50 protein-coding genes, 4 tRNA genes and 2 pseudogenes (2 of these 56 running past the window's edge) are annotated in these 55823 nt (G+C 72.5%); 22 read left to right on the top strand and 34 right to left on the bottom strand.

Annotation, left to right across the window (positions count from 1 at the left end; genetic code table 11):
* From IEV65_RS13075 to IEV65_RS13010, 14 genes are all read right to left on the bottom strand, one after another.
* Positions 1 to 425, bottom strand: partial view of an alpha-amylase family protein gene (locus IEV65_RS13075; protein WP_188431473.1) — the start only. The gene continues 1258 nt to the left of window position 1, outside the view; 425 of the gene's 1683 nt are visible here — the first part of the coding sequence; the start codon lies at positions 423 to 425; its stop codon lies beyond the left edge, outside the window.
* 64 nt (positions 426 to 489) lie between these two features.
* On the bottom strand, positions 490 to 1698 hold the full coding sequence (locus tag IEV65_RS13070) for an SPFH domain-containing protein (protein ID WP_188431471.1): 1209 nt from the start codon (positions 1696 to 1698) through the stop codon (positions 490 to 492).
* Positions 1699 to 1789: 91 nt separating this feature from the next.
* Positions 1790 to 2287 (bottom strand): NfeD family protein, encoded by a 498-nt coding sequence (locus tag IEV65_RS13065; RefSeq protein WP_188431469.1) that lies wholly within the window; start codon positions 2285 to 2287, stop codon positions 1790 to 1792.
* A gap of 32 nt (positions 2288 to 2319) precedes the next feature.
* On the bottom strand, positions 2320 to 3537 hold the full coding sequence (locus IEV65_RS13060) for a YbfB/YjiJ family MFS transporter (RefSeq protein WP_188431467.1): 1218 nt from the start codon (positions 3535 to 3537) through the stop codon (positions 2320 to 2322).
* The gene (locus IEV65_RS13055) at positions 3537 to 3704 is read right to left on the bottom strand and encodes a hypothetical protein (protein WP_188431465.1); all 168 of its coding nucleotides are present in this window, start codon (positions 3702 to 3704) and stop codon (positions 3537 to 3539) included. Before IEV65_RS13055 ends, IEV65_RS13060 begins: the two co-directional genes overlap by 1 nt.
* A gap of 49 nt (positions 3705 to 3753) precedes the next feature.
* A complete protein-coding gene (metX, locus tag IEV65_RS13050; RefSeq protein ID WP_188431463.1) occupies positions 3754 to 4938 on the bottom strand; it encodes a homoserine O-acetyltransferase MetX in 1185 nt (394 codons plus the stop codon).
* A 3-nt stretch (positions 4939 to 4941) separates the two neighbouring features.
* Entirely contained in the window at positions 4942 to 6297 is a 1356-nt protein-coding gene (locus IEV65_RS13045) for a bifunctional o-acetylhomoserine/o-acetylserine sulfhydrylase (protein WP_188431461.1), read from the bottom strand.
* Positions 6298 to 6582: 285 nt separating this feature from the next.
* Positions 6583 to 6828 carry a hypothetical protein gene (locus tag IEV65_RS13040; RefSeq protein WP_188431459.1) on the bottom strand — a complete coding sequence of 82 codons (246 nt, stop codon included), beginning with the start codon at positions 6826 to 6828 and terminating at the stop codon, positions 6583 to 6585.
* Positions 6825 to 8591, bottom strand: coding sequence for a beta-propeller domain-containing protein (locus tag IEV65_RS13035; RefSeq protein WP_188431458.1), 1767 nt, complete (start codon positions 8589 to 8591; stop codon positions 6825 to 6827). Before IEV65_RS13035 ends, IEV65_RS13040 begins: the two co-directional genes overlap by 4 nt.
* Before the next feature lie 156 nt (positions 8592 to 8747).
* Complete coding sequence (locus IEV65_RS13030; protein WP_188431456.1) at positions 8748 to 9350, bottom strand: PspC domain-containing protein; 603 nt, start codon at positions 9348 to 9350, stop codon at positions 8748 to 8750.
* A gap of 106 nt (positions 9351 to 9456) precedes the next feature.
* Entirely contained in the window at positions 9457 to 10365 is a 909-nt protein-coding gene (locus tag IEV65_RS13025) for an alpha/beta fold hydrolase (RefSeq protein WP_188431454.1), read from the bottom strand.
* 195 nt (positions 10366 to 10560) lie between these two features.
* On the bottom strand, positions 10561 to 11862 hold the full coding sequence (locus tag IEV65_RS13020; protein ID WP_188431452.1) for a vWA domain-containing protein: 1302 nt from the start codon (positions 11860 to 11862) through the stop codon (positions 10561 to 10563).
* 324 nt (positions 11863 to 12186) lie between these two features.
* Positions 12187 to 13587, bottom strand: a complete 1401-nt coding sequence (lpdA, locus tag IEV65_RS13015) for a dihydrolipoyl dehydrogenase (RefSeq protein WP_188431450.1) — start codon at positions 13585 to 13587, stop codon at positions 12187 to 12189.
* Positions 13588 to 13711: 124 nt separating this feature from the next.
* On the bottom strand, positions 13712 to 14557 hold the full coding sequence (locus IEV65_RS13010) for a PadR family transcriptional regulator (RefSeq protein WP_229735258.1): 846 nt from the start codon (positions 14555 to 14557) through the stop codon (positions 13712 to 13714).
* 383 nt (positions 14558 to 14940) lie between these two features.
* Between IEV65_RS13010 and IEV65_RS13005 the strand changes: the two genes are divergently transcribed.
* The 4 genes from IEV65_RS13005 (at position 14941) to ilvD (ending at position 20028) form a co-directional block, all read left to right on the top strand.
* On the top strand, positions 14941 to 16746 hold the full coding sequence (locus IEV65_RS13005; protein ID WP_188431446.1) for an acetolactate synthase large subunit: 1806 nt from the start codon (positions 14941 to 14943) through the stop codon (positions 16744 to 16746).
* Positions 16743 to 17201 (top strand): acetolactate synthase small subunit, encoded by a 459-nt coding sequence (gene ilvN, locus IEV65_RS13000; RefSeq protein ID WP_229735257.1) that lies wholly within the window; start codon positions 16743 to 16745, stop codon positions 17199 to 17201. The genes IEV65_RS13005 and ilvN overlap by 4 nt, the downstream gene beginning before the upstream one ends.
* 90 nt (positions 17202 to 17291) lie before the next feature.
* Positions 17292 to 18332 carry a ketol-acid reductoisomerase gene (gene ilvC / locus IEV65_RS12995; RefSeq protein WP_188431444.1) on the top strand — a complete coding sequence of 347 codons (1041 nt, stop codon included), beginning with the start codon at positions 17292 to 17294 and terminating at the stop codon, positions 18330 to 18332.
* On the top strand, positions 18325 to 20028 hold the full coding sequence (gene ilvD / locus IEV65_RS12990; RefSeq protein WP_188431442.1) for a dihydroxy-acid dehydratase: 1704 nt from the start codon (positions 18325 to 18327) through the stop codon (positions 20026 to 20028). Before ilvC ends, ilvD begins: the two co-directional genes overlap by 8 nt.
* An 86-nt stretch (positions 20029 to 20114) precedes the next feature.
* On the opposite strand, the gene IEV65_RS12985 is transcribed toward ilvD, so the two are convergent.
* From IEV65_RS12985 to IEV65_RS12975, 3 genes are all read right to left on the bottom strand, one after another.
* A complete protein-coding gene (locus IEV65_RS12985) occupies positions 20115 to 20729 on the bottom strand; it encodes an arsenate-mycothiol transferase ArsC (protein ID WP_188431440.1) in 615 nt (204 codons plus the stop codon).
* Positions 20730 to 21301: 572 nt separating this feature from the next.
* On the bottom strand, positions 21302 to 22048 hold the full coding sequence (locus tag IEV65_RS12980) for an NAD-dependent epimerase/dehydratase family protein (RefSeq protein ID WP_229735256.1): 747 nt from the start codon (positions 22046 to 22048) through the stop codon (positions 21302 to 21304).
* A gap of 8 nt (positions 22049 to 22056) precedes the next feature.
* The gene (locus IEV65_RS12975; protein WP_188431436.1) at positions 22057 to 22773 is read right to left on the bottom strand and encodes a FadR/GntR family transcriptional regulator; all 717 of its coding nucleotides are present in this window, start codon (positions 22771 to 22773) and stop codon (positions 22057 to 22059) included.
* A gap of 188 nt (positions 22774 to 22961) precedes the next feature.
* Here IEV65_RS12975 and IEV65_RS12970 point away from each other — a divergent pair.
* The 5 genes and pseudogenes from IEV65_RS12970 to IEV65_RS12955 all read left to right on the top strand — a co-directional run.
* Positions 22962 to 23572, top strand: a pseudogene (locus tag IEV65_RS12970) (N-acetylmannosamine-6-phosphate 2-epimerase); the annotation flags it as partial.
* Positions 23571 to 23810, top strand: a pseudogene (locus tag IEV65_RS15785) (glucosamine-6-phosphate deaminase); the annotation flags it as partial. The pseudogenes IEV65_RS12970 and IEV65_RS15785, both read left to right, overlap by 2 nt.
* The gene (locus IEV65_RS12965; protein ID WP_188431434.1) at positions 23811 to 24953 is read left to right on the top strand and encodes an N-acetylglucosamine-6-phosphate deacetylase; all 1143 of its coding nucleotides are present in this window, start codon (positions 23811 to 23813) and stop codon (positions 24951 to 24953) included.
* Positions 24954 to 24973: 20 nt separating this feature from the next.
* Positions 24974 to 26872: an anthranilate synthase family protein gene (locus IEV65_RS12960; RefSeq protein ID WP_188431428.1), complete on the top strand. Its 1899-nt coding sequence runs from the start codon at positions 24974 to 24976 to the stop codon at positions 26870 to 26872.
* Positions 26873 to 26926: 54 nt separating this feature from the next.
* Complete coding sequence (locus IEV65_RS12955) at positions 26927 to 28018, top strand: carboxylate-amine ligase (protein WP_229735255.1); 1092 nt, start codon at positions 26927 to 26929, stop codon at positions 28016 to 28018.
* A 17-nt stretch (positions 28019 to 28035) separates the two neighbouring features.
* Here IEV65_RS12955 and IEV65_RS12950 read toward each other — a convergent pair whose 3' ends face one another.
* The 4 genes from IEV65_RS12950 to IEV65_RS12935 all read right to left on the bottom strand — a co-directional run bounded on the left by IEV65_RS12950 (position 28036) and on the right by IEV65_RS12935 (position 30970).
* Positions 28036 to 28545 carry a DUF4442 domain-containing protein gene (locus IEV65_RS12950; RefSeq protein ID WP_229735254.1) on the bottom strand — a complete coding sequence of 170 codons (510 nt, stop codon included), beginning with the start codon at positions 28543 to 28545 and terminating at the stop codon, positions 28036 to 28038.
* A gap of 18 nt (positions 28546 to 28563) precedes the next feature.
* Positions 28564 to 29592 (bottom strand): glucose-6-phosphate dehydrogenase (coenzyme-F420), encoded by a 1029-nt coding sequence (fgd, locus tag IEV65_RS12945; protein ID WP_188431422.1) that lies wholly within the window; start codon positions 29590 to 29592, stop codon positions 28564 to 28566.
* Positions 29589 to 30785, bottom strand: a complete 1197-nt coding sequence (locus IEV65_RS12940) for an acyl-CoA dehydrogenase family protein (RefSeq protein ID WP_188431420.1) — start codon at positions 30783 to 30785, stop codon at positions 29589 to 29591. Before IEV65_RS12940 ends, fgd begins: the two co-directional genes overlap by 4 nt.
* Positions 30786 to 30896: 111 nt before the next feature.
* Positions 30897 to 30970: transfer RNA gene (locus tag IEV65_RS12935), tRNA-Phe, on the bottom strand.
* 283 nt (positions 30971 to 31253) lie between these two features.
* On the opposite strand from IEV65_RS12935, the gene IEV65_RS12930 reads away from it, so the two are divergent.
* Positions 31254 to 32987 (top strand): AMP-binding protein, encoded by a 1734-nt coding sequence (locus IEV65_RS12930; protein ID WP_188431418.1) that lies wholly within the window; start codon positions 31254 to 31256, stop codon positions 32985 to 32987.
* 102 nt (positions 32988 to 33089) lie between these two features.
* Here the strand turns inward: IEV65_RS12930 and IEV65_RS12925 are convergent.
* The 3 genes from IEV65_RS12925 to IEV65_RS12915 all read right to left on the bottom strand — a co-directional run bounded on the left by IEV65_RS12925 (position 33090) and on the right by IEV65_RS12915 (position 34422).
* A tRNA-Asp gene (locus IEV65_RS12925) sits at positions 33090 to 33163 on the bottom strand.
* Positions 33164 to 33184: 21 nt separating this feature from the next.
* Positions 33185 to 33257, bottom strand: a tRNA-Glu gene (locus IEV65_RS12920).
* A 97-nt stretch (positions 33258 to 33354) separates the two neighbouring features.
* Positions 33355 to 34422 (bottom strand): PHP domain-containing protein, encoded by a 1068-nt coding sequence (locus tag IEV65_RS12915; RefSeq protein WP_188431416.1) that lies wholly within the window; start codon positions 34420 to 34422, stop codon positions 33355 to 33357.
* A gap of 12 nt (positions 34423 to 34434) precedes the next feature.
* On the opposite strand from IEV65_RS12915, the gene IEV65_RS12910 reads away from it, so the two are divergent.
* On the top strand, positions 34435 to 34863 hold the full coding sequence (locus IEV65_RS12910; protein ID WP_188431414.1) for a GNAT family N-acetyltransferase: 429 nt from the start codon (positions 34435 to 34437) through the stop codon (positions 34861 to 34863).
* A 162-nt stretch (positions 34864 to 35025) separates the two neighbouring features.
* Positions 35026 to 36624, top strand: a complete 1599-nt coding sequence (locus tag IEV65_RS12905; protein ID WP_188431412.1) for an HNH endonuclease signature motif containing protein — start codon at positions 35026 to 35028, stop codon at positions 36622 to 36624.
* Positions 36625 to 36650: 26 nt separating this feature from the next.
* On the opposite strand, the gene IEV65_RS12900 is transcribed toward IEV65_RS12905, so the two are convergent.
* Positions 36651 to 38084, bottom strand: a complete 1434-nt coding sequence (locus tag IEV65_RS12900) for an NAD(P)/FAD-dependent oxidoreductase (RefSeq protein WP_188431410.1) — start codon at positions 38082 to 38084, stop codon at positions 36651 to 36653.
* 206 nt (positions 38085 to 38290) lie between these two features.
* On the opposite strand from IEV65_RS12900, the gene IEV65_RS12895 reads away from it, so the two are divergent.
* Both IEV65_RS12895 and pabB read left to right on the top strand, forming a co-directional pair.
* Positions 38291 to 39277: a pirin family protein gene (locus IEV65_RS12895; RefSeq protein ID WP_188431408.1), complete on the top strand. Its 987-nt coding sequence runs from the start codon at positions 38291 to 38293 to the stop codon at positions 39275 to 39277.
* A 14-nt stretch (positions 39278 to 39291) separates the two neighbouring features.
* Complete coding sequence (gene pabB, locus IEV65_RS12890; protein ID WP_229735253.1) at positions 39292 to 41487, top strand: aminodeoxychorismate synthase component I; 2196 nt, start codon at positions 39292 to 39294, stop codon at positions 41485 to 41487.
* 64 nt (positions 41488 to 41551) lie between these two features.
* On the opposite strand, the gene IEV65_RS12885 is transcribed toward pabB, so the two are convergent.
* The gene (locus IEV65_RS12885) at positions 41552 to 41803 is read right to left on the bottom strand and encodes a hypothetical protein (RefSeq protein ID WP_188431406.1); all 252 of its coding nucleotides are present in this window, start codon (positions 41801 to 41803) and stop codon (positions 41552 to 41554) included.
* Positions 41804 to 41944: 141 nt separating this feature from the next.
* Positions 41945 to 42487 carry a YceI family protein gene (locus tag IEV65_RS12880; RefSeq protein WP_188431404.1) on the bottom strand — a complete coding sequence of 181 codons (543 nt, stop codon included), beginning with the start codon at positions 42485 to 42487 and terminating at the stop codon, positions 41945 to 41947.
* Positions 42488 to 42611: 124 nt separating this feature from the next.
* Here IEV65_RS12880 and IEV65_RS12875 point away from each other — a divergent pair, with 124 nt between their 5' ends.
* The gene (locus IEV65_RS12875; protein WP_229735252.1) at positions 42612 to 43073 is read left to right on the top strand and encodes a MarR family winged helix-turn-helix transcriptional regulator; all 462 of its coding nucleotides are present in this window, start codon (positions 42612 to 42614) and stop codon (positions 43071 to 43073) included.
* Between the two features lie 21 nt (positions 43074 to 43094).
* Here IEV65_RS12875 and IEV65_RS12870 read toward each other — a convergent pair whose 3' ends face one another.
* From IEV65_RS12870 to IEV65_RS12860, 3 genes are all read right to left on the bottom strand, one after another.
* On the bottom strand, positions 43095 to 44318 hold the full coding sequence (locus tag IEV65_RS12870; RefSeq protein WP_188431402.1) for an amidohydrolase family protein: 1224 nt from the start codon (positions 44316 to 44318) through the stop codon (positions 43095 to 43097).
* Positions 44319 to 44398: 80 nt separating this feature from the next.
* Entirely contained in the window at positions 44399 to 45046 is a 648-nt protein-coding gene (locus IEV65_RS12865; protein WP_188431399.1) for a response regulator, read from the bottom strand.
* Positions 45043 to 46188: a sensor histidine kinase gene (locus IEV65_RS12860; protein ID WP_229735251.1), complete on the bottom strand. Its 1146-nt coding sequence runs from the start codon at positions 46186 to 46188 to the stop codon at positions 45043 to 45045. Before IEV65_RS12860 ends, IEV65_RS12865 begins: the two co-directional genes overlap by 4 nt.
* A gap of 162 nt (positions 46189 to 46350) precedes the next feature.
* Between IEV65_RS12860 and IEV65_RS12855 the strand changes: the two genes are divergently transcribed.
* Complete coding sequence (locus IEV65_RS12855; protein ID WP_188431398.1) at positions 46351 to 46818, top strand: DUF6326 family protein; 468 nt, start codon at positions 46351 to 46353, stop codon at positions 46816 to 46818.
* Between the two features lie 186 nt (positions 46819 to 47004).
* Here the strand turns inward: IEV65_RS12855 and IEV65_RS12850 are convergent.
* A tRNA-Lys gene (locus IEV65_RS12850) sits at positions 47005 to 47077 on the bottom strand.
* Between the two features lie 110 nt (positions 47078 to 47187).
* Positions 47188 to 48411 (bottom strand): endonuclease/exonuclease/phosphatase family protein, encoded by a 1224-nt coding sequence (locus IEV65_RS12845; protein ID WP_188431396.1) that lies wholly within the window; start codon positions 48409 to 48411, stop codon positions 47188 to 47190.
* An 87-nt stretch (positions 48412 to 48498) separates the two neighbouring features.
* On the opposite strand from IEV65_RS12845, the gene IEV65_RS12840 reads away from it, so the two are divergent.
* Both IEV65_RS12840 and IEV65_RS12835 read left to right on the top strand, forming a co-directional pair.
* Positions 48499 to 49968 (top strand): purine-cytosine permease family protein, encoded by a 1470-nt coding sequence (locus IEV65_RS12840; RefSeq protein WP_188431394.1) that lies wholly within the window; start codon positions 48499 to 48501, stop codon positions 49966 to 49968.
* The gene (locus tag IEV65_RS12835; RefSeq protein WP_188431392.1) at positions 49965 to 50495 is read left to right on the top strand and encodes a cysteine hydrolase family protein; all 531 of its coding nucleotides are present in this window, start codon (positions 49965 to 49967) and stop codon (positions 50493 to 50495) included. The genes IEV65_RS12840 and IEV65_RS12835 overlap by 4 nt, the downstream gene beginning before the upstream one ends.
* A 9-nt stretch (positions 50496 to 50504) precedes the next feature.
* Here the strand turns inward: IEV65_RS12835 and IEV65_RS12830 are convergent, their stop codons facing one another.
* Positions 50505 to 50909 (bottom strand): pilus assembly protein CpaE, encoded by a 405-nt coding sequence (locus IEV65_RS12830; protein ID WP_188431390.1) that lies wholly within the window; start codon positions 50907 to 50909, stop codon positions 50505 to 50507.
* 76 nt (positions 50910 to 50985) lie between these two features.
* Between IEV65_RS12830 and IEV65_RS12825 the strand changes: the two genes are divergently transcribed.
* Genes IEV65_RS12825 through IEV65_RS12815 form a run of 3 tightly spaced genes read left to right on the top strand, consistent with a single transcriptional unit; the run spans position 50986 to position 52846 of the window.
* Positions 50986 to 52203, top strand: coding sequence for an inorganic phosphate transporter (locus IEV65_RS12825; protein ID WP_188431388.1), 1218 nt, complete (start codon positions 50986 to 50988; stop codon positions 52201 to 52203).
* Positions 52203 to 52505, top strand: coding sequence for a hypothetical protein (locus IEV65_RS12820; RefSeq protein WP_188431386.1), 303 nt, complete (start codon positions 52203 to 52205; stop codon positions 52503 to 52505). Before IEV65_RS12825 ends, IEV65_RS12820 begins: the two co-directional genes overlap by 1 nt.
* Complete coding sequence (locus IEV65_RS12815) at positions 52505 to 52846, top strand: DUF3349 domain-containing protein (protein ID WP_188431384.1); 342 nt, start codon at positions 52505 to 52507, stop codon at positions 52844 to 52846. The genes IEV65_RS12820 and IEV65_RS12815 overlap by 1 nt, the downstream gene beginning before the upstream one ends.
* Positions 52847 to 52922: 76 nt before the next feature.
* Here the strand turns inward: IEV65_RS12815 and IEV65_RS12810 are convergent, their stop codons facing one another.
* On the bottom strand, positions 52923 to 53351 hold the full coding sequence (locus tag IEV65_RS12810) for an aromatic ring-opening dioxygenase LigA (RefSeq protein ID WP_188431382.1): 429 nt from the start codon (positions 53349 to 53351) through the stop codon (positions 52923 to 52925).
* Between the two features lie 101 nt (positions 53352 to 53452).
* Between IEV65_RS12810 and IEV65_RS12805 the strand changes: the two genes are divergently transcribed.
* Positions 53453 to 55823, top strand: partial view of a DEAD/DEAH box helicase gene (locus tag IEV65_RS12805; protein ID WP_188431380.1) — the 5' portion only. 251 nt of this gene lie beyond the right edge of the window; only the first 2371 of its 2622 coding nucleotides appear in the window; the start codon lies at positions 53453 to 53455; its stop codon lies beyond the right edge, outside the window.

Here is a 55823-nt window from a genome sequence, read left to right as displayed (position 1 = left end):
CCGGGCTCGTCGGCGCGCCATACGTAGTAGTCGCGGTAGGGGTTCTTCGCCGGGTCCTTCTCGGCCCGCGACCTCCTGAACCACGGGTGCTGGTCGCTGGTGTGGTTGACGACGAGGTCGGCGATGACCCGCAGGCCGCGGTCGTGCGCGAGGCGCAGGATCTCCACCATCCGCCCGAGGTCGCCGAGGCGTTCGTCGACGGAGAGGTAGTCCTTGATGTCGTAGCCGTCGTCCCGGTCGGGGCTGGGGTAGAAGGGCATGAGCCACAGGCAGGTGATGCCGAGGTCGGCCAGGTAGTCGATCCGCTGGGCCAGGCCCTCGAGGTCGCCGATGCCGTCGCCGTCGGCGTCGAGGAAGGTCTCGACGTCCAGGCAGTAGATGACCGCGCTCTTCCACCACAGGTCGCTCGTGTCGGTGATGCGCATGTCCCCCACTATGCCGAGGGCCGTCACCGCGTGCGCGGTGACGGCCCTCGTGGTGCTGTCCGGGTCAGCCCCGGTGGCCCGCCTCGGGCCGCTCGACGGGCAGCGACTCGGGGTTGCCCTGCTGCGGGGTGGCGCCGAAGTCCGGCTCGCCGTGCTGGAGCGGGTCGAGGCCCGGGGCGGCACCGGAGACCTGACCCTGGCTCTGCGAACGACCGCGGGTCGACCCCTCGGCGTCCCGGGTCGCGCCCTCGACCTCCTCACGCGCGCGGCGCAGGGCCTCGCGCGGGTCCTCCAGCGTCGGCGCGTCCAGGTCGTCCAGCCCGGTGTCCCCGGCGTCCGGGCGCAGGCCCACGGAGGGGGCGTCCAGGACGTTGGCGCCGCCGGAGCCGCTGCCGCCGCCCAGCGCGTTGCCGATGCCGGACAGCGCCGCGGTGAGCTCGGTCGGGACGACCCACATCTTGTTGGCCTCGCCCTTGGCGATCTCGGGCAGCATCTGGAGGTACTGGTAGGCCAGCAGCTTGCTGTCCGGGTTGCCCTTGTGGATGGCGTCGAAGACCTGCAGGATCGCGCGCGCCTCACCCTGGGACTCCAGGATCGCCGCCTGCGCGGTGCCCTCGGCGCGCAGGATCTGGGCCTGCTTCTCACCCTCGGCGGTGAGGATCTGCGACTGCTTGACGCCCTCGGCGTTGAGGATCGCGGCGCGACGGTCGCGCTCGGCACGCATCTGCTTCTCCATCGAGTCCTGCACGGAGGCGGGCGGGTCGATGGCCTTGAGCTCGACGCGGTTGACGCGGATGCCCCAGCGGCCGGTCGCCTCGTCGAGGACGCCGCGCAGCTGGCCGTTGATCATGTCGCGGCTGGTCAGCGTCTGCTCGAGGTCGAGGGAGCCGATGACGTTGCGCAGCGTGGTGACGGTGAGCTGCTCGATGCCCTGGATGTAGTTGGCGATCTCGTAGGTCGCGGCCTTGGGGTCGGTCGGCTGGAAGTAGATGACCGTGTCGATCGAGACCACGAGGTTGTCGCTGGTGATGACCGGCTGCGGCGGGAAGCTCACGACCTGCTCGCGCAGGTCGACGATGGCCCGCGGCCGGTCGATGAACGGCACGAGGAAGTGCAGGCCGGCGTCGAGCGTCCGGTCGTACTTGCCCAGGCGCTCCACGATGACGGCGGTGGCCTGGGGCACGATGCGGATCGCCCGCGCGATGGCGGTGATCGCGAAGAGCACGAGGAGGGCGACGACCGCCCAGACGATGATGCTCACGGGATCTGGCATGACGATCTCTCCTTGGTGTTGTCGTCTTGGTGTTGTCGTCAGTCAGGACGGTGCGGGTATGACGTGCGTCGGGCCCGCGGGGTTGCGTGCCTCAGCCCTCGGTCGGGGCCTCGGTGTCGAAGGGCTTGTCCTCGGGGGTGCGGGCCGTGACCACCGCCGTGGCGCCGTCGATCTTGACCACGGTGACCAGGTCGCCGACCGCGAAGCGCTGGCCGGCCAGCTCGGCGCGGGCGGTCCAGGGCTCGCCCCGCAGCTTGACCAGCCCGGAGCGGTCCGTCACCTCCTCCAGGACGGTGGCGGTCTGGCCGATGTTGCCCTGGATCCCGATGACCCCGCCCTTGCCCTCGACCCGCAGGTGCCGCAGCGCCGCCGGGCGGAGCGCGACGACGAACAGGCCCGCGGCGACGGCGAAGACCAGCACCTGCGCGACGACGGGGATCCCCACGCCGGCGGCCACGGCCGCGACGAGCGCCCCGAGCGCGAGCATGAGGAAGATCAGGTCCAGGGTGGTCATCTCGACGATGCCGAAGACCAGTGCGGCCCCCACCCACCACAGCCACTGCGGGCTGTCGCTCAACCATTCGGGCATCCACGCCCTCCTTCCCCTCGGTCCTCCCGATCCTACGTGTCCGGACCCCCGCCGGGGGACGGGGCCTGCCGCACGCCCGGCAGGGCCAGGACCGCACCGGCGACGAGCAGTGCCGCGGAGAGCACCAGCCCGGCCCCCAGCGAGCCGACGACGTCGGAGAACCAGCCGGTCAGCCACGGTCCGACCGTCTGGCCCACCCCGAAGGCGACGGTCGCGAACGCCAGCCCGGAGGTCCACAGGGCGGCCGGCAGGGCCTCCCGCACACCCACGGTCATCGCGGTGACCACCGAGAGGAAGGTGCCGCCCACGACCAGGCCGGAGACGAAGAACGCCCACGGCTCGGTCACGAGCACCGGCAGGGCGGTGCCGACGGCCAGCACCACCATCAGCACGCTCATCGCCGGCGTGCCGCCGAGCCGCCCGATCAGCCGGCCCCAGACGAACCAGCCCGCGGAGGCCGCCGCGCCGACCACCACCCAGAAGACGGCGACCGTGCGCAGCCCGATGCCCTGCTCCTGGAGGAAGGCGATGACGAAGGTCAGGTAGGCGATGTAGCCCAGCCCGAAGAAGGTGTAGCCCGCCGACAGCCAGCCGATGCGGCGGCGGTCCCAGCCCTGGTGCTCCGCGGCCGCCGGCGGGTCCGGCTCGACGGTATGCCGCAGCGCCAGGCCCGCGACCACGGTCGCCACCGCGCCGAGCACGGTGAGCACCACCCACCCGAGCTGCCAGGAGCCGGAGGTCCGGTCCAGCACCCAGGGGACGAGCAGGCCGGCGAGCGTCATCCCGCCGCCGGCCCCGCCGTAGTAGAGCCCGAGCATCAGGGCCGCGCGTCCGGGCTCCCCGCCGGCGCCTGCGGCGGCGACGAGCGCGGCCCCGAGGACGAAGGCCCAGGCCCCGCCGACCCCGGCCGCGGTGCGGGCGAGGAGGAGGACGGCATACCCGCCGGTGAGGGAGGTCAGCAGGAGCGCGAGCGTCGTGACCAGCGCGCCGAGCAGGAACGCCCGTCCGGTCCCGAGGCGGCGGGCCAGCGGGGCGGCGGCGAGCGCCCCCAGCAGGTAGCCGGCCGCGTTGGCGGTGTTGAGCGCCCCGGCCTGCGACCACGACCAGCCGAGGTCGGACGCCATCTCGGGCAGGAGCAGCGCGTAGGCGAAGCGGGCGAGGCCCAGCGAGACGAGCGGCCCGGCCGACAGCGCCAGCGCCACGACCAGGCGGTCGGCGCCGGCGTGGTCCCGGCCGGGACGGCCGCCCATCAGTGGAACTCGTCGTCCGGGACGTCGAAGAGCTCGACCGCGTGCGTCACCTGCGCGGTCCGGAAGTCCTCGTCGCGCGCCCCGACCCGGAAGACCAGAGCGCCCGTGAGCGGGGCGGGGCCGTCCCGCCACAGGAGGGGTATGCCCTGGTGCTCGGTCTGCTGCATGCGCGGAGTCTAGGTGGGGCTGGCCCGCGCACCCGCAGAGCCCTGCGCGTCAGTAGGCCGCCGCGGTCGGTCGCACCAGGAGCGGCTCCCGCGCGGGGGCCGCGGCCGGGCGGGCGGGGCCGGTCGGGCGGGCCGGGCGCGACGCCGCCGGGACCGGTGCGCTCGCCAGAGCCCGCTCGATGATGCCGAAGACCTGCTCGGTCTCGATGAGGAAGGCGTCGTGGCCGTAGGGGGAGTCGATGACCGCGAGCTCGCGGCACGCCGGCGACCCGGCGACGACCTCGCCGTCGGCCGGGGTGAAGAGCCGGTCGCTGGAGACGACCCCGACGGTCAGCTCGGCGGTGATCCTCCGCAGGGCGGCCGCCACCCCGCCGCGGCCGCGGCCGACGTCGTGGGAGTTCATCGCCTCGGTGAGCGCGAGGTAGGAGTTGGCGTCGAAGCGGCGCACGAGCTTGGCGCCGTGGTGCTCCAGGTAGGACTGCACGGCATACCGTCCGCCGCGCAGCGGGTCCTCGCCCTCCTGCCCGTCGCGACCGAAGCGCAGCGTGAGCTCCTCGGCGCTGCGGTAGGTCGCGTGGGCGATCTGCCGGGCGATCGCGAGGCCCTGACGCGGCCCGGGGCCGGGGTAGTAGTCGCCGCCGTGGAAGGCCGGGTCCAGCCGGACGGCGTGCAGCTGCGGCACCGACCAGGCGATCTGGTCGGCGGTGGCCGCCGCGCCGGCGGCGAGGACCACGCACCGCCTGACCCGCCCGGGGTAGGTCACCGCCCACTCGAGCGACCGCATACCGCCGACCGAGCCGCCCACGACGAGGTGGAAGGCGTGGATGCCGAGCGCATCGGCCAGCAGCGCCTCGGCGTGGACCTGGTCGCGGACGGTGATGGTCGGGAAGGAGGAGCCGTAGGGGCGGCCGTCGGGGGCGGGGGAGCTCGGCCCGGTGGTGCCGCGGCAGCCGCCGAGGACGTTCGGGGCGACCACGAAGTACTCGTCGGTGTCGATCGGCGCGCCCGGGCCGATGAGCCCCGGCCACCAGCCCGCGGTCGGCTGGTCGGGGCCGCGCTCGCCGACGACGTGGCTGTCGCCGGTGAGCGCGTGCAGCACGAGCACCGCGTTGTCGCGGGCCTCGTTGAGCGTGCCCCAGGTCTGGTAGGAGACCCGTACGCCCTCGAGGACGGCACCGCTCTCGAGCGTGAGGTCGCCGACCTGCTGGGTGCGGCGGCGCGACGCAGCGCTCACGGCTCAGGCCGCCGACGTCTCGTCGGTGCCCGCGCCGGTGACCTGGGCGGCCGCGCGGAAGCCGGTCTCGAGGTCCGCCAGGATGTCGGAGATGCCCTCGATCCCGACCGCGAGCCGGACCAGGCCCGGGGTGACGCCAGCGGCGCGCTGGGCCTCCTCGGTCAGCTGGCTGTGAGTCGTGGACGCGGGGTGGATGACGAGGGAACGGACGTCGCCGATGTTGGCCACGTGGCTGTGCAGCTCGAGCGCGGAGACGAAGGCCTTGCCGGCCTCGACGCCGCCGGCGATCTCGAAGGCCAGGACCGCGCCGGGACCGCCGGGCAGGTACTTCTGCGCGAGGTCGTGCGAGGGGTGCTCGGGCAGGCCGGCGTAGATGACCTTCTCGACCTGGGGGTGGGAGGAGAGGAACTCGACGACCTGGGCGGCGTTGCTCACGTGACGCTCGACCCGCAGCGACAGGGTCTCGATGCCCTGGGCCAGCAGGAAGGCGTTGAACGGGGAGATGGCCGGGCCCAGGTCGCGCAGCAGCTGGACCCGCGCCTTGAGGATGTAGGAGAGGTTGACGCCGAAGATGCCGTCCTTGCCGAGCGCCTCGGCATACACCAGGCCGTTGTAGGAGGGGTCGGGCTGGGTGAAGCCGGGGAAGCGGCCCTCGAGCTCGGGGGCGCCGTAGTCGAAGTTGCCGCTGTCGATGATGACGCCGCCGATCGCGGTGCCGTGGCCGCCGAGGTACTTCGTCGCCGAGTGCACCACGACGTCCGCGCCGTGCCGGATCGGGTTGCTGAGGAACGGGGTGGCGATCGTGTTGTCCACGATGAGCGGGACGCCGACCTCGTGGGCCACTCCCGCGACCTTCTCGACGTCGAGGACCTCACCGCTGGGGTTGGCGATCGTCTCGCCGAAGAACGCCTTGGTGTTGTCCTGCGCGGCGGCGCGCCAGGACTCGGGGTCGGTCGGGTCCTCCACGAAGGAGACCTGGACACCGAGCTTGGGCAGGGTGTGGGCGAAGAGGTTCTGGGTGCCGCCGTAGAGGCTCGGGCTGGCCACGACGTGGTCGCCCGCCTCGGCGACGTTGAGGACCGCCAGCGTGATCGCGCTCATCCCCGAGGAGAGCAGCAGCGCGCCGACGCCGCCCTCGAGGTCGGCGAGGCGGTTCTCGACGACCTCCTGGGTCGGGTTGTTGATGCGGGTGTAGATGGGGCCCAGCTCAGCCAGCGCGAACCGGTTGGCGGCCTGCTCGGCGTCGGCGAAGACGAACGAGGTGGTCTGGTGGATCGGCAGGGCCCGCGAGCCGGTCGACGGGTCCGGGGTCTGGCCGGCGTGGATCTGGCGGGTGGCGAAGTCGGTGTAGGTGCTCATGTGCGCTGGTCCTTGAGGTTTCGGGGTCTGCAGGGTGGGGGTCACTCTGCTGAGCCGGCCTCGTCAGCGCAGGTATGGCGTCCCGGTCACCGGGGCGTCGCACGTCGCGAGAGCTGCTGCGAGGCGTGGGCTCAGCAGCGGCACATTCGGCGGCGTGCGGTGGGCATGGCAACGTTGTAGCAGGGGTCGTCGGGCGAAGTCAATTCGGTCAGAAGGCTTCGACTTTGGCCAGTTCAGCAGATCCTGCGGCACAACGTCTCTCTCGACGTGGATCATCCGGCATAACTAGGGCAGATCCACGGCCCAGCCGCCCTCCAGCGTCGCGAGGTCGAACCGCGACAGGCCCTGGTAGTCGAGCGCCCAGAGATCGTCGCCGATCACCAGCGTGCGCATCGGCCCCTCGCCCCACGCGCTCTTGCCGGGCCCGGTCGCGACCCGCCCCGTCTCCGTGAGCCGGTCCGCTCCCACGCTCAGGCTCACGACCCCGCCGAACCCGCCGGTCCCGTCCTCCTTCTCCGACCACTGCGTCATGGGAGCAGGACCTGGTCGGTGGCCGGCCAGAGGGTGAAGGCCCGGTGGTCGTTCTCCACCATCGAGTAGGCGTTCTCCCACGTGAGCACCGTGACCTGCCGCGGGGCGGACAGGTCGCGCACGTCGAAGAGCGAGGCCTGCAGACCCTTCGTCTGCCCGGTCTTCGGGTCGGCGTCCTGCCCCACGCCCAGCAGCCAGCCGTCGCCGACCGGGTGCAGGTAGGCCGAGTAGCCGGGGATCTTCAGCTCGCCGGCCACCCGGGGTGCGGTGGGGTCGCTGGTGTCGACGAGGTAGAGCGGGTCGGTCTGGCGGAAGGTCACGACGGCCGCGAGGTCCGCGCTCAGGTAGCGCACCGCCCGGATCTGCTCGGTCAGGCCCAGCCCGTCGACCCGGCCCGTCTCCGCGAGCTCGTCGCCGTCCTCACGCAGCACGACCAACGAGGACTGCGACTGGACCGAGGCCCCCGGAGGGTCGGTGGTGGTGGCGACGCGCAGGACGCCGTCCTGCTCGTCCAGCGCCCACTGGTTGAGCAGCCGCCCCTCGACCGAGCCGGACGCGACATACCTGGTCTGGTCCGGGTCGGAGATGTCGAAGGTGTGCAGGTCGGTCCGGTTGACCGGCTCGGTCGGCCAGATCGCGTCGACCGCCGGCCCCATCCACCGCCACAGGTCCCAGCCGCTGGTCGCGACGACGAGACGGTCGGTCGAGGCATACACGGTGTCGCCGGAGGCGACCAGGCCCGCGCCCGAGGTGGGCGTCGGCGCCCCGTCGCCGAGCCCGAAGCTGAGCACGGACATCGTCGACAGGCCGGCCGGGTCGCGTGGCCGCGAGATCTGGTCGCAGCCCAGCAGCTGGGTGGTCGACGTGGCCCTGCCCTCGGTGTCGAGCATCTGCACGTGCGGCACCCAGTCGTCGATCGTGGTGGCCATGACGAGCTCGCGGTTCTCGCGCTCCGCCTCGGCCTCCGCCGCGAGCGTGCCCTTCGTGGGCTGGGTCTGCTCCACGCCCGGGGGCTCGGTCACCATGACCAGCCGCACGGTGTCGCCGACGAGCCGCACCGAGCGGTAGGACCCCTCGATCCGCATCGACCCGAGCGTGCGCGGCGCGGACGGGTCGGACACGTCGACGGTCATGACGACCGTGCGCGCCGACCCAAAGGGCAGGAACCGCCCGTCCACGGGCTGGGCGTAGGACCACTCCTGGCCCAGCACCACGAGGGTGTCGCCGCTCAGGAGCAGCTCGGAGGCGTGGGCCTGGTCGCGCCGGCCCGGCATACGCACCTCGGAGACGACCTTCTCGCTCGCCACGTCGACGATGCGCACGCGGCCGTTGACCGCGGTGACGATGATCCGGCCGTCGGTCTTGACGATGTCCGGCTCGTCGACGCCCTCCTCCTGGACGTTGGTCGTGGAGTGCGGGGCCGCCGCGTCCGACGAGGCCCCTGCCGCTGCGCTGTCCATGCCGCTCTCGGCTCCTGCGGCGCTGTCCGATGCCACCATCCCACCCCCGAACCCGCCCAGGCCGTAGGGGGTCACCAGCTCCAGCGCGTTGGCCTGGTAGTAGGTCAGCAGGTCGTCGCAGTCGTCGAACGCCGCCAGGTAGCCGGCCGAGAGCGCGGTCACGGCGGCCTTCCCTGCGGTCTCGTCCCAGCGTCCGGGGGTCGCGGTGCTCCCCGGCGGGTCGGGCTGGACAGTGCAGGCGGTGAGGGCCAGCGTCGCGGCGAGCGGCACGAGGGTCAGGCGGGTCCTGGTCTGCCGAGGCATCGGTGCCTCCTGGGAGGAGTGGTGGACTGCTCTGTCCCGGGTATGACGCACCCGCGCGCCGACCCGTTCCGCCGGTGGCCGCCACGACACGGACGCCGGTGCGGACCCGCCCCGCAGGGGGTCGCACCGGCGTCCGGAGCGCGCGTGTCGCGCCCGTCAGCCGTGGGTGTGGGACGAGAAGTGTCCCTTCTTCTTCGCCACCACGAAGGCCACGACGGCCACGGCGATCAGGGGCCACCAGCTGTCGAGGACCCAGCCGACGACGCCGAGGGTGGCGACGAGGCCGAGACCGGCGACCATGATGGAGCGGGGGCGGCCGTCGCGCACGGCCTGCTCCGCGTGGGTGGAGCCGTCCTGGTCCGGCAGGGCGGCCCAGGCGATGAGGTAGGCGGCCACGCCGGAGCCGAAGAACATCGCCAGCGCGACCGCAGCCAGGCGGACGGCGGTGGGCGAGACCCCGAGCTTGTTCGCGATGCCGGCGCACACGCCGCCGAGCACCCCGTGGGCGGAGTCGCGGCGCAGCGGGGCCTTCTGCAGGGCGGCGAACCCGCGGTCCAGGTCGGAGCCCGTGCGGGGCTGCGCCTGGCCGTACGGCTGCTGCGTCGACGTGTCGTCGTCGGGCGCCGGGTAGACCGGGCCGGTCGGGCCGGGCGCATCGGGGCCGACGGGGCTCGGGCCGAGGACGGGCGGACGGTTGACGCCCCAGACGTCGTCGGCGGCGGGGCCGGGAAGGTTGGTGGGCTGAGGCTTATCGTTCATGTCTCTACTCTCTCGCTGAACCGGGCGGTCGGGGGAGCCTGCGGGCCTCCGGATCGGGACGGGGGACAACCCCCGGCGACGCGCTGCTCCGCTCGGAGCCCGTGGGTCAGCCGGCGCGGTCGAACCAGTCGAGCGCGAGCCGGGCGACCGCGTCGGGCTGGTCGTCGGTGATGTAGTGCTTCGCATCGTCGACGAAGGCCAGCTCGAAGTGATCTGCATGGCGTTCGGCGTTGCGGCAGGCCCGTCGGAGGAGCTTCTCGGACCACGGGTAGTCCTCACGCCCGAAGACCGCGAGGGTGGGCACGGTGAGGCGCTGGCGTCGGTAGGCCCCGGTGGCCATGCCGGCCGCCTCGGGCAGGATGAGTCTTCTCATGGTCGGGCGCAGCGCTCCGTCGATCTCCGGTCGGCTCATCGGCGCGAGATAGGCAGCGATCTCCGCCTCGCTCAGCGGGTGGGCGAGATAGGCGTCGGAGAAGAGGTAGGCCATCGAGGTTCCTGGTCGGTGCCAGACGAACTTCGGCATGTGCCTGAATCCCGGGGCCAGGCCGAGCTGCGGCGTCATGAAGAACGGGGGCACGGCGAGCTGCACGTGGGTGCGCACCCGCTCCGGGTGCGCGTAGGTGAGCTGCATCGCGGCGACGCTGCCGTAGTCGTGAGAGACCACATGGGCGCGCTCGATGCCGAGCGCGTCGAGGAGCGCGAGCTGGTCGCGCAGCCAGATCTCCCGGTCGAACCGCGGGTCGTCAGCGACCGTCCAGCCGGCTCCCCGCAGGTCGGGGCAGATGACCTGGTAGCCCTGCGCCGCAATCGTCCTCGCCACGCCCCGCCACTGCCACCAGTGCTCGGGGAAGCCGTGGAGCGCCAGGACCGGTGTCCCCCCGCCGATGCTGGCGACGTGGGTGCGCAGGCCGGGGGTCTCGACGACCGTGTGAACGAAGCCGGGAGCGTCGGGCATGGGTGGGTCCCAGTGCGAGGCGTCGACGGGGCTGGTCTCCTCGGGCAGGGACTCAGTCATGGTGACCCCTCGAAGCGAACGGATCGTCTCTGCTCATCGTAGGAGCGCGAAGGGAGGCGTGTCGATGCCCGCGACGACCCGAGACCGAGTGCTTGAGAAACGGCATACCCGAGGGGAGGAGGGCCTGGCACGGTGACGGCCCCGCCCCCGGGACGTCCGGAGGTGGGGCCGTCGGGTGTGACGGTCAGCCGGTGATCACTCGGCCGGCGGGACGTCGCAGATGGCGGTGCCGGTGTTGCCCGCCGCGTCGGTCGCGGTGACGACGAGGTCGCCCTTGATGCGGACCTTCCAGTCGACCTCACCCGTGAAGGGCTCGATCTTGGGCGCGGCGCCCGGGGCCTGGGTGACCTTGAACATCGTGCCGGGCGCGAACGGACCGGCCGAGAAGGGCGACCCGCTGTCGGCGATCATCACCGAGAGGACACCGTCGACGTTGTCCGTCGCGACGAGCTCGAAGAAGCCGTCCGGGTTGCCGCCCATCGGCATCTGGCCGGCCGGGTTCACGCCCTGCTCGCAGGAGACGACCGGCGGCGTGACGTCGTTGACGTGGATCGAGACGGTCTGGACGAACCCGTCGCCGCCCGGCTCGCCGTTCAGCGTGAAGGCAACCTCGCACCCGAGGTCGGTGCCCTGCGGGGCGTCGGCCGCGAGGGTCAGGGTCTCCTCGAAGACCGCGTCCGTCCCGCTGGTCACCGTCTGGCTGGCCGGCGAGAGGGTCGCGGTGAGGCCGTCGTCGCACGTCGCGGTCGCGCCGACCTCGACGGGCAGCGCGGTCAGGCCCTCCAGGATGGTGTCGGCGAGCTCGGTCGCGGAGACGCCGCTGTAGAGCGCGCCGCCGGTGGCGTCGGTGATCCGGGTGGCCTGACCGGTGAGGTCGAGCCGGTTGGCGCCGACGCTGACGGCGAGCACCCGGGCCTCGGCGCCGACGAGCGAGGCGGTGGCGTCCGCCTCGGTGTGGCCCAGGCTGGGGTCGTGGCCCGGCGCGTCGCCGAACCAGACGACGATCCGCGTGGAGCCGTCGCGGTAGGTCACCGCGTCGCCGCCGTCACCGATCTGCCACAGCGCGTTGAGCTGTGCCTCCGGCTCGTCGCCGCCGCCGCCGGCGGCGAGGCTGTTGACCGCGGCGATCGTCGCGGGCGTGTCGGCGGTGAGGTCGCTGTGGAGCGCGAAGGTGCCGGCGTCGCCGACATCGCGGTAGCTGGCGACCGCCCACTGCGCGTCCGGCTGCACGGCCTCCACCGCGGTGATGATGGCGCTCATGTTGGCCTTGACGTTGGCGATGGCGCCGCCCATCGACCCGGTGGCGTCGGCCATCAGGACGATGTCGGGCATCGGCGGGATCTCCGGGGTGGAGACGGTCTTGGTGATCGTCACCGACGCGCCCGGGTCGAGCGCGTCGTCATAGCTGACCGGGTCGACCGCGGCGTACGCCGCCCCGGTGCCGAGGGTGAGCGAGGCGACCGCCGAGACGGCGACCGCGCGCAGCGAGAGGGACATGGTGCTCCTTCGTGAGGAGGCCGACGGCCGGGCAGGCCGGCGGCGCGATGAGGTGGTGCTCCCGAGACGCCCGACCGCGTCGAGACGCGGCCGGGCGGACAGTCCACCCCTCGCGAGCCTGGTCGTCCGACACGTCCCCGGTCGGCCCGCGTCCCACGGGGTGGCAACGACTCGACGCTAGACCCGTCCGGGGCCGGGCGGACCCCCGTACTTCTGCCCATTGACAGCGGGCCCCCGGACCGGTATGCCGCAGCGCCCCCGCAGACGGACGGGCCCCCGACCTCGGTCGAGGTCGGGGGCCCGTCGCGCGCTGGGCGCTGTGCGTCAGAGGTTGATCATGTGCCCCGCGATGCCGTGGAAGGCCTCCTTGACGGCCTCGCCCAGCGTCGGGTGGGCGAAGACGACGCGCGAGACCTCGTCGGCGGTGAGGTCCCAGGTCTGCGCGACGTTGATCGCCGGGAGCAGCTCGGTCACGTCGGGGCCGATCATGTGGGCGCCGAGGATCTCGTTGTGCTCGGCGTCGGCCACGATCTTGACGAAGCCGACCGCGTCGCCCAGGCCCATCGCCTTGCCGTTGGCGGTGAACGGGAAGGAGGCGACCTTCACGTCATACCCGGCGTCCTTGGCCTGCTGCTCGGACAGGCCCATCGAGCCGATCTGCGGGTGGCAGTAGGTGGCGCGCGGGATGAAGCGGTAGTCGATCGGCATGGTCTCGGCGCTGGCCAGCGTCTCGGCGGCCACGATGCCCATGGCCTCGGCGACGTGGGCCAGCATCATCTTCGCGGTGACGTCGCCGATGGCGTAGATGCCGTCGACGTTGGTGCGCATGTAGTCGTCGACCTCGATCGCGCCGCGGTCGGTGAGCGTGACGCCGGTGGTCTCCAGGCCGAAGCCCTCGGTGCGCGGGGCGAAGCCGATCGCGGACAGGAGGCGGTCGGCCTCGAGGACCTGCTGGTCGCCGCCGGCGGCGGGGGAGACGGTCACCCGCACGCCCGAGCCGGTGTCCTCGACGGACTCGACCTTGGTGCCGGTGAGGACCTTCACGCCGAGCTTCTTGTAGTGCTTGGCCAGCTCCTTGGACACGTCGGCGTCCTCGGCCGGGACCATCCGGTCCATGAACTCCACGATCGTCACGTCGACGCCGAAGTTGGTCATGACGTAGGCGAACTCGACGCCGATGGCGCCGGAGCCGGCGATGATGATCGAGCCGGGGAGCTGCTCGTCGAGGATCTGCTCCTCGTAGGTGACGACGTTCTTGCTGACCTCGACGCCGGGCAGCATGCGGGTGACCGAGCCGGTCGCGATGATGAGGTTGTCGAAGGTCAGCTGCTGGGTCTGACCGTCGTTGAGCGCCACGTCCATCGAGGTCGGGCCGGTGAGCGTGCCCCAGCCGTCGATCTCGGTGATCTTGTTCTTCTTCATCAGGAAGTGGACACCCTTGACGATGCCCGCCGAGACCTGGCGGCTGCGCGCGTGGGTGGGCCCGTAGGACATGGTGGCATCGCCCTCGATGCCGTACTTCTTCTTGTCGTGGGTCAGGGTGTGCGCGAGCTCGGCGTTCTTCAGGAGCGCCTTGCTGGGGATGCACCCGACGTTGAGGCAGACACCGCCCCAGTACTTCTTCTCGACGACGGCCACCTTCTTGCCCAGCTGGGCCGCGCGGATCGCCGCGACATACCCGCCGGGACCGGCGCCCAGGACAACAACGTCATAGTGATCGGCCATAGGGGCCAGTATGCCGTCCCGGGCGCCGGTCCGCCCCGCCGCACCCCCCATCCACCGCACCCCCAACCCACCGAGCGCGCAACCACTCCGCGCGTTCGGTGGAAGGGTGAGGGGGGATGAGTGGCTACTCCTCGACGATCTCGCCGTCGGTGATCTCGGCGTCGGTGATCTCGTCGTCGTCGGGGTCGTCGCGGTCGACCTCGGCCTCGGCGAGCATCCGGTAGAGGTCACGGCGCGTGCGGTCGAGCAGCTCGGCCGCCTCGGTCGTCAGGTCCTCGTCCCCGGACTGACCGACCGCCTGCGTCGCGACGGCGAGCCCGCCGAGCGCCTTCCACAGGGCACCGATCGTGCGGCGCGACCCTCCGTGACGGAACTCCTCGCGGAAGCCCCGTCCCGGACCACCGTGCCGACCGTGCGGACCGCCCCGGCGCTCGCCGTGCGCGTGCTCGCCCCGGCTGCTGCCGGACCAGGGGTCCTCGGGCTCGGCACCGCCCTCGCGGCCCCAGAGCAGCGACGGACCGTTCTCCGCCGCCGTGCGGCCGGCGTCGGTGAGCCGGTAGGCCTTGCGCCCCTCGACCTCGGTCTGCTCGACCAGTCCCTCGTCCTCGAGCTGGGACAGCGCCGGGTAGATCGCGCCCGAGCTGGGCGTCCACGCGCCGTCGGTGGCCTCGGCGATGCCCTGCATGAGCTGGTAGCCGTTCATCGCGCCCCGCTCGCGCAGCAGCTCGAGGATCGCGCTGCGGACATCGCCGCGGCGCGCCCGTCGACCGCCCGGGCGCGGGCCACGTCGCTCGCCGGCCCAGCCGCCGCCGGCGAACCCCTGGCCGCCGCCGACGCCCGGCCAACCACCGGTGCCGAACGGCCCCTGAGGACCGAAGATGCCGCCCGGCCCGAGGGGGCCGCGGGGTCCGAAGGGCCCGTCCGGGCCGAAGAACTGCTCGGGGTCGAAGCCCCGTCCACGCTGGTTCAAGTGTGCCTCCTGGTGTGGTCTGTCCTGGTGTGGGTATGCCGTGCAGCGCTCCCTGGTCTTCCGGCCCCGCACGTCTGTCATCAGAATGACACGACGTGTTGCGATACGTCAACGCTATATCGAAAGAGGCATAAGTGTGCCGTCTCTCACATACCTATGTCATTTCCGCTCAGGGTCTTGACGCCGGGGCATGCCGTGGGTCAGGGTTGCCCCATGCACCTGATTGCCGTCGTACTTATTACCCAGGGGCGCGCCCCGGCCTGAGACCTCAGCCGAGACGCGTCCTCCCCTCGTTTGCCCTCCGGGCCGAGGGGTTTTTTGTTGCCAAGAGACGACCAGCACCGACCACGACACCCCCGAACGCACCCCCAGAGGACGAGCAGATGACCGCCACCCACCTCAGCAGCGACAGCCTCGACGCACCCGCCCGGCAGCCCGCCGGTGCCTCCGCCCCGGTGACCCGCACCGGCGCCCAGGCGCTGGTGGGCACCCTCGAGCGGCTCGGCGTCGAGCACATCTTCGGGCTCCCGGGCGGGGCGGTGCTGCCGCTCTACGACGCGCTCTACCACTCCGAGCAGATCCGCCACATCCTCGTCCGGCACGAGCAGGGTGCGGGTCACGCGGCCCAGGGCTACGCGGCCGCGTCCGGCAAGGTCGGGGTCTGCCTGGCGACCTCCGGCCCGGGGGCCACCAACCTCGTCACCCCGCTGGCCGACGCCAACATGGACTCGGTGCCGATCGTGGCCATCACGGGCAACGTCGCCAGCACGGCGATGGGTTCGGACGCCTTTCAGGAGGCCGACATCCGCGCCATCTCGATGCCGGTGACCAAGCACTCCTTCCTCGTCACCCGCCCGGACGAGATCGCCGCGACCATCGCCTCCGCCTTCCACCTGGCCTCCACCGGCCGCCCGGGGCCGGTCCTGGTGGACGTCACCAAGGACGCGCTCACCGCGGCCGCCGACGAGTCGCTGCTGCAGCTGCCGATGCCGGGCTTCCGCCCGCCCAGCAGCGCCGCCCCCGAGGCGGTCCGCGACGCGGTCGAGCTGATGCTCACCGCCCGCCGCCCCGTCCTCTACGTCGGCGGAGGCTGCGTCCGGGCCGACGCCCACGCCGAGCTGCGGCAGCTGGCCGAGGTCACCGGCATCCCCGTCGTCACCACGCTGATGGCGCGCGGCGTCTTCCCGGACAGCCACCCCCAGCACATGGGTATGCCGGGCATGCACGGCTCGGTCTCGGGCGTGGCGACCCTCCAGAAGTCCGACCTCATCGTCAGCCTCGGCGCGCGCTTCGACGACCGCGTCACCGGTCGCAAGGACACCTTCGCGCCGCAGGCCACGATCGTCCACGCCGACATCGACCCGGCCGAGATCGGCAAGAACTTCCCCACGGCGGTCGGTCTGCTCGGCGACGTCCGGGACACGATCACCCAGCTCGTGCTGGAGTGGAGCCGTCGCACCGCGGCCGGTGCCGCCCCCGACCACGCCGCGTGGATCCGCCGCACCCAGGGCTGGAAGCGCCGCTACCCGCTGGGCTACGACGTCCCCTCCGACGGCGCGATGGCTCCGCAGTACGTCATCGAGCGCCTCGGGGCGCTCGCCGGCCCGGACGCCATCGTCGCGTCCGGCGTCGGGCAGCACCAGATGTGGGCCAGCCAGTTCATCAGCTACGAGCACCCGCGCCGGTGGTTGAACTCCGGCGGGCTGGGCACGATGGGGTATGCCGTGCCCGCCGCCATGGGTGCCAAGGTCGCCATGCCCGGGTCCACCGTCTGGGCCGTGGACGGCGACGGCTGCTTCCAGATGACCAACCAGGAGCTCGCCACCTGCGCGGTCGAGGGCATCCCGATCAAGGTCGCCATCATCAACAACGCCGCGCTGGGGATGGTCAAGCAGTGGCAGGCGCTCTTCTACTCCGAGCGGTTCAGCGCCTCCCAGCTCCCGTCCACCCAGATCCCGGACTTCGCGCTGCTGGCCCAGGCCTACGGCTGCGAGGGGCTGCGCTGCGACCGCCCGGAGGACGTCGACCGCACGATCGAGGCCGCGATGGCCGTCGACGACCGCCCGGTCGTCGTCGACTTCCGGGTCAGCAAGGACGCGATGGTCTGGCCGATGGTCGCGGCCGGCACCAGCAACGACGACATCCAGCACGCCCGGGACGTGCGGCCCGACTTCGGGGACGACGAATGACGCTCCTCTCCGCCTACCCCCCGCCGCCGCCACCCCTGCCCACCCCGCCCACGGCATACCTCGCCTCCACCCCCACCACCCCGGCGCCCGACGCCACCCACCACGCACAGAGAGGCACCACCATGAACGCTCCCGCCACGCGGCACGCGCTGTCCGTCCTCGTCGAGAACAACCCGGGCGTGCTGGCGCGCGTCTCGGTCCTGTTCGCGCGGCGCAACTTCAACATCGACCACCTGGTCGTCGGTCCGACCGAGGACAGCAAGGTCTCGCGCATGACGATCGTCGTCAACGTCAGCGCCGAGCAGCTGCACAAGGTCACCAACCAGCTCGACAAGCTCGTCGAGGTCATCCACATCGAGGAGCTGCCGGACGCCGACGCGATCCGCACCCAGCTGTGGGCGATCAACGACAACGGCCCGCGCCCGGTGGGCGCGATGGCCGCCGCCGCCTTCTGACCCCGGGGGCGCCGTCCCGGCGCCCGCACCTCCACCGCATACTTGACGCAACGTCACCACCCACCCGAGAAGACCCAGGAGTCACCCCACATGGCCACGATGTACTACGACGACGACGCCGACCTGTCCCTGATCCAGCAGCGCAAGGTGGCCGTGCTCGGCTACGGCAGCCAGGGTCACGCCCACGCGCTGTCGCTGCGCGACTCGGGTGTGGACGTGCGGGTCGGGCTCGCCGAGGGCAGCGCGTCCCGGGCCAAGGCGCAGGCCGAGGGGCTGCGGGTGATGACGCCGGCCGAGGCGTGCGCCGAGGCCGACGTGATCATGGTGCTGGTGCCCGACCACGTGCAGCGCCACGTCTACGCCGAGGCGATCGAGCCGAACCTGACCGCGGGCAAGGCGCTGTTCTTCAGCCACGGTTTCAACATCCGGTTCGGCTACATCAAGCCCCCGGCGGACGTGGACGTGGCGATGGTCGCGCCGAAGGGCCCGGGGCACCTGGTGCGCCGCGAGTATGTCGACGGGCGCGGGGTGCCGGTGCTGGTCGCGGTCGAGCAGGACGCGACCGGCAACGCCAAGGCGCTGGCGCTGTCCTACGCCTCGGCGATCGGCGGGCTGCGCGCCGGCGGCATCGAGACGACGTTCACCGAGGAGACCGAGACCGACCTGTTCGGTGAGCAGGCGGTCCTGTGCGGAGGGATGTCGCAGCTGGTCCAGTACGGCTTCGAGACGCTGACCGAGGCGGGCTACCAGCCGGAGGTGGCCTACTTCGAGTGCCTGCACGAGCTGAAGCTGATCGTGGACCTGATGTACGAGGGCGGGATCGCCAAGCAGCGCTGGTCGGTCTCGGACACCGCCGAGTACGGCGACTACGTCTCCGGGCCGCGGGTCATCGACGAGCGGGTCAAGGAGAACATGAAGGCCGTGCTGGAGGACGTGCGCAACGGCACGTTCGCCGACCGGTTCATCACCGACCAGGACGCCGGCGCCCCGGAGTTCCGCGGCCTGCGCGAGAAGGGTGCCGCGCACCCGATCGAGGCCACCGGCAAGGAGCTGCGCGGGATGATGTCCTGGGTCAAGTCCCACAACGCCCAGGACACCGACTACGTCGAGGGGTCGGCCGCCCGTGGCTGAGACCGTCGACCACAAGCCGCGGTCCCGCGACGTCACCGACGGCCTGGAGAAGACCGCCGCGCGCGGCATGCTCCGCGCCGTGGGCATGGGTGACGAGGACTGGGACAAGCCGCAGGTCGGCGTCGCCAGCAGCTGGAACGAGATCACGCCCTGCAACCTGTCCCTCGAGCGGCTGGCCAAGGCCGTCAAGGACGGGGTGCACGCCGCCGGCGGCTACCCGCTGGAGTTCGGGACGATCTCCGTCTCCGACGGCATCTCGATGGGTCACGAGGGGATGCACTACTCCCTCGTCTCCCGCGAGGTCATCGCCGACTCCGTCGAGACGGTGATGTCGGCCGAGCGGCTGGACGGCTCCGTGCTGCTCGCTGGCTGCGACAAGTCGCTCCCGGCGATGCTCATGGCGGCCGCGCGCCTCGACCTGGCCTCGGTGTTCGTCTACGCCGGCTCGATCCTGCCCGGGCGCGCCAAGCTCTCCGACGGGTCCGAGCGCGAGGTGACGATCATCGACGCCTTCGAGGCCGTCGGCGCCTGCGCCGCCGGGCTCATGTCGCGCGAGGACGTCGACACCATCGAGCGGGCCATCTGCCCGGGCGAGGGCGCGTGCGGGGGTTTCTACACCGCCAACACGATGGCCGCCGCGGCCGAGGCCCTCGGTATGTCGCTGCCCGGCTCCGCGGCGCCCCCCGCCACGGACCGGCGCCGGGACGGTTTCGCGCGCCGCAGCGGCGAGGCCGTGGTCAACATGCTGCGCACCGGCCTGACCGCACGGCAGATCCTCACCAAGGAGGCGTTCGAGAACGCCATCGCGGTGACGATGGCCTTCGGCGGCTCGACCAACGCGGTGCTGCACCTGCTCGCCATCGCCCGCGAGGCCGAGGTCGACCTGTCGCTCGACGACTTCCGTCGGATCGGCGCGAAGGTCCCGCACCTGGCTGACGTCAAGCCGTTCGGTCGCCACGTGATGGTCGACATCGACCGCGTCGGTGGCATCCCCGTGGTGATGAAGGCGCTGCTCGACGCCGGTCTGCTGCACGGGGACGTCATGACCGTCACCGGCAGGACCCTGGCGCAGAACCTCGAGGAGCTCAACGTCCCGCCGCTGGACGGCACCGTGCTCCGCGAGCTCGACAACCCGATCCACGCCACCGGCGGCCTGACGATCCTCGAGGGGACGCTGGCGCCGGGCGGTGCGGTCGTGAAGTCGGCCGGCTTCGACTCCGACGTCTTCCGCGGCACCGCCCGCGTCTTCGACGGGGAGCGGGCGGCCATGGACGCGCTCGAGGACGGCACGATCACGGCCGGTGACGTCGTGGTCATCCGCTACGAGGGCCCCAAGGGCGGGCCGGGGATGCGCGAGATGCTTGCGATCACCGGCGCGATCAAGGGTGCCGGCCTGGGCAAGGACGTGCTGCTCGTCACCGACGGCCGCTTCTCGGGCGGCACGACGGGCCTGTGCGTGGGCCACATCGCGCCCGAGGCCACCGAGGGAGGTCCGGTCGCGCTCGTCCAGGACGGCGACCCGATCGTGCTCGACGTGGCCAACGGCCGCCTCGACCTGGAGGTCGACGAGGAGACGCTCGCCGCCCGTCGGGCCGTGTGGGCCGCGCCCCAGCCGCCCGAGCGGGCCCGCCGCGGCGTGCTCAACAAGTACGTCCGCCTCGTGGGCTCGGCGTCGCAGGGTGCCGTCACGCACTGACCCTCGGTCACCCGTTCAGAGGTATGCCGTCGCCGGCCCTGGATCCTTCCGGGGCCGGCGTCGGCGTCTGTGCAGCGGTGCGAGGGTTAGACCAGGAGCTCGTCGAGCAGCCCGCCCACCAGCCCCTCGATCTGGTCGCGGGCCCGGCGGACGTCGTCGAGGTCGCGGCCGGTGCCGAGGTCGACCTCCCACCGGGTCACCGGGACCCGCGTGCTCGGCAGCGCGCACGCGGTGCCGTCCACGTTGATGGTCACGATGCGCTCCACGCTGGTCGCCGCCGCGGGGGTGACCGGCTTGGGGAAGGCCTTGAGGAGCGCCACGCCGCGCTCGCTCATCACCTGGTTGACGGCCGGCAGGATCTGCTCCGCAGGGCGGACGCCGGCCGACCACGCGCGCACCCGGCCGCCGCCCAGCTCGTTGGCCAGGCCGGCCGCGATCTGTGACGGTCCGGCGTTGGCGGGGCAGACGAACAGCACGTCGTGCGCGCCGTAGGGATCCGCACCGCGCGTGGTGGCCCGGTGCTCCACCTGCTCCAGCGCGAACCTCCGGATGAACACGGGCAGGTACGGCCCGGCGGCGGCGGTCTGCTCGAGGTCACGCACGGCGGTCTCGACGACCTCGCGCACCTCCTGGCTGGTGAACGTCGCGACGTAACGGTGCGTCAGCTCGTCGACGATCTGCTCGACCTGCTGGTGGTCCATGTGCCGGCTCCCTCCGAGTGCTGCGTCATCGCGGTCCCCCTATCCCACGCCCGCTCCGCGACGGGCGGGTGAACAGGACGTGCACGTCGTCGGGCGCTCCGGCAAGCGTTGTGCGCCAGCGCGTTCGGGGAGGGCGTCCCGCAAAGATCGTCACGCAGGAGTCGGGAACGGTCCCGACATCCACGGGACGCTCTTTCACGGGACGCTCTGTCGCGGGCGCCTATCCCAGCGCTGCTAGACGTCGGGCCAGCGGGGGGAGGTGTGCTCGCCCTCGGGCGCCACGTCCTCCTCCTCGCCATCGTGGGTGTGGCGGTGGTGTCGGCCGGTGGCGCGTGCGGTGCGGTGCTGGGCGCAGCTGGGGTCCGGTCAGGCGTTCGCCATGGACATGACCTCACGATGGCGTCCGGCAGCGATGGCCCCGGCGCAGATCCTCCGCACAGATCGTCCCGCGAGGATCGTCACGCAGGAGTCGGGAACGGTCCCGACATCCACGGGACGTTCTTTCACGGGACGCCTTCTCACGGGAGGCTTTCTCACGGGACGCTCAGTCGCGGGCGCCTTGCGCAGCGTTGCTAGACGTCGGGCCAGCGGGGCGAGGTGGGCTCGCCGCCGGGCACCACGTCCTCCTCCTCGCCCGCGGCCGCCTGCCACGAGTCCTGCGGCCGGTAGCCCAGGTCGACGGTGGCTCCCGTCAGGTCCCAGCGTCGGTTGGGGTTGTCGGAGGTGGCGTAGTAGATGCCGAAGCTGACGGGCGCCTCGATCGCGCAGCGGAAGACCTCCACGGTGTCGCGCTCGCTCAGCCACATCGCCCGGAGCAGCTCCTCCTGCGCCGCTCCGTAGTCGCCCGTCGACCAGCCGATCCGCAGGGCGACCACCTCCAGGCCGTGCGCGTCGTGGTAGTACCTGCCCAGCGTCTCGGCCACGGCCTTGGAGACGCCGTACAGCGAGTCCGGGCGCGGTGGCATGGAGGCGTAGACCGGCCAGCTGCCCTCCTTGTCGTACATCCCTGTCACGTGGTTGGACGAGGCGAGCACGACGCGGCGCACCCCGGCCCGGACGGCCGCCTCGAGCACGGTGCGGGTGCCGACGATGTTGAGGTCCAGCACGCTGTCCCAGTCGGACTGCGGCGAGGCGGCGCCCGCCAGGTGGACCACGGTGTCCACGCCGTCGAAGGCCTGCGTGCAGGCGTCCAGGTCCCGCACGTCGAGGACGTCGAGGCCCGACTCGGGGTCGGCATCGGTCAGGACCAGGTCGACGTGCGCCGCCAGCCCCTCGGCGAGCGTCCGGCCGACGTCGCCGGCCGCTCCGGTCAGGAGCACCCGCCGGCTCATCCGTTCGCCAGGGCCTGGTCGATGGCGTTGCGCAGCGGGGCGTAGTGGCGCAGCACGGCCTGCTGGTAGGCCTCGGCGTCACCCGCCTCGAGCGCGTCGAGCATCTCGTCGTGCGCCTCGACGGTGGAGTCGATGTCCGCGGCCCGGGGTATGCCGAGCATCGGCACGACGTTGGTGTGCACCTCCCAGAAGGCGGCGACGAGCTGGCGCACCAGGGTGTTGTCGAGCGGGGCCAGCAGCTGGCGGTGGAACTCACCGTCCTGCGCGGCGAAGCTCTCGCCGGCGCGGCTGTGGGCGCGCATCTGCGTGACCAGCGCGCGGAGCGCGGAGTTGGTGGTGCCGCGGTAGTGGGCGGCCAGCTCGTCGGCCACCCCGAGGTCGAGGGCGATCCGCACCTGCAGCACCTCGCGGAGAGTGCCGAAGGTGCCGTCCTGGTTGAGCGAGCCGCGGAAGACCAGGCCGGACACGAGCGGGGCGAGGGAGAGGCCGCCGACGTAGGTGCCGTAGCCGTGGCGCACCTGCACGATGTCGAGCGAGGCGAGGGTGCGGATGGCCTCGCGGACCGAGGACCGGGAGACGCCGAGGACCTCGCACAGCTCGGTCTCGGTGGGCAGCGGCTCACCGCTCGTGAGCCCGTGGTCCCGTATGTAGCCCTTGATCGCCTCGGCGGTCGACCACGACGTCTGCCGTCGACGGCTGTCCTGAGAGAGCACGGCGGCTCCCTTGTCCGCTTCTGCCACGTTCGCGACCTTCCTCCTTGACGATCAACCTCGCAGTTTCTAGTGTGACACACACCCGACATCAGATGTCCGATGTCCGACCCTCGAGAGGCTCGCGATCAATGACGAACGCCCTCCAGCACTCACTGGGCCGGCGCACGGCATACCAGCGGAGGTCACCGATGATCCTCACCCTCGACGAGCTCAGCGCCCGCACCGCGGGGCGGCTGGTCGTGTCCTGCCAGGCCTACCCGGGTGAGCCGATGTCGCCGCGGCGGTCGTGGAGGGCGGCGCGGCCGCGGTGCGCGTGCAGGGCCTGGACGACGTGCGGGCCACGGTCGCCGCCGTCGACGTGCCCGTGATCGGGCTGTGGAAGGACGGCGACGAGGGGGTCTACATCACCCCGACCCTGCGCCACCCCCGGGCGGTCGCCGAGGCGGGCGCGCACGTCGTCGCCGTCGACGCCACCCTCCGGCCGCGCCCCGACGGCAGCAGCGTGGCCGACCTGGTCCGCCTGCCGCACGACGAGCACGGCGTGCTGGTGATGGCCGACTGCGACGACCTCGCCTCCGCCGTCGCGGCCGCCGAGGCCGGGGCCGACGTCGTCGGCACCACGCTCGCGGGCTACACCGGCGCCCGGCCGCGCACCGAGGGCCCCGACCTGCGGCTGCTCCGCGAGGTGGTCCGCGAGCTGCCCGGGCACGTCGTCGTCGCCGAGGGCCGGATCCACACCCACGAGCACGCGGTCGCGGCGCTGGCGGCCGGTCCCCACGCCGTCTGCGTCGGCACCGCAGGGCATCGCCACGATCCTGCAGGCGCGCCATCTCGTGCTGCTCGCGCTGGGGGTCGGCAAGGCGGAGGCGGTCCACCATCTCGTCGAGGGCGCGGTGAGCGCCCTGTGGCCCGCGACGGCCCTCCAGCTGCACCCGCACGTCACCGTCCTGCTCGACCCGGGCGCTGCGTCGCGCCTGCAGCTCAAGGACTACTACCGTGAGACGTATGCCGCGAAGCCGACCTGGCAGGAGCTCTAGGTGAGCGTCAGCCTCGTCCGCGCGGACCGCGTCCTCACGCCGGACCGCGAGCTCGCCGACGGGTGGGTGCTCGTCGAGGGCGACCGCATCGTGCAGGTGGGGCAGGGGCGCGCGCCGCTCGGTGCCGCGGACGGGGGCCGGTATGCCGTGCTCGTCCCCGGCTTCGTGGACATCCACAACCACGGCGGGGGCGGTGCGGCGTTCGCCGACGGTGCGGAGGCGGCCCTGACCGCGCGCGACGCGCACCTGCGGCAGGGCACCACCACGGTCGTCGCCAGCCTGGTCACCGACACGGTGGAGCGGCTCCTCGAGCAGGTGCGGGTGCTGAGGCCGCTCGTCGAGGCCGGGCTGGCGGGCCTCCACCTCGAGGGGCCGTGGCTCTCCGAGCGGTGGTGCGGGGCCCACCCGCCGCAGCTGCTCGCCGACCCCGACCCGGCCGACGTCGCGGCGCTGGCCGACGCCGCGGGCGAGGCGCTGGTCATGGTGACGCTGGCGCCGGAGCGCGCCGGTGCCCTGGACGCGGTGCGGGCGCTCGTCGCCCGCGGCGTCCACGTGGCCGTCGGCCACACCGACGCGACCTACGACCGGACGCGGGCGGCGGTGGCCGCCGGGGCCACGGTGGCGACCCACCTCTACAACGGCTGCCGTCCGCTCCACCACCGCGAGCCAGGCCCGACGACCGCGCTGCTCGAGGACCCCCGGGTGGCGGTCGAGTCGATCGTCGACGGCACCCACCTCCACGAGGCCGTCGTCCGCTCGGTCGCCCGCCAGGCGGGCGAGCGCTGGGTGCTCGTCTCGGACGCCATGGCGGCGGCCCTCGTGGGTGACGGCAGCTACCGCCTCGGGACCCTCGACGTGGAGGTCGTCGACGGCGTCGCGCGGCTGGCCGCTGCCGGGCCCGACGGCGCGCCGGGCTCCATCGCCGGCAGCACGCTCAGCCTGGACCGGGCCGTGCGGACGGCGGTCGCCGCCGGGGTGCCGCTCCGGGACGCCGTGCACGCCGCCACGGCGGCGCCTGCGGCGGCGATCGGCCGGGACGACGTCGGCCGGCTCGCCCGCGGCTGCCGGGCCGACCTCGTGGGGCTGGACGACGCGCTGGTGGTGCGACGGGTCATGCGCGGGGGGAGCTGGGTCGGGGCGTGAGGGATGGGAGACTGTCGCTCATGCCCCAGCGCCTCCTCGACCAGATCCTCGCCGACCCCTCCGGCCAGTCGTGGGCGGTGCTGCTGCGCGAGGGACGCGCCGAGGCCGAGGTCATCGTCGGCGAGGTCGTGGACCTCGAGCTGCTGCGCGACCTGCCCCGGCCCCTGACCGGCGCGCCGGTCCTCGCGCTGGTGCCCTACCGCCAGATCACCGAGCGCGGCTTCGACGCCCACGACGACGGCACCCCGCTGCGCGTGCTGCGCCCGACGGACGCCACGGCATACCGGACGATCCCGGTGGCGGACCTGGTGGCGGCCCTGCCGACGGCGACCGTCGCGGTCACGGACGAGCGCTTCAGCGTCAGCGACGAGGACTACGAGGCGACGGTCGCGCGCGTGATCGAGGAGGAGATCGGCAACGGCGAGGGGGCCAACTTCGTCATCCGCCGCGACGTCGTGGCGCGCACGGACGCGGACCCGGCGACCGCCGCGCTCACCTGGCTGCGCACCCTGCTGACCGACGAGCGGGGCGCCTACTGGACCTTCGCCGTGCACACCCCCGGGCACACGCTCGTCGGCGCCACCCCGGAGCGGCACGTCAGCGTCCGGGACGGCCGCGTGTGGATGAACCCCATCTCGGGGACCTTCCGCCACCCGCAGGACCCCGGCCCGGAGGGTGCCGTGCTGCGGGAGTCCTTCGCCAGCTTCATCCGGGACACCAAGGAGACCGAGGAGCTCTTCATGGTGGTCGACGAGGAGATGAAGATGATGGCCCAGATCTGCTCCGACGGCGGACGCATCACCGGTCCCTCGCTCAAGCAGATGGCGCACCTCACCCACACGGAGTACCTCCTCGACGGCTCCAGCGAGTCCGACGTCCGCGACGTGCTGCGGGCCACGATGTTCGCGCCCACCGTCACTGGGTCCCCGATGGAGAACGCCTGCACGGTCATCCAGCGCCATGAGCCCGACGGCCGCGGCTACTACTCCGGGGTGCTCGCGCTGCTGGACCTCGACGAGGAGGGCGGCGAGCGGCTGGACGCGCCGATCCTCATCCGCACCGCCCACGTCGACGACGCCGGCACGATCACCGTGAGCGCCGGCGCCACGCTCGTGCGGCACAGCGACCCGCGCTCCGAGGGGGCCGAGACCTCGGCGAAGGCGCGCGGCGTCCTGGCCGCGCTGGGCCTGCGGCCCCGCCGCGAGCTGGGGTATGACGTGCAGCTCGCCCTGCTCCCGGGGGTCGCGGAGGACCTGGCGGCCCGCAACGAGACGCTCTCGCCGTTCTGGCTCGCGCCGCAGGAGAGCCGCCCCGACCCGCTGCTCGCGGGCCGGCGGGTGCTCGTCGTGGACGCCGAGGACACCTGGACCCAGATGCTGGCCCACATGGTGCGGCACGTCGGGATGGCGGCCGAGGTGCGGCGCTGGGAAGGGGTGAGCCCCGCCGACGTCGTCGACCCGGCCTGGGACCTCGTGCTGTGCGGCCCGGGTCCCGGTGACCCGACCGACCTGTCGGACCCGCGCATCGCGCGGCTGCGCGACCTGCTGGCGGCCCGTCTGGACGCCGGTCTGCCGCTGCTGGCCGTCTGCCTCTCCCACCAGGTGCTGGCCGCGATGGCCGGCCTGGAGATCGCCAAGCTGGACCGCCCCAACCAGGGCGTGCAGATCCCGGTCGACCTGTGGGGGACCGTGCGCCGGATCGGCTTCTACAACACCTTCGTCGCCCGCCCGCCGGCGCCGGGCACGCAGGTGTCGGTCGCGGGACGTCCCCTCGAGGTTGCGGTGCACGCTCCGCACGACGCGGTCGTCGGGCTGCGCGGACCCGGCCTGGCCACCATCCAGGGGCACGCGGAGTCGGTGCTCTCCCGGGACGGGCTGGTGGCCCTGCACGGCCTGCTCAGCCACGCCGTGCACGGCTGAGGCAGCCGCCCACTGGGGTGGCTGTACGGCGGTGGCGGGAGGAGGATGAGCCCCATGCGCACCGTCGGTGTGGAGGAGGAGCTGCTCCTGGTCGAGCCGGGCACCGGCGAGGCGTTGCCGGTGGCGAGCTCGCTCCTCGGCGCCGACGACCCCCTGCTTGACGGGGAGTTCCTCGAGGAGATGGTGGAGGTCCAGACCCGCCCCCACACGTCTGCGGACGGCCTGCTCGACGAGCTGTGCGCGCTGCGCCGGCACGCCGCCGCGCGCGCTGCCACCGTCGGGGCGGCGCCGGCCGGGCTGGCGACCTTGTCCCTGGCCAGCGGCGGGCACGTCCGCGAGGTAGAGCGCTACCGCCGGATCTGGGACACCTACGGCGCCCTTGCGCGGGGTCACCTCACCTGCGGCTGCCACGTGCACGTGGGCGTCGCGGACGAGCACGAGGGGGTCGGGGTGCTGGACGGAGTCCGCAACTGGCTACCCACCCTCATGGCGCTCACGGCCGGCTCGCCCTTCCACGCCGGGGCGGACACCGGGTTCGCGAGCTACCGCTGGCAGCTGACGGCCCGGTGGCCGGTGTCGGGCCCCCCGCCGTGGTCCGGTTCGAGCACCGCCTACCACCAGTACGTCGACGCGCTGATCGACCAGGGGCTGATTTTCGACGAGGGCATGCTCTATCTCGACGCCCGCCTGTCCGCCCACGTGCCGACGGTCGAGATCCGGATCGCCGACGTGAGTCCCGACGTGCGGGACACGGTCGGTCTGGCGCTGCTCGTCCGTGCCCTCGTGGAGACCGAGGCCAGGCGGTGGCGGGCCGGCCGTGGCCGCGGACAGGCTCACCCGCCGGTGTCCACCAGCGAGCTGCAGCGGCAGACCTGGCTGGCGTCGTGGCGCGGTCTCTCCGGCCCGCTCGTGGACCCCCGCAGCGGTCGTCCGGTGCCGGCCGCGAGGGCGGTCGGCGAGCTCCTGCGGCACGTGCGGCCGGCCCTGGTCGAGAGCGGGGACCGGCCGGAAGTGGAGGCGTGGGTCGAGGGGCTGCTCGGGGTCGGCGGAGAGGCCGGCCGTCAGCGTGCCGTGCTCGAGAGCACGGGGTCTCTCGGCGAGGTGGTCGCCGACGCCGTGCGTCGGACGGTCGAGCTACCGCGCTGACCCGTGGGCTGCTCGCGTCAAGGCCGCGCCTCCCGCACGTAGATCTGCTTGCGGACGCGCGCCACGACCGTGCCGTCGTCGGCGACCACGTCGGTGCTGAACCAGCGCAGCACCTTCGCCCCGCCCACCGCGGCCTCGCGCAGCTCGTCGAGGACCTCGTCGGTGAGCTCGAAGGTCGCGGTCACCGACGTTCGCCCCGGGGAGACGAACTCGATCTCCGCCGCCTTGTCCCACACGACATACCCCGGTCCGAGGTGGCGCAGGATGAGGAACATCCAGAACGGGTCCGTCATCGAGAAGAGCGAGCCACCGAAGAGCGTGCCGACGTAGTTGCTCGTGAGCGGGCTGGGCGCCAGCCGGACGCGTGCGGAGCGCCAGTCGGCGCCGATGTGCTCGACCCGGATGCCGGTGAAGAGGAACGGCGGCCACAGGTTCATCCCGTGACGCAGGGCTGTCGGCGTGCTGGCGAGCGCCTTGAGGCGCCCGACGCGCTGGGCGCGACCGACCGCGGTCGAGGTGTTACTCATGGGTAACATCCTGCCAGGTCAACCGGGAAGGTCCGCCCCGAGCTCGGCCAGAGGACCGGCGAGGTCCTCGGCATACTGCTCCAGGAACCGGCGCTGGTCGTGCCCGGGGGCGTGCAGGACGAGGTGGTCGAACCCGGCCTGCACGTAGGGGCGCACCTGCTCGACGATCTCGCCCGGGTCGCTGCCCACGATCCACCGCCGCGCCACCTGCTCGATCGGCAGGGCGTCGGCGAACCGCTCCATCTCGACCGGGTCGTGGATGCTGTGCTTCTGCTCCGCGGTGAGGGACAGCGGCGCCCAGAACCGGGTGTTCTCCAGCGCGGCCTCGCGGTCGCGGTCGTAGGAGACCTTGATCTCGATCATCCGCGCGAGCGGGCGGTCGGGGTTCCTGGACAGCGCGCGGCCCTCCTCCACGGCCGGGAGCAGCTCCTCGGTGTAGAGCTCCATGCCCTTGCCGCTCGTGCAGATGAAGCCGTCGCCCATGCGGCCGGCGTACTTCGCCATCGTGGGGCCACCTGCGGCGACGTAGACGGGGACGCCGCCCTCCGGCACGTCGTAGACGGTGGCGTCCTCGGTGCGGTAGAAGTCGCCCTCGAAGGTGGTGCGGTCGCCGCCCCACAGCTCCCGCATCAGGCGCACAGACTCGCGCAGACGCGCGAAACGCTCCTTGAAGTCGGGCCACTCGCCCGGCACACCACCGGTCGCGCGCTCGTTGAGCGCCTCGCCGGAACCGACCCCGAGCACGATGCGCCCGGGGTAGAGGCAGCCGAGGGTCGCGAACGCCTGCGCGAGCACGGCCGGGTTGTAGCGGAACGTCGGGGTGAGCACCGACGTGCCGAGCACGATCGACTCGGTGCGCTCCCCGACCGCGGCGAGCCAGGCCAGCGCGAACGGCGCGTGCCCGCCCTCGTGCCGCCAGGGCTGGAAGTGGTCGGAGACGAACGCCGACTGCATACCGGCCTGCTCCGCCGCGACGGCGAGCTCCACGAGCTCGCGGGGGGCGAACTGCTCGGCGGAGGCCTTGTAGCCGATGGTGAGCGCGCTCACCGGAAGGCCTGCTGTCCGGTGAGCGTCTGGCCGATGGTCAGGGCGTGCATCTCGCTCGTGCCCTCGTAGGTCAGGACGCTCTCGAGGTTGTTGGCGTGCCGCATGACGGGGTACTCCAGCGTGATGCCGTTGGCGCCGAGGATCGTCCGGGTCGTGCGCGCGATCTCCAGGGCCTCGCGGACGTTGTTGAGCTTGCCCAGGCTGATCTGGGCCGGCGCCAGCCCGGCGCGGTCCTTGGTGCGACCGAGGTGGAGGGCGAGCAGCAGCGCCTTGCCGTACTCCAGCGTCATGTCCGCGAGCTTGGCCTGGGTCAGCTGGAAGCCGGCGATAGGCCGGTCGAACTGGACGCGGGTGCTCGCGTAGTCGATGGCCGTCAGCAGGCAGTCACGCGCGGCGCCGACCGCGCCGAAGACGATGCCGAAGCGCGCCTCGTTGAGGCAGCCGAGCGGGCCGGAGAGGCCCACGGCACCAGGCAGCTGGGCGGAGGCGGGCAGCCGGACGCCCTGGAGGACGAGCTCGCTGGTGACCGAGGCGCGCAGCGACATCTTGTGCTTGATGACGTTGGCGGTGAAGCCGGGCGTCGCGGTGGGCACCACGAAGCCGCGCACGCCCTCGTCGGTCTGCGCCCAGACGACGGCGACCTCGGCGACCGAGCCGTTGGTGATCCACATCTTCGTGCCGTCGAGCACCCAGTCGTCGCCGTCACGCCGGGCGACCGTGCGCATGCCGGCAGGGTTGGACCCGAAGTCCGGCTCGGTCAGACCGAAGCAGCCGACCGCCTCGCCGGCCGCCATCCGCGGCAGCCACTCCTGCTTGTGCTCCTCGCTGCCGTACGCCCAGATGGCGTACATCGCCAGGCTGCCCTGCACGCTGACGAGTGAGCGGATGCCGGAGTCGCCGGCCTCCAGCTCCAGGCACGCCAGGCCGTATGCCGTGGCGCTCGTCCCCGCGCAGCCGTAGCCCTCCAGGTGCATCCCCAGGACGCCCAGGCGGCCCAGCTCGAGGGCCAGCTCCCGGAGCGGCAGCTCGCCGGTCTCGTACCAGCCGGCGACGTGCGGGCGGACGTGCTCGGCGACCACGTCGCGGACGGTCTGCCGGATCGCGCGCTCCTCGTCGTCGAGGAGGTGGTCGATCTCGAAGAGGTCGTCGGGACTCACCGGGGCCTTGAGCCGCCGGGGGGAGGGATACGCCATCCCCCGACGATAGCCATCCGCTCCCGGACACACGAAAGCCCTGGACACGCGAAAGCCCCGGACACGCGAAAGCCCCGGGGGCATCAGGGGCGGCCCCGGGGCTTGTCGCCGTGGCCAGGGGCGGGGTCGAACCGCCGACCTTCCGATTTTCAGTCGGACGCTCGTACCAACTGAGCTACCTGGCCGTAAAGAAGAGTCCCGGTCGACATGGTGCGGCCGGAACAGAAGTACTGTACCCGATGCCGTGAGCGGCTCCCAAACCTCAGGCGTCGGACACGCCGGAGGCCGCGTCCAGGCGCTGCAGGAGGTCGTGCGCGGCGAGCTCGAGGTGCCACGCTGTCCAGAACGTACTGGCGGGCGTCGATCAGCTCCCGGCAGCGGCCCGCCCGCCTCGTTCAGCTCGTAGGTGGCCATGCTCACATGCTGACGCCCTACCGCGGGGAGCGCGACCCGGTGTAGGCATGGGCCATGAGCATCGACGCCACCGCCGCCTACCGCGCCGCCCGCGACCAGCTGCTCGCACTCCGCGACGACCCCGACCGGGCCCGGGCCGAGTTCCGCTACCCGGACGTCGGGCCGCGCTGGAACTGGGCCGTCGACTGGTTCGACGCCGTCGCGCGCGGCAACGACCGGCCGGCGCTGATCGTGGCCGAGGAGGACGGCAGCCACCAGGAGCTGACCTTCGACGAGATCGCGGACCGCTCGGACCAGGTGGCGGCGTTCCTCGCCGGACAGGGGGTGCGCCGCGGCGACGCCGTCATCGTCATGCTCGGCAACCAGGTGGAGCTGTGGGACACGATGCTCGGCGTCATGAAGCTGGGCGCCGTCCTCATGCCCACCACCACGGCCGTCGGTCCTGCCGACCTGCGCGACCGGATCGCGCGCGGAGGTGCGCGGGCGGTCGTCGCCAACGCCGCGGACACGGGCAAGTTCGAGAAGGTGCCGGGCGACTACCTCAGGGTGAGCGTGGGAGAGGCGGACGGCTGGACCGACCTGCGCGCGGCATACCGGAGCCCGGCCGGGCCGGCGGAGCACCCGAGGACCGGCTCGGACGACCGGCTGCTCCTCTACTTCACCTCCGGCACCACGAGCCGCCCCAAGCTGGTCGAGCACACGCAGGCGTCGTACCCGGTCGGGCACCTGTCGACGATGGCGTGGCTCGGCGTGCGACCTGGGGACGTGCACCTCAACATCTCCAGCCCGGGCTGGGCCAAGCACGCGTGGTCCTGCTTCTTCGCCCCGTGGATCGCCGAGGCGACGGTCATGGTCTACAACTACGCGCGCTTCGACGCGGCGGCCCTGCTGAAAGTGCTGCGCGAGCACCGGGTGACCACCTTCTGCGCGCCGCCGACGGTGTGGCGGATGCTCATCAACGCCGACCTCTCGGGCGGGCCGGGTGCGCTGCGCGAGGTCATCGGCGCCGGCGAGCCGCTCAACCCCGAGGTCATCGCTCAGGTGCAGCGGCAGTGGGGCCTGACCCTGCGCGACGGCTACGGCCAGACGGAGACCACCGCCCAGGTCGGCAACATGCCCGGCGAGCCCGTCAAGCCAGGCTCGATGGGCAGGCCGCTGCCCGGGATGCCCTCGGTGCTCGTCAGCATCGAGGACGGCACGGTGGTCGAGGGGCCGGGAGAGGGGGAGCTGTGCCTGGACCTCTCCGCGGCACCGGTGGCGCTGATGACCGGCTACCAGGGTGACGACGAGCGCAACGCCGAGGCGATGGCCGGCGGTTTCTACCACACCGGCGATGTCGCGGAGCGGGACGCGAAGGGAATGATCACCTACGTCGGGCGCACCGACGACGTCTTCAAGGCCAGCGACTACAAGATCAGCCCCTTCGAGCTGGAGTCGGTCCTCATCGAGCACCCCGCCGTGGCCGAGGCTGCGGTCGTCCCCGCGCCGGACGAGGTCCGGCTGGCGGTCCCCAAGGCGTATGTCGCGCTCGCGCCGGGGCACGAGCCCACCCGGGAGACGGCCTTCTCGATCCTCAGGCACGCGCGCGAGCACCTGGCGCCCTGGCAGCGCGTGCGGCGCATCGAGTTCTACGAGCTGCCCAAGACGATCTCCGGCAAGATCCGGCGGGTCGAGCTGCGGGCGCGCGAGGAGGAGCTGGCGACCGAGGCCTCCCTGCCGGGGACGACCGGCGTCGTGGGCCTGGAGCAGGAGTACCGCGACAGCGACTTCCCCGAGCTGCGGGGCTGAGGTCACCGTGGCGGAGCGCTCATGAGGGGACGGGCGTCATGGACCCAGCGAGAAACCCCTGACGCTGCTGATCTGCAGCGTCAGGGGCTGTACCTCTATCTGCGACCCCGACGGGACTCGAACCCGCGACCTCCGCCGTGACAGGGCGGCGCGCTAACCAACTGCGCTACGGGGCCTCGTTCAGGACGAGACCTGTGCATCCCCAACGGGATTCGAACCCGTGTTACCGCCGTGAAAGGGCGGGGTCCTAGGCCACTAGACGATGGGGACCGACCTGGTCGGAACCCTTGCGCCTGGCGGCTTTTGGGATCCGCTGAGGACAGTGAGAGAGCATACGTGAACTTCGGCGACATCACCAAAACGGGGGTCACGGACCCGGCGCGGCCCAGTCCAGCAGCTGCTCCAGGGGCCAGGTGTTGATGATCCGGTCCATCGGCACGCCATACCTCTGGGCGCGCTCGCAGCCGTAGTCCAGGAAGTCCAGCTGGCCCGGCGCGTGCGCGTCCGTCGACAGCGCGAAGTGGCACCCGAGGTCGACGGCCAGCGTGAGCAGCTCGCCCGGCGGGTCCTGCCGTTCAGGCCGGGAGTTGATCTCCACGGCGGTGCGCGACTCCGCGCAGGCCTCGAAGACCGCGCGGGCGTCGAACCGGCTCTGGGGTCGCACCCGCCCGCCGGACCGGGCGCCGCGGTCGCCGGCGCGCGGCATCACCCGGCGACCGGTGCAGTGACCCAGCACGGTGGTCAGGGGGTCGCGCACGGCCGCGAGCATCCGGCGGGTCATCGCCTTGGGCTCCATCTGCAGCTTGGAGTGCACCGAGGCGACCCGGACGTCGAGCGCGGCCAGCAGCTCCGGCTCCTGGTCCAGGGTCCCGTCGTCGAGGATGTCGACCTCGATGGCCCGCAGCAGGGTGAAGCCGGGCGCGGTGGCGCGGTTGACCGCGTCGACGACGGTCAGCTGGCGCCGCAGACGCTCCGCCGAGAGACCGTTGGCGACGCGGAGGTTGCGCGAGTGGTCGGTGAGGGCCATGTAGTCGTGTCCCAGCTCCATCGCCGAGGCCACCATCTCCTCGATGGGCGAGCCGCCGTCGGACCAGTCGGAGTGGGTGTGCAGGTCGCCGCGCAGGGCGGCACGCACATGCTCGCCGCCCTCGACCAGCGGGCCGGATGCGGTGGCCTCGAGCTCGGCCAGCTTGGCGGGGACGCGGCCTGCGGCGGCGTCCTCGATGACGGCGGCCGTCGAGGGGCCGATGCCGGCGAGCTCCTGCAGGGTGCCGGCAGCTACCCTCCGGCGCACCTCCTCCTCGCCCAGCGGCAGGATGACCCGCGCGGCGTTGCGGTAGGCCTCCACCCTTCGGGTGCTCTCGCGGGCCCGCTCCAGCAGGAAGGCGATGCGCCGCAGCGCGTCGACGGGCTCGAGGGCGACCGGCTCGCTCATAGGCTTCAGGGTATGCCGCCCGTCCGCTCCGCCCGACTCGTCGAGATGGACCCCCTCACGCTCTACCGCCTGCTGCGCCTGCGCGTCGACGTCTTCGTGGTGGAGCAGGCCTGCGCCTACCCCGAGCTCGACGGCGTCGACGCGGAGCCGGGCACCGAGCATCTCTGGGTGGAGGTCGACGGCACCCCGGTCGCCACCCTCCGGACCTACGAGGAGGGCGGCGTGGCGCACCTCGGCCGCGTCGCGACGCGCGCCGACCACCGCGGGCACGGGTATGCCGCCCTGCTCGTCGAGGAAGCCCTGCGCCGGTTCGGGGATCGTCCGGTCGTCATCGGTGCGCAGACCTACCTGGAGGGCTGGTACGGCCGGTTCGGCTTCGTCCGGGACGGGGAGGACTACCTGGAGGACGGCATACCGCACCTGCGGATGCGGCGGCCCTGAGGGGGACCGAATCCCCTCAGGTGTTCCGCGGAACACCACTGCATCGCTGGTCAGAGGCCTGCGGCCCGGTCCGTGGGGGTGATGGTGGGCAGGTCTGTCGGTGGTCGCTCCTAGCGTGCAGGGCAGGTGCTCGGGAGGGGCCCGGCGCCGGAGGGAGGGGTCGTGCACGAGGCTGTGGAGAGCGAGTCGGCAGACGCGCCGGGCGGCGGTGGCAACGAGGTCGGCGGTGGCGAGGGGCGGGTCAGGCCCTCGCCGCAGGAGATGGAGGCGATGGGGGACGAGATCGCGCGGCTCGCTGGTCAGATCGCCGCAGCCACAGCGCGATTCCTGAGGCTGCTGGGGGAGTTCGAGGCGGTGGGCGGGTGGGGCGGGCCGGGGATCCGCTCGGTCGCGCACTGGCTCTCCTGGCGGGCGGGGATGAGTCTTCGCGCGGCCAGGGAGCATGTCCGGATGGCCAGGGCGCTGCGCGAGCTGCCGCAGACGGCCGCCGCGTTCGGGGCAGGTGAGCTGTCGTTCTCCAAGGTGCGGGCGATCACCCGGGTGGCGACCCCGGAGACCGAGGCAGACCTGGTCGCCCTGGCGAAGAACGCTCCGGCCGCGCACGTCGAGCGGTTGGTGACGGGGCTGCGGAAGGTGAAGCGCGCGAAGCCGCGACCCGGCGCCACCGGTGACGGTGGTGGCGGCCCGGACCCTGGTGGAGACCCGGACCCTGGTGGTTGTGGTGGCCCGGACCCTGGTGGGGCAGCACCCGAGCCGGACCCCGCAGAGCCGCCGCCGCAGAGCCTGCAGTGGCGCTGGGACGAGGAGAACGACCAGCTCGTGGTGTGGGGCAGGTTCGGGCCTGCGGACGGTCGGGTGCTCCTGGCTGCGCTCACCCGCGCGGAGGTGGAGCGCGTCAGGACCCTGGAGCACGAGCCCGAGGACGACGACCGGCGCGGTGAGGACGACGACCGGCGCGGCAAGGACGACGACCGTCGGTCCGAGGCCGTCGACCGCACCGCTCCGGCCCCGCTCCAGGCCGGTCCGGCCCTGCTGGCGCTGGCGCAGATCGGCCTCACGGTGCAGGCGGCGCCGGAGCACGCCCCGGCGGCAGAGGTGATCTACCTGCACCAGAGGGTGGCGGGGCAGGAGATGGTCAGCGCGGACGACGGCCCGGTCCTGGACGAGGGCACCGGTCGAGAGGTGATGTGCGGGGCGAGGTCGCGGTGCGTCGAGCGCGGGGCCTCCGGGGCGGTGCTCAGCTACGGGCGCGGGCGTCGGCTGTTCTCGGGTGCGCAGCTACGGGCCCTGCACCTGCGGGACCGGTGCTGCCAGACGCCGGGGTGCCAGCGGACGAGGTTCTTGCACGCCCACCACGTGATGTTCTGGTCGGAGGGCGGCGGGACTGATCTCGACAACGCCGTGCTGCTCTGCAGCGCGTGCCACCGTTCCGTGCACCTGGGGCGGCTGAGGATCCTGGCGCTGGGAGGTCAGCGGTTCAGGTTCGTCGAGGGACGGACCGGCGCGGTGCTGGAGGAGGCGCCGGCCCTGTTCGGTCAGGCGGACCAGATCCTCGCGGACCGCACCATCACGGCACGGACCGTGACCGGGGGTTGGGCGGGGGAGCCGCTCGACCTCAGCCTCGCGACCTCACAGCTGATCGAGCTGTGGCGGACGCGAGCATCCCGGCCCGCCGCTCCGTGGGAGCCACCCCGGCCGTGGGACGACCAGGGCGAGGGCCAGGTGGGCGGGGACGGACGTGAGGAGGACCTCGCAGCGTAGGACCTCGCAGCCTAGGAGCTCGCAGCCTAGGAGTCGGTCGCCGGAGCTGACGGTGCCGCACCGGGCGGCTTGCGGAGCGAGGTGCGGAGGAAGTCCTCGCCGAGGTACTCCAGGGCGAGGCGGGCGAGCACCTGCTGCTCGGTGACGGTGCGCTCGGACCGGTCGCGGCCCACGAAGCTCACCGCCCAGTGCATCAGCGTCTGCACCTGGCTCTTGAAGCCGATGATGTAGAAGAGGTGTACCGCCAGCCACGCGACCCAGGCGGGGTAGCCGGTGAGCTCGAGTCGTCCGCGCTTCATCACGGCGCGGAAGCGGGAGATCGTGGCCATCGAGCCCTTGTCGAAGTAGCTGAACGGCTGACCGGTCTCCTCGCCGCGCAGCCGGCGCAGGATCTGGCCCGCCGCGTGCTTGCCGCCCTGGATGGCGCCCTGGGCGACTCCGGGGACACCTTCGACGGCCGCGAGGTCGCCGATGGCGAAGACCTCGGGGTGGCCGGGGAGGGTGAGGTCGGGATTGACCTTGATCCGGCCGGCGCGGTCGAGCTCGGCACCGGACTGCTCGGCAAGCTGTCGGGTCAGCGGGTTCGCCTGCACGCCGGCGGCCCAGACCTTGGTCGTGGCCTCGATCCGCTCCTGGCTGCCGTCCCGGGACTCGACGGTCAGGCCCTCAGCGTCGACGTCGACGACCTTGGTGCCCAGGCGCACCTCGATCCCGAGGCGGGTGAGATCCCGGGCGGTCCGTCCGGCCAGGGTCGAGCCGAAGCTCGCGAGGACCTCGTCGGCCGCGTCGAGCAGGATGATGCGCGCCGACGAGGGGTCGATGTGACGGAACTCCTTGGCGAGCGTCCGCTTGCTGAGCTCGGCCAGCTGCCCGGCCATCTCCACACCGGTGGGCCCGGCGCCGACGACCACGAAGGTGAGCAGCCGCTCGACGAGGTCGTGGCGTCCCGAGGCGGCCGCGACCTCGGCCATCTCGAAGGCGCCGTAGATGCGGCCGCGCAGCTCCAGCGCGTCGTCGATGGTCTTCATGCCGGGGGCGAACTCGGCGAAGTGGTCGTTGCCGAACCACGACTGGTCGGCGCCCGCGGCGACGATGAGGCTGTCGTAGGAGTAGGTCGTCTGCTGACCGATGGCGCTGGCGGTCACGGTGCGGGCCTCCAGGTCGACCGTCGTGACCTCCCCGAGCAGCACGCTGGCGTTGCGCTGCTCGGCGAGGACGTCGCGGGTCGTGGGAGCGATGACGCCCTCGGAGAGGATCCCGGTCGCGACCTGGTAGAGCAGCGGCTGGAACAGGTGGTGGCTGGTGCGGGCCAGCATGGTGACCTCGACCCCGGGCGCGTCCAGCGCCTTCGTCGAGAAGAGTCCGCCGAAGCCGGAGCCGATGACGACGACGCGGTGGGGCGCCGACGACGGCGTGGGCTGGCTGGTGCGGGCGGCTGACGTGGCGGGCTGCGCGCTCATGTATGGGGTAGCGCCCGGGCGCGCGGCGACGTTCCTGTACGACAAGGAGACGTTGGTCACCGCAGGCCGACCAACGACCAGGACCAGCGAACAGTGGGCAGCGAACAGTGGGCAGCGGCAAGCGGGCAGCGGCAAGCGGGAGCAGCAGCGGGGCGATGCGCGCGGGTTGCGCGGCACGGCATACCGAAGGGGGTCAGACTAGGGACATGAGCGACCTCGACATCACGCCTGACGAGCGCGTCTGCGGCCAGGACGCCACGCACCCCGGCAGCTCGGTCATCGAGCCCCGGGAGGTGCCGCTCGGTGGCCCGCGCGCGATGACGGTGCGTCGCACGCTGCCGGCGCGTGGTCGCTCGATGATCGGCGCGTGGTGCTTCCTCGACCACTACGGTCCCGACGACGTCGCCCAGACGGGCGGGATGGTCGTGCCGCCGCACCCGCACACCGCCCTGCAGACCGTGAGCTGGCTGTTCAGCGGCGAGATCGAGCACCGGGACAGCACGGGAGCGCACGCGATGGTCGTGCCCGGTGAGCTCAACCTCATGACGGCCGGGCACGGCGTGTGCCACAGCGAGGTCTCGACAGCCCGGACGACCGTCCTCCACGGGGTCCAGCTGTGGACGGCGCTGCCCGCCGACGCGGTGGACGTGGCGCCTCGCTTCGAGCACTTCGTGCCGGAGCCGGTCGAGCGCGACGGTGCCCGGGTCAGCGTCTTCCTCGGGTCGCTCCGCCTCGACGACGGCACCGAGGTCAGCTCCCCGGTCGTCACCCACACGCCCCTGCTGGGCGCCGAGATCAGGCTCGAGCCCGGTGCCAGCCTGGAGATCGGGCTGGACCGCGGCTTCGAGCACGGCGTGCTCCTCGACCGGGGCGCGCTCAGCGTCAACGGCGGGTGCACCCTGGCCCGCAGCCACCTGCTCCACGAGGCGCCCGGCCCCGCGTCGATGCTGCTCACCGCGGGGGAGGCCGGGGCGGACGTGATCCTGCTGGGCGGCCCGCCCTTCGGCGAGCAGATCGTGATGTGGTGGAACTTCGTCGGCCGCTCCCACGAGGACATCGCCTCGGCCCGTGAGCAGTGGCAGGCGGAGCTCGGGCACGACCCCGAGGGGCGCTTCGGCGCCGTCGACCACCCCGGCGGGGAGTCGCTCCCGGCGCCCGCGATGCCGGGCCTGCGGCTCAAGCCCCGCGCCTGACGGGCCCGGCGCTGGTGGTCCTGCCCGCCGCGACCCCGCGGCCCGTCCTGCTCATCGACAACGTCGACAGCTTCACCTACAACGTCGCCGACCTGCTGCACCGCGTCCTGGGCCGCGCGCCGGTCGTGTGGCGGCACGACCACCCGGCCACGGCCGAGGACCTCACCGCCTTCGCCGCGATCGTCGTGGGGCCCGGCCCGGGCCGCCCCCAGGTCGCCTCCGACATGGGCCTCTCGGACCTGGCGCTGCGCCAGACGCAGGTGCCGGTGCTCGGCGTCTGCCTCGGCCACCAGGGTCAGGCGCACGTCGCGGGGGAGCAGGTCGTGCAGATGACGGTGCCGCGGCACGGGATCGTCAGCCCGGTCGAGCACGACGGGACCGGCGTCTTCGAGGGGGTGCCGAGCCCGCTGCAGGTCGTGCGCTACCACTCCCTGGAGGCCGCCGCGCCCTTCGTCTCGGGGCTGCGCGTCACCGCGCGCGCGACCGACGACGGCAGCGTGATGGGCCTCGCGGACCCCGACGCCCCGCGCTGGGGCGTGCAGTTCCACCCCGAGTCGGTGCTCTCGGAGCACGGCGAACGGATCGTGGCCAACTTCTTCCGGCTCGCCGGCGTCGACGTCGAGGCCCGCCCTGAGGACTCCGGCCCCGTGGCGGTCGGGGACGCCCTCGCGCCCCACGCCCACTCGCCCGCCGGCCGACCGCTCTCGCTGCGGGTGTGCCGTCTCCACGCGCCGGGGGAGGTCGACCGCCACGTCGACGCCTGGGCGCTGCACGAGCGGCTCGTCGGCGGGTCGCCCTCGTCGGTCTGGCTGGACGCCTCGGACGGGTCCGGCTGGTCGCTCCTCGTGGACGGGGCCGGCCCCCTGTCCCGGGAGATCGTCCACCGGGTCGGCGGAGCCGCGCCCCTGCTCGACCGGCTGGACGAAGTGCTCGACGGCTGGAGCGTCGTCGCGGGGCCGGTCGGCGCGGACGGCGAGGAGGTCGGCGAGGTGCCGTTCACCTGGCGTCCCGGCGTCGTCGGCTGGTTCGGCTACGAGCTCAAGGCCGAGACCGGCGGGTCCGCGGCCCACCGCTCGCCCTGGCCGGACGCCTGGCTGCTGCTCGTCGACCGCGGGGTGGTCGTCGACCACCGGACCGGCGACGTGTGGGCGGTGTGGCTCGAGGACGACGACGTCGTCGCCGCGCAGCGAGAGTGGGTCACGCAGGCGGGACGCGCCGTGCGGTCGGCAGCCTCGCCCACCCCGCCCCTCGTGGCCCCTCCCTCCCGGCCCGCTGCGGTGCCGCCACCGGTCGCCGTGCCGAGGGACACGGAGACGGCATACCTGGAGAAGGTCCGGGCGGCCCAGGACGAGATCGCTCGCGGCGAGTCCTACGAGATCTGCCTGACGACCACGTGGGCGACGCAGGGCGCGGCCCTGGACGAGGCGGCGCTCTACCGCGCGATGCGCGAGGTCAGCCCGGTACCGCACGGGTGCTGGATCCGCACGCCTGAGGTCAGCGTGCTGGGCTGCTCGCCGGAGCGGTTCGTGTCGGTCGACGGCGCCGGCGTGGTCGAGGCGCGACCGATCAAGGGGACCCGACCACGGGGCGCCACCCCGGCGGAGGACGCCGCGCTCGCCGCGGATCTCGTTGCGGCGCAGAAGGACCGGGCCGAGAACCTGATGATCGTCGACCTGCTCCGCAACGACCTGCACCGGATCTGCCGGGCCGGGAGCGTGCACGTGCCGGAGATCTTCGCGGTGGAGACCTACGCCACCGTCCACCAGCTCGTCTCGACCGTCCGCGGCCGCCTCGCCGACGGGATGGGGCCCACCGACGTGCTGCGGGCGTGCTTCCCGGGCGGCTCGATGACCGGGGCGCCGAAGGTCCGGACCATGGAGATCCTCGACCGTCTCGAGGGCGCTCCGCGCGGCATCTACTCGGGGGCGATCGGCTGGATCGGCGTCGACGGGTCCATGGACACCTCGATCGTCATCCGCACCGCGACCTGGCAGGCGGACCGGGGGCGCCGGCCTGGCGGGGACGTGACCTTCGGGGTGGGCGGTGCCGTCACCGCGCTCTCGGACCCCGCGGAGGAGTATGCCGAGACGCTCACCAAGGCGCGCTCGATCCTGCGCGCCATCGACGTCGCGACAGGGGTTGCGACGGGGGTGGCGACGGGGGTCGAGGCGGGCGTCGAGCCGGGAGCGGGCCCGTCGGGGGGTCGCTAGTCAGGCTGGTCGAGGCCGATGACGAGGATCTCGACCGGGGCGCGGCGCCCTTCGCCCGCGAGGGTCACGAGCGCGCCCCCGGGTGAGGTCCGCACCTGGGTCGCGACGACGTGCTGCCGGCGACCAGGGCCCGCATCACGCTGGTGAGGGCGGCCCGGTCCGACGAGCGCGCGAGCAGCACCGTCCCGTCGGCCCAGCGGACGCGGGCCACGCCGCCGAGAGGCCCCCGCTCGACACCGCGCACGGGGACGCTGCGGGTGACCAGGGGCGAGACCACCCGCGCGAGACGGTCCTCGAGCCCCGAGCTCCACGGCATACCTCCAGTCTGTCCGGCAGGAGGGGGCGGCGCCACAGTCCCGCCGCCGGACACAGGGCGACGCCCCGCGCTCACGAGGAGCGCGGGGCGTCGCGGGCCCGGGAGCAGGGGGGACGGTCCTCCCGGGCGGTCGGTGGGAGCTCAGGCGGACTTGATCGCCGAGACCTCGAACTCCAGGTTGATCTTCTCGGAGACGAGCACGCCACCGGTCTCCAGCGCGGCGTTCCAGGTCAGGCCGAAGTCCTTGCGGTTGACCGTGGTGGAGCCCTCGAAGCCGATGCGGGTGTTGCCGAACGGGTCCTGGGCGGCGCCGGCGTACTCGAAGTCGACGGTCACCGGCTTGGTGACGTCCTTGATGGTCAGGTCGCCGGTGACGCGGAGGGTGTCGGCGTCCACAGCCTTGACGTCGGTCGAGCGGAAGGTGATGGTCGGGTAGGTCTCCGCGTCGAAGAAGTCGCCGGAGCGCAGGTGCGCGTCGCGGTCGGCCTGGCGGGTGGTCACGCTGGCGACCTGGAGGGTCACGTCGATCGCGGCGTCCTGGAGGTTCGGGCCGGTGGTGGCGGTGCCGGAGACCTCGTCGAAGGAGCCACGGACGCGGGTGACCATCGCGTGACGGGCCGAGAAGCCGATGCGCGAGTGGGCCGGGTCGATGGTGTAGGTGCCGTTGAGCTCGTTGAGCGACATGCGGGGGTCCTTTGCTGGTGACGTGAGTCTGGTTGAGACATCTGGTTGAGACATGTGGTTGTTGAACCGTCATCTAACGTACGCCGATCTGAATGACGTGTCAAGTAAGTGATAGACTGGGCCCATGACCGACTCCGACATCCCGTGGCTGGACGAGCAGGAGATGCATCTCTGGCGGCGCTGGCTGCGCGTGGAGACCGAGCTCCCGGCGGCCCTGGGGCGAGCCCTCGGTCAGACGAGCGACCTGTCGATGCAGGACTTCGAGACCCTGGTGCGGCTGTCCGAGTCGCCCGAGCACCGGCTGCGCATCTCCGCCCTGGCGGAGCAGATGCACTGGGAGCGCTCGCGCCTGTCCCACCACCTGCGGCGGATGTCAGCCCGCGGCCTGGTTGACAAGCAGGACTGCAAGGAGGACGGTCGCGGCTCGTTCGTCGCGCTGACCGAGGCCGGTATGGCGGCGCTCGAGCAGGCGGCCCCCGACCACGTCCGCGCGGTGCGGGCGCTGTTCCTGGACGGGGCCACCGAGGACGAGAAGGTGGTCCTCGGCCGGGTCCTGGACCGCGTGCTCGAGCGCGTCGCCGACTGAGGCCGGCTCCGGGGAGGACGGCTAGCGCGTCAGCTCCCCGTCCTGGGCCACGACCCGGCCGGCGTGCAGCACGGTGCGGCCGGGCAGGCAGTCGCCGAACGTGCGGTCGAGGACCAGCGCCGTGGGCGTCTCCCCGGGCAGCAGCACCAGGTCGGCGCGGTCGCCCACCCGCAGCTGCGGCGCCTCGCCCTCGCGGACCCGGTCGAGGGCCGGGTCGAGGACCGAGCGCCCGCCCGCGGTCGCCACGGCCAGCGCGGTCTCGACCTGCGCGTCGGCGCGGAAGCCCTGGGTGAACGCCAGCTGCCAGGTGCGGAAGAGCATGTCCGCGTTGCCGTTGGGGGACCAGTAGTCGCGCTGCCCGTCCTCGCCCAGGCCCACGCGCACGCCCGCCTCGAGCAGCTCGCGCAACGGCAGCGGCGAGGTCGCGGGCGCGACGGTGGCCATCGACACGTCGAGCTCGGCCAGCTCGGCGATCATCTCCCGGCGCGCCGGCTCCTCCAGCTGGGCGAGGAAGAAGCCGTGGGAGATGGTGACCCTGCCCTGCATCGACAGTGCGCGGGTGCGGTCGAGGATGAGCCGCGCGCTGAAGGCGCCCATGGCGGCCGGCTCGTGGAGGTGGATGTCGACCGTGGCGCCGTGCTTCTCGGCCAGCTCGAAGACGGTGTCCAGGTGGCGGGCCGGGTCGCCGTCCAGCGAGCACGGGTCGATGCCGCCGACGGTGGCGGCGCCGGTGCTCAGCGCCTCGTCCAGCAGCGGGACCACGCCCGGCTCACGGAACAGGCCGGCCTGCGGGAAGGCGATGATCTCCACCTCGGCCCGGCCGGCGAAGGCCTCCTTCGCCGACAGCACGGCCTCGAAGCGCTCGAGCCGGCAGTCGGCGTCGATCTGGGCGTAGCTGCGCACGACCGTCGTGCCGCGGGCGACCATCATCCCCAGCGTGTGCGTCGTGCGCTGCGCGATCGGCCACTCGGGCTCGCGCCAGTGCTGGCGGTCGTTCATCATCATGGTCCACACGCCCGGTCCGCCGGTGTGCGGGCGGAACGGCAGGCCGAGCAGCGTCGAGTCCAGGTGACAGTGGACGTCGGCGAAGGTGGGGAAGGCCAGCCGGCCCTCCCCGGCCAGCTGCTCCCCGGCGCCAGGGTCGGCCGTCGCGCCCCCGGCGGGCGCGATCCGGGTGATCACGCCCTCGGACACGTGCACGTCGACGGGGTCGGCGCCGAACGGCCGGACGTCGGTGATGATCATGGACACAGCTCCTCCTCGGGGTCGGCACTGGCCAGGGTATGGCGTGCCGTCGCCGCCCCCGTGGTCGGCTCGGCCCGCGGTCAGGTCCTGCCGGTCTCGTGGGCCCACATGGCGAGCTCGACCCGGTTGCGCGCGCCGAGCTTGCGCATCAGGCTGCCCAGGTGCGTCTTGACCGTGCTCGCGCTGATGTGCAGCTCGGCCGCGATCTCGCCGTTGGTCCGGCCTCGCGCGACGGTGAGGAGCACCTGCTCCTCACGGGAGGTGAGCGGCTCGACCGGCTGTGCCGGTGCTCCGCCGTGTGAGCGGGCGAAGGCGGAGAGGAGGCGGACCGTCACGCTGGGGGCGATGAGGGCATCACCCTCGGCCGCTGCGTGGATCGCCTGCGTGAGCAGGGCGGGGCCGGCGTCCTTGAGCAGGAACCCCCGGGCGCCCGCCTTCAGGGCCCCGTGGACGTACTCGTCGAGGTCGAAGGTGGTGATGACGACCACCGGCAGCGGGTCGGCGACGTCCGGCCCGGCCAGGACGCGGGCGGCCTCGATGCCGTCCATCAGCGGCATCCGGATGTCGAAGAGGCAGACGTCGGGGCGTAGCTCACGGGCGAGGGCGACGGCCTGCCGCCCGTCCCTGGCGGCGCCGACGACCTCGATGTCGGGCTGCGCGTCCAGCAGCATCGTCAGACCGGTGCGGACGATGTCCTGGTCGTCGGCGACCAGCACGCGGATGCTCATCGCGTGCCTCCGTCCTGGGGCAGCACGGCCTCGACGAGCCAGCCACCGTCCGGGCCCGGTCCGGCCCGGAACGTGCCGCCGAGGAGCGTGGCGCGCTCCCGCATACCGACCAGACCGAAGCCTTCCGCGTGGCCGGCGGCGGGGCCGGGGACACCGTCGTCGACCACGGTCAGCCGGACCCGTTCCGCCTCACCGACGACGCGCACGGTGACACGGGTCGCGTGGCGGGCGTGCCGCCGGGCGTTCGTGACGGACTCCTGAGCCAGGCGGTAGAGCGCCGCGTCGACCGCAGGGGTGAGGCCGTCCAGCTGGCCCGACAGCCCGACGTCGACCTCTGGCCCGCCTGAGGACCGGCCCGCCAGCTGCGGGAGGTCGGCCACGCCGGCCTGCGGGGAGAGGCAGGCGTCGTCCGCCGCTCGCAGGACGCCGACCATGCTGCGCAGCTCCGTGAGCGTGCGGGAGGCGGCCTCCTCGATGACCGCCAGCACCTCGGTGGCACGCTCGGGCGAGGTCGTGGCGACGGCACGTCCGGCCTGCGCCTGGATGACGATGCCGGAGACGTGGTGGGCGACCGTGTCGTGGAGCTCGCGCGCCAGGCGGACCCGTTCCTCCGCCTTCACGGTGTCCAGCCTTCGCTCCTGGGCGCCGTGCCGGGAACGGACGGCCAGGCCCAGGGCACAGGCGGCGATCAGGACGGCGATCCCGCCCACCGCCTCGGTCAGCCCGCCCCAGCCGACGTAGAGCGACAGGGCGGCCGGGACGAGGATGACCGCCGTACCCACCAGCGCCTCCCGCCCGGAGCCCCATCGGTACAGGGAGTAGGGGAGCACCATGAACCAGAGCATCGAGGCGATGTCGAGCGCCGGAGCGCCGGCCGCGATCAGGGCGACGTCCACGACCGCCAGCACGCCGAAGACCGCCGCTACCACCGCCAGCGGGTGGGTTCGACGCCAGGGCAGGAGCAGCGCCAGACCCACCGTCAGCACCACGGAGAAGGCGGGGAACGGCATGTCGGGGCGCGCGACGCTCTCCAGCACCACGCAGACCGCCACGACCGTCACCAGGGCCCAGTCACGCCATACCCGGACGGGTGGCGCCGACGGCCGGGGTTCGTCCAGCACGGCCCGCAGCGGAGTGGTCACCGCCTCAGCGTAGAGAGGCGCGGCCCGGTGCGGATCAGCCGAAAGCACGAGACGGGACCGGCTCTTCGGCCGGGTCGACTCCGACCTGCGGGCCGATGTGCCGACCGCCGGTGCTCGACGAGGGTGGAGCCACCCATCCGCACCACGACGACGGAGCCACCGATGACAACCCCACCCACCACCACGCTCGAGGACCTGCGCATGCCGGTGCAGGCCCAGCTCGCCGCGGCCTGGACGAGCTTCATGTTCCTCTACGTCTACGTCGACATCCTGGGCTTCTACAAGCCCGGCGTCATCGACGACATCCTGGCCGGCATCGTCTGGGAGTTCGACATCACCCCGACGTGGGCGATGACCGCCCTGGCCCTGCTGGCCGTCCCGATCCTGATGATCCTGCTGTCGACGGCGCTGCCCGCGAAGGTCAACCGCATCCTGAATCTCGTCGTGGCCTCGCTCCAGGTGCCTTTCGCGGCGTTCAACGCCGCAGGGGAGGCAGGGGAGCCGTGGTTCCTCTACTACCTGCTCGGTGTGGCGCTGGAGCTCATCGTCCTCGCCTTCATCCTGCGCTCGGCCTGGGCCTGGCCCCGCGGGCTGGAGATCGTGGGCCGGTCAGCCGAGCTGCACAGGTAGCAGGCCTTGAGGGGTGTCGGCGGCGGGCTCGCTCACGCAGGAGGCGACGGGAGGCCGCTGAGCGAGCACCTCAAGAGGGAAGCGGTTCCTCGCGCCGGTCATGACCGTCTCTCAGAGCCGCTTCCCTCGTGAAGTGGTGGGCCCCGTGCGCGAGGCTGCGCAGCCTCTCACGAGCGTGAAACACGGTGGGCCCCGTGGGACTCGAACCCACAACCTACGGATTAAAAGTCCGCAGCTCTGCCCATTGAGCTAGAGGCCCGTCCTCGGACCAGGCCGGGACCCCGCAAGGCTACCTGCCCGGAGGGCACGCTCCGGGCAGGTAGCCCGACCTTGACGAGCAGCCGCGGTGACGAGCAGCCGCGGTGACGATCAGCCGTGGTGCGGCAGGGTGAGGTCCGCCCAGACAAGCCGGTGGTCGCTCGTCGGGAAGGGGTAGGTGCCCACCAGGCGGAACAGCGGGTCGTCCGAGGTCGGCCAGAAGACGCCTGCGTCCCGGATCCGCAGCGAGGTGCTCGGCAGGACGTAGTCGACGCGCAGGTTGCCCGGGGCGCCGTCGGCGAAGTCGGCGGTGTCGAACGCCGGGTCACCCTCGTGGGCCAGGTTGGCGCCACCCTGCAGGGCCGCCTGCTCCACCGCGCCCGCGCTCGCCGGGGTCACCGAGGTGTTGACCCGCGGGTGGTCGAGCAGCTGGTGGATCGCGCCGTCGAGCGAGTCACCGTCGACGGGGTCGGCGTTGTAGTCGCCGACGACGACGAAGCGCTCGCCCGGCTTGAGGCCACCCGTGCCGCCCTGGTCGTCGTAGATGTAGGCGCCGTCCTTCGGCGAGCCGACGTAGTCCGCCCAGAAGCGGATCTCGTCGTGGTTGCGCCGACCGTTGCGGTCCTCCGCCCCGTCGAAGGTGGGCGGGGTGGGGTGCGCGGCGAGCACGTGGACGACCTTGCCGCCCACATCGACCGGCACGTCCCAGTGCGACTTGCTCGACAGCGGGAACTGCGCCAGCTCGTCCTCGGAGTACCACCCCTCGGGGATCGCGTTGCCCGGCATGTCGGCCCAGCGGAAGTGCTGGAAGGTGCGGACCGCGTCGGCGTCGATGGGGTAGCGGGAGTAGACGACCATGCCGTACTGCCCCGGGAAGAAGCCGAAGCCCCAGCCGTCGTCCGGCCCGCCGACCCGACCGTCGTTGTTGAGGTCGAAGCCGCTCGGCACGCCCGTGTTCACCGGGGCGAAGTAGACGTAGGGGTAGTCGATGCCCTCGGCGCCGCGCTGGCCGACCGCCAGGTAGCTGTCGCGGAAGAGCAGCTCGTTGCCCTCGGCGTAGTCGAACTCGTTGATCAGCACGACGTCGGGACGGGCGCGCTGGATCGACTCGGCGACGTTCTGCGCCTGGACGTTGTCACCCGTGCTGAGGTCGCGGGCCAGGTCACCGGCGTTGAAACGGTTCAGCGAGGCGTTGAAGGTGGCGACCCGCAGGTCGTGGTCGGGCCGCGCCGGATCGGCCGGGGCCGCCTGGGCCGGCAGGCCGGTGCCGAGGGCGCCCAGCCCGAGCGCGACGAGGGACAGGGCGGCAGCTGCGCGGGAGGTGCGTGACGTCATACCGCAAGAACTTAGGCAGGTATGGCGAGCAGCGCACCCGGACGCGGTGAATGTCGGGTGAACGCTGCGTGTGGAAGAGTTCCACCTATGAGCGAGAGCACCGCGACGTCGCGGCTGAGCCAGTCCGAGCGGACGCTGGTGGAGACCACCGGCATCGAGGTGATCGACGAGGCCCAGCGCACCGCCAGACCTGCCGACCTGTTCTGGCCGTGGTTCGCAGCCAACGTGTCTGTCTTCGGCATCAGCTACAGCAGCTTCGTCTACGGCTTCGGGGTCAGCTTCCTCCAGGCGCTGCTCGTCACGGTGGTCGGCGTGGGGCTGTCCTTCTTCTTCTGCGGGGTCATCGCGATCGCCGGCAAGCGTGGCTCGGCGCCGACGATGGTGCTGTCCCGGGCGGCCTTCGGCGTCAACGGGCAGAAGGTCCCCGGCGTCTTCTCCTGGCTGATCTCGATGGGCTGGGAGACCTTCCTGGCGATCATGGCCGTGCTCGCCACCGCCACCGTCTTCGACCAGCTCGGCTGGGCCAGCGGCACCGCGACCAAGATCATCGCCACCGCCGTCGTCGCCGCGCTGATCGTGCTGGCCTCGGTCGCGGGCTACCACACGATCATGCGCCTGCAGTCGGTCCTGACCTGGGTGACCGGCGCGGCGACCGTCGCCTACATCGTCATGACCCTGGACCGCATCGACCTGGGCGCCGTCACCGGCCGCGAGGGCGCCTCGCTCGAGGGTGTGATCGGCGCCCTGGTCATGCTGATGACGGGCTTCGGGCTGGGCTGGATCAACATCGCCGCCGACTGGTCGCGCTACCAGCGCCGCGACGCCTCGGGCAGCGCCATCGTCTTCTGGAACACCTTCGGCGGCGCGCTCGCGCCGGTCCTGCTCATCATCTACGGCCTGCTGCTCATCGGCTCCGACCCCGCCCTGGAGGAGGGCATCGTCAACGACCCGATCGGCACCCTCGCCACCATCCTGCCGATCTGGTTCCTCGTGCCGTTCCTGCTCGCCGCCGTCCTGGCGCTGGTGAGCGGCGCCGTCCTGGGCATCTACTCCTCGGGCCTGACGCTGCTGTCCCTCGGGCTGAAGGTCCCGCGCCCGACCGCGGCGTTCATCGACGGCACCATCCTCACGCTCGGCACGATCTGGGTGGTCTTCTTCGCGCAGAGCTTCCTGGCGCCGTTCCAGAGCTTCCTCATCACCCTCGGCGTCCCGATCGCGGCGTGGGCCGGCATCCTCATGGCCGACGTGGTGCTGCGCCGCCGTGACTACGACGAGCGGGCGCTCTTCGACCCGGCCGGTCGCTACGGCAGCTGGAACTGGACCTCGATCGCCCTCATGGCCGTCGCCTCCGTGATCGGGTGGGGCCTGGTCATCAACCTCTTCGCCGACGCCGCGCCGTGGAACAACTGGCAGGGCTACCTGCTCGGCCCGATCGGCGGCAAGGAGGGCACCTGGGCCTGGGCCAACCTCGGCGTGCTCGTGTCCCTCGCGATCGGTTTCCTCGGCTGGCTGCTGCTCGGGCGCCCGGTCGTGCGGAGGCAGGAGGAGGGGGTATGACGTCCGCGCCGTGGTTGGTCATCGTCGACGCCCAGCGCGTCTTCGCCGACCCGTCCTCGCCCTGGTGCGCGCCGCGCTTCCCCGAGATCGTCGCTCCGCTGCGCGAGCTCGTGGAGGAGCACCGTGAGGACGAGCGGATCGTCCAGACCCGCTGGATCCCCCCGCACGTCAAGCACGGGTCCTGGGTGCCTTACTTCCTGCAGTACAGCTGGGCGGACAAGGAGCCGCACGACCCGCTCTTCGACCTCGTCGACGAGATCGAGGAGCTCCAGCTGCCGCACACCGTCTCCGAGCCGACCTTCGGCAAGTGGGGCGAGCAGCTGCGCGGCATCGTCGGGTATGACGCGCACCTGGTCCTCACCGGCGTGGCCACCGACTGCTGCGTGCTGTCGACGGCGCTCGCGGCCGCCGACGCGGGCTGCACGGTCGAGGTGGTCGCGGCGGCGTGCGCCGGCAGCAGCGACGAGGCGCACGGGCGGGCGCTGGAGGCCATGAAGCTCTACGCCCCGCAGATCACGGTGCGCTGACCCTGTCCTTCACCGGCGGTGCCTCAGCACCGCGAGCAGCGCCAGCCCGTAGGCCGTGTCGGCGTCCGGGTGGGTGAAGGTCTGCGGGGCGCCGCCGAGGAGCGCGACCACGGCATACTCCGAGTCCTGCAGACCGAGGCCGACGAAGTCGTGGCCCAGCACGGAGCGGAGCTGGTCCTCGCGGGGCAGCCACAGCGTCTCCTCGAGGGCGACCGAGTCCAGCGCCCACTCGGTGACGCCGTTGAAGCCGATGACCGACCCGCCGACGAAGTCGTGGACCTCGACCGTCATGTCGGCCAGGTAGAAGACGTCGGCGTCGACGCCCGGGCGGTCGACCACGAACCGGTCGCCGGGCATCGGCGACCAGATGAGCCCCGCGTCGAGCAGGCGCCTGGCCAGGTCGGTCGACAGCACCGGTTCAGTATGCCGCGCCCGCCCGTCTGACGTCGGGGTGAACGCGCGGTGAACTGAGCGTGCACAATAGTGCGTCGTGAGTGCTGAACTCCTGGTCCTGCTGCTGGTGGTCGTCACGGCCCTGGCCTTCGACTTCACCAACGGCTTCCACGACACGGCCAACGCGATGGCCACGTCCATCGCCACCAAGGCGCTGAAGCCCAAGACCGCGGTGGCGCTGTCGGCCGTGCTCAACCTCGTGGGCGCCTTCCTCTCGATCGAGGTTGCGCTCACGGTGACCAACGCGGTCATCAAGATCCAGAACCCGGACGGCAGCCCGAAGGCCGAGCTCCTCGGCGACGGCGGGATGTCGTTGCTGCTGGTCCTGCTGGCCGGGCTGGTCGGCGCCATCGTGTGGAACGTGCTGACCTGGCTGTTCGGGCTGCCCTCGTCGTCCTCGCACGCGCTGTTCGGCGGGATGATCGGCGCGACCGTCGCCGCCCTGGGCTGGGGCGGGGTGAAGTGGATCGGTGACGGCAGCAAGCTCGACGGCGTCGTCGGCAAGGTCATCCTCCCGGCGCTGATGTCTCCGGCGATCGCGCTCGTGGTCGCCGCCGTGGGGACCTGGCTGGTGTTCAGGGTCACCGAGGGGGTCACCAAGAAGTACCGCGAGGCGGGCTTCCGGTGGGGACAGATCGGTTCGGCCTCCCTCGTCTCGCTCGCCCACGGCACCAACGACGCGCAGAAGACCATGGGCATCATCACCCTGGCGCTGATCGCCACCGGGCACTGGAGCGACACGGGCAACGTGCCCTTCTGGGTCAAGGTGTCGTGCGCCCTGGCGATCGCGCTGGGCACCTACCTGGGCGGCTGGCGGATCATCCGCACGCTGGGGCAGGGCCTGGTCAAGATCTCCGCCCCCCAGGGCATGGCGGCCGAGTCGGCGTCGGCCACCGTCATCCTGGTGGCCAGCCACCTCGGCTTCGCGATCTCGACCACGCACGTCGCCACCGGGTCGATCCTCGGGTCCGGCGTCGGGAGGCCGGGGGCGGAGGTGCGCTGGAGCGTGGCCGCGCGCATGGTCACCGCCTGGCTCATCACGCTCCCGATGGCCGGGGCCGTCGGGGCGCTCACCTGGTTCGCCGGCCACCTGCTCGGCGGGGGCGTGGCGGCGGCGGCGCTCATGGTGATCGTGCTCCTGACCGCGGCGGGGCTGATGTGGCGGCACTCGCTGCGGGCACCCGTGGACCACACCAACGTCAACGACGAGTGGCCTGACGACGCGCGTCGACCGGCCCGGGATGAGGAGCGCTGATGGGCAACCTCATCGTGCTGTGGCTGCAGGGGGCCGGTCAGCTGCTCCTCGTCGGGCTGCTGGTCGGGGCCGGCCTGCCGCTGGTCTTCGCCCTGGGCATCCGCGCCCTGGCCTGGGCGGAGGGCGGGGCCGCCGAGAAGTCGCGCGCCGAACCCCGTCCCGTGGGGCGACTGCTGGCCTGGCTGTGCTTCGGGGTCGTCGTCCTCGGCGTGCTGCTCGGGCTGGCGATCATCGTCGCCTCCGGCTTCGGGCTGGAGCTGGTCTTCCGGGGCGGTGTCCCGGTGTTCGTGAAGGAGGACTGATGGACCACACCCAGGGGATCCTGCAGCGGGTGGTCGGCTGGTTGCGGGCCGGCTATCCGGAGGGCGTGCCGGCCGGCGACTACGTGGCCCTGCTCGGCGTGCTGCGCCGCAAGCTGACGGAGGAGGACATCGAGGCGATCGTGGCCGAGCTCGGGGCCGACCGTCCCGAGCCGATCTCGCGCGAGGAGATCCGCGAGCTGATCCGCGCCCACGCGCTGCAGGAACCGAGCAAGAAGGACGTCGCGCGCGTCTCCGCCCGGCTCGAGGCCGTCGGGTGGGAGCTGGGGGACGGCGAGGGCGACGGCGACGGCCAGACCGACGGGCCGGCGGCCGGAGCCTGACCAGCAGACCCAGCGCATGACAGCGCCCCCGCGGCCGGAGTCCGGCGGCGGGGGCGCTGTGGTGCGTGGTGCGTCGTCAGACGGTCACCGGGACCGCGGCCGGGTCGTCGGCGCGGGCCCGCAGGCCGATCCCGCCGAGGATCATCCCGGCGCCGACCCCCATGGCCATCGCAGCGACGCCGAAGGCCACCACGGAGGTGAACAGCGAGGCGCGGAGGAAGGAGGCGGACATCGCGGTCTGGCGCAGCGGGTCCTCCCGGTCGAGCTCGGCGTAGGTCTTGCCACCGGTCGCGTCGAGGGCGTGCTTGTCGATGATCTGCGCCTGCGCGTAGGCGGAGAAGGGGCCGTCGACCTCGTCGCCGGCCAGGAAGGCGGCGTCGTCGGCCACGGTGACGTTGGCCCGGCTCAGCTCCTGGCTGACCATCACGTAGGTGGCGCCACCGGCGATCACGAAGATGATGCCGAGGATGGTGAGGATGGTCCCCATGGTGCGGCTGGTGCGCATGTCCCTGCTGCCTTTCTCAAGGTGGTTGATGAATCAATACTACAACGCGTAGTTGAATTCTTGCAAAGTGCGTCCTCCAGCATGCAGGACAATGGCTCTCGATGGCTGACGCGACACTGACCGACCTCGCCCCTGCGGGGGCGGCCGCCGACGACCCCGACGCCCTCTACGAGGTCTTCGCGACCTGGGCCGAGGGCCAGGGCAGGCCCCTCTACCCGCACCAGGAGGAGGCCTTCCTCCACCTGCTCGAGGGGAGCAACGTCGTCCTCGCCACGCCGACCGGCAGCGGCAAGTCGCAGGTCGCCACGGCGGCACTCTTCGCGGCGCTCGCGGGGGACCGGGTCTCGTTCTACACCGCGCCGGTGAAGGCTCTGGTGAGCGAGAAGTTCTTCGACCTCTGCCGCACCTTCGGCGCCGAGAACGTCGGCATGCTCACCGGCGACGCCGCGGTCAACGCCGATGCCCCCATCGTCGTCTGCACCGCCGAGATCCTTGCCAACATCGCCCTGCGCGAGGGCGCGGGCGCCGACATCGGCATGGTGGTCATGGACGAGTTCCACTACTACGCCGAGCCCGACCGGGGCTGGGCGTGGCAGGTGCCGCTGCTCACCCTGCCGCAGGCTCAGTTCCTCCTCATGTCCGCCACCCTCGGGGACGTCACCGGGATCGCGGAGGACCTCTCGACGCGCACGCGCCGGGAGACGGCCTTCGTGACCGGGGCCGAGCGCCCGGTCCCGTTGCACTACGCCGACGAGCTGGCGATGACGCACGTCCCGGACACCGTGGCGGACCTCCTCCTCGCGCGCCGTTCCCCGGTGTATGTCGTGCACTTCACCCAGAAGGAGGCGTTGGAACGGGCCCAGGCGCTGCTGTCCACGCCGCTGCTCAGCGCGGAGGAGAAGGAGGCGGTGCGCGAGAAGATCGGCGCGTTCCGCTTCACCGCCGGCTTCGGCCGGACGCTGTCCAAGCTGGTGCGCCACGGCGTCGGCGTCCACCACGCCGGCATGCTGCCCCGCTACCGCAGGCTCGTCGAGCAGCTCGCCCAGGACGGCCTGCTCAAGGTCATCTGCGGCACGGACACGCTGGGCGTCGGCATCAACGTCCCGATCCGCACCGTGCTGTTCACGGGCCTGGCCAAGTTCGACGGCTCCAAGCAGCGGATCCTGCGCGCCCGCGAGTTCCACCAGATCGCCGGCCGCGCCGGCCGTGCGGGCTACGACACCGAGGGGTATGTCGTGGTCCAGGCCCCGGAGCACGCGATCGAGAACGCCAGGGCGGTGGCCAAGGCCGGCGACGACCCCAAGAAGCTGCGGAAGATCCAGAAGAAGAAGCCGCCGGAGGGTTTCGTCTCGTGGACCGAGGAGACCTACCAGCGGCTGGTCGCGGCCCCGCCCGAGCCGCTCGTCTCGCGGATGCGGGTGGATCACTCGATCATCCTCAACACCGTGGCCCGCGCCGGCGACCCGGTCGCCAACCTGGCCCGCCTGCTGCGGGACAACCACGAGGAGCCGCGCGCCCAGGTCCGGCTGCAGCGCAAGGCGATCGCCCTGGGGCGGTCGATGCTCGACAGCGGGATCCTCGTGCGGCTCGACCCGGAGCAGGCCCGTGAGCGGGGGCGCACCATCGACCTCGCGCCCGGGGTGGCGGAGAACTTCGCCCTCAACCAGCCTCTCGCCCCCTTCGCCCTGGCGGCGGTGGACCTGTTCGACCGGGAGGACCCGGCCTACCCGCTCGACGTCGTCTCCGTGGTCGAGGCGGTGCTGGACGACCCGATGCCGGTGCTGCTCGCCCAGCGCTACCGGGCTAAGGGCGAGGCGGTCGCGCAGATGAAGGCCGACGGCCTCGACTACGACGAGCGGATGGCCCAGCTCGAGGACGTCACCTGGCCCCGACCGCACGCCGAGCTGCTCGAGGGGACGCTCGCGATCTACCGCCAGACCCACCCGTGGGTCCGCGAGGACGCGCTCTCCCCGAAGTCGGTCGTCCGTGACATGTGGGAGCGGGCGATGAGCTTCACCGAGCTCGTCGGCTACTACCAGCTCGCCCGGTCCGAGGGGGTCCTGCTGCGCTACCTCACCGACTGCTACCGGACGATGCGGCACACCCTGCCGACCAGCGCGACCACCGAGGGGCTCGAGGACGTCGTCCACTGGCTGGGCGAGACGATCCGGCAGACCGACTCCTCGCTGCTGGAGGAGTGGGAGGCGCTGACCGACCCCGACCTCGTCGCCGCTGCCGCCGCGCGCGAGGCCGAAGGGCTGGCCGCGGTGCCAACCCGTCCGATCACCAGCAACGAGCGCGCCTTCCGGGTCATGGTGCGCAACGCCGCCTGGCGTCGGGTCGAGCTCGTCGCCGACGACGCCTGGGAGGCCCTGGGCGAGCTCGAGGCCCAGGTCGCGACCCTGCCCGAGCCGGCGGTCGATCCGCTCATGACCCGGGACGACTGGGACGACGCGCTGGAGGCCTACTACG

The sequence above is a fragment of the Ornithinimicrobium tianjinense genome, assembly GCF_014636495.1.
Classification (GTDB): Bacteria; Actinomycetota; Actinomycetes; order Actinomycetales; family Dermatophilaceae; genus Ornithinicoccus; species Ornithinicoccus tianjinensis.
The sequence above is the reverse complement of the archived record's forward strand: the minus strand, read 5'-3'. Positions and strand labels throughout refer to the sequence as shown.

Bases quoted from the DNA above. Each gene is read 5' to 3' on its own strand.
- IEV65_RS13070 (WP_188431471.1), bottom strand. From the start codon at position 1,698: ATGCCAGATCCCGTGAGCATCATCGTCTGGGCGGTCGTCGCCCTCCTC.
- IEV65_RS13065 (WP_188431469.1), bottom strand. From the start codon at position 2,287: ATGCCCGAATGGTTGAGCGACAGCCCGCAGTGGCTGTGGTGGGTGGGG.
- IEV65_RS13060 (WP_188431467.1), bottom strand. From the start codon at position 3,537: ATGGGCGGCCGTCCCGGCCGGGACCACGCCGGCGCCGACCGCCTGGTC.
- IEV65_RS13055 (WP_188431465.1), bottom strand. From the start codon at position 3,704: ATGCAGCAGACCGAGCACCAGGGCATACCCCTCCTGTGGCGGGACGGC.
- IEV65_RS13045 (WP_188431461.1), bottom strand. From the start codon at position 6,297: ATGAGCACCTACACCGACTTCGCCACCCGCCAGATCCACGCCGGCCAG.
- IEV65_RS13040 (WP_188431459.1), bottom strand. From the start codon at position 6,828: ATGACGCAGTGGTCGGAGAAGGAGGACGGGACCGGCGGGTTCGGCGGG.
- IEV65_RS13035 (WP_188431458.1), bottom strand. From the start codon at position 8,591: ATGCCTCGGCAGACCAGGACCCGCCTGACCCTCGTGCCGCTCGCCGCG.
- IEV65_RS13030 (WP_188431456.1), bottom strand. From the start codon at position 9,350: ATGAACGATAAGCCTCAGCCCACCAACCTTCCCGGCCCCGCCGCCGAC.
- IEV65_RS13025 (WP_188431454.1), bottom strand. From the start codon at position 10,365: ATGACTGAGTCCCTGCCCGAGGAGACCAGCCCCGTCGACGCCTCGCAC.
- IEV65_RS13020 (WP_188431452.1), bottom strand. From the start codon at position 11,862: ATGTCCCTCTCGCTGCGCGCGGTCGCCGTCTCGGCGGTCGCCTCGCTC.
- lpdA (WP_188431450.1), bottom strand. From the start codon at position 13,587: ATGGCCGATCACTATGACGTTGTTGTCCTGGGCGCCGGTCCCGGCGGG.
- IEV65_RS13005 (WP_188431446.1), top strand. From the start codon at position 14,941: ATGACCGCCACCCACCTCAGCAGCGACAGCCTCGACGCACCCGCCCGG.
- ilvN (WP_229735257.1), top strand. From the start codon at position 16,743: ATGACGCTCCTCTCCGCCTACCCCCCGCCGCCGCCACCCCTGCCCACC.
- ilvC (WP_188431444.1), top strand. From the start codon at position 17,292: ATGGCCACGATGTACTACGACGACGACGCCGACCTGTCCCTGATCCAG.
- IEV65_RS12985 (WP_188431440.1), bottom strand. From the start codon at position 20,729: ATGGACCACCAGCAGGTCGAGCAGATCGTCGACGAGCTGACGCACCGT.
- IEV65_RS12960 (WP_188431428.1), top strand. From the start codon at position 24,974: ATGCCCCAGCGCCTCCTCGACCAGATCCTCGCCGACCCCTCCGGCCAG.
- IEV65_RS12955 (WP_229735255.1), top strand. From the start codon at position 26,927: ATGCGCACCGTCGGTGTGGAGGAGGAGCTGCTCCTGGTCGAGCCGGGC.
- IEV65_RS12950 (WP_229735254.1), bottom strand. From the start codon at position 28,545: ATGAGTAACACCTCGACCGCGGTCGGTCGCGCCCAGCGCGTCGGGCGC.
- IEV65_RS12940 (WP_188431420.1), bottom strand. From the start codon at position 30,785: ATGGCGTATCCCTCCCCCCGGCGGCTCAAGGCCCCGGTGAGTCCCGAC.
- IEV65_RS12930 (WP_188431418.1), top strand. From the start codon at position 31,254: ATGAGCATCGACGCCACCGCCGCCTACCGCGCCGCCCGCGACCAGCTG.
- IEV65_RS12915 (WP_188431416.1), bottom strand. From the start codon at position 34,422: ATGAGCGAGCCGGTCGCCCTCGAGCCCGTCGACGCGCTGCGGCGCATC.
- IEV65_RS12910 (WP_188431414.1), top strand. From the start codon at position 34,435: ATGCCGCCCGTCCGCTCCGCCCGACTCGTCGAGATGGACCCCCTCACG.
- IEV65_RS12900 (WP_188431410.1), bottom strand. From the start codon at position 38,084: ATGAGCGCGCAGCCCGCCACGTCAGCCGCCCGCACCAGCCAGCCCACG.
- IEV65_RS12895 (WP_188431408.1), top strand. From the start codon at position 38,291: ATGAGCGACCTCGACATCACGCCTGACGAGCGCGTCTGCGGCCAGGAC.
- IEV65_RS12885 (WP_188431406.1), bottom strand. From the start codon at position 41,803: ATGCCGTGGAGCTCGGGGCTCGAGGACCGTCTCGCGCGGGTGGTCTCG.
- IEV65_RS12880 (WP_188431404.1), bottom strand. From the start codon at position 42,487: ATGTCGCTCAACGAGCTCAACGGCACCTACACCATCGACCCGGCCCAC.
- IEV65_RS12875 (WP_229735252.1), top strand. From the start codon at position 42,612: ATGACCGACTCCGACATCCCGTGGCTGGACGAGCAGGAGATGCATCTC.
- IEV65_RS12870 (WP_188431402.1), bottom strand. From the start codon at position 44,318: ATGATCATCACCGACGTCCGGCCGTTCGGCGCCGACCCCGTCGACGTG.
- IEV65_RS12865 (WP_188431399.1), bottom strand. From the start codon at position 45,046: ATGAGCATCCGCGTGCTGGTCGCCGACGACCAGGACATCGTCCGCACC.
- IEV65_RS12855 (WP_188431398.1), top strand. From the start codon at position 46,351: ATGACAACCCCACCCACCACCACGCTCGAGGACCTGCGCATGCCGGTG.
- IEV65_RS12845 (WP_188431396.1), bottom strand. From the start codon at position 48,411: ATGACGTCACGCACCTCCCGCGCAGCTGCCGCCCTGTCCCTCGTCGCG.
- IEV65_RS12840 (WP_188431394.1), top strand. From the start codon at position 48,499: ATGAGCGAGAGCACCGCGACGTCGCGGCTGAGCCAGTCCGAGCGGACG.
- IEV65_RS12835 (WP_188431392.1), top strand. From the start codon at position 49,965: ATGACGTCCGCGCCGTGGTTGGTCATCGTCGACGCCCAGCGCGTCTTC.
- IEV65_RS12820 (WP_188431386.1), top strand. From the start codon at position 52,203: ATGGGCAACCTCATCGTGCTGTGGCTGCAGGGGGCCGGTCAGCTGCTC.
- IEV65_RS12815 (WP_188431384.1), top strand. From the start codon at position 52,505: ATGGACCACACCCAGGGGATCCTGCAGCGGGTGGTCGGCTGGTTGCGG.
- IEV65_RS12810 (WP_188431382.1), bottom strand. From the start codon at position 53,351: ATGCGCACCAGCCGCACCATGGGGACCATCCTCACCATCCTCGGCATC.